52 protein-coding genes (1 of these 52 running past the window's edge) are annotated in these 57671 nt (G+C 44.0%); 46 read left to right on the top strand and 6 right to left on the bottom strand.

Features of this window, described 5'->3' with window-relative positions; translation table 11 throughout:
- From ACESTK_RS12895 to ACESTK_RS12800, 20 genes are all read left to right on the top strand, one after another.
- On the top strand, positions 1-532 hold the 3' portion of the coding sequence (locus ACESTK_RS12895; RefSeq protein WP_195991774.1) for an energy-coupling factor transporter transmembrane component T. 173 nt of this gene lie to the left of the window's left edge; the window shows 532 of its 705 coding nt (coding positions 174-705); the start codon falls outside the window, past its left edge; its stop codon occupies positions 530-532.
- A gap of 17 nt (positions 533-549) precedes the next feature.
- Positions 550-3825 carry an energy-coupling factor transporter ATPase gene (locus tag ACESTK_RS12890; RefSeq protein WP_195991772.1) on the top strand — a complete coding sequence of 1092 codons (3276 nt, stop codon included), beginning with the start codon at positions 550-552 and terminating at the stop codon, positions 3823-3825.
- The gene (locus ACESTK_RS12885; protein WP_195991771.1) at positions 3819-5537 is read left to right on the top strand and encodes an ABC transporter ATP-binding protein; all 1719 of its coding nucleotides are present in this window, start codon (positions 3819-3821) and stop codon (positions 5535-5537) included. The genes ACESTK_RS12890 and ACESTK_RS12885 overlap by 7 nt, the downstream gene beginning before the upstream one ends.
- A gap of 21 nt (positions 5538-5558) precedes the next feature.
- Entirely contained in the window at positions 5559-5759 is a 201-nt protein-coding gene (locus ACESTK_RS12880; protein ID WP_187566327.1) for an iron dependent repressor, metal binding and dimerization domain protein, read from the top strand.
- 327 nt (positions 5760-6086) lie between these two features.
- Positions 6087-6491 (top strand): hypothetical protein, encoded by a 405-nt coding sequence (locus ACESTK_RS12875; protein ID WP_021926392.1) that lies wholly within the window; start codon positions 6087-6089, stop codon positions 6489-6491.
- On the top strand, positions 6488-6916 hold the full coding sequence (locus ACESTK_RS12870; protein ID WP_226837927.1) for a group II intron maturase-specific domain-containing protein: 429 nt from the start codon (positions 6488-6490) through the stop codon (positions 6914-6916). The genes ACESTK_RS12875 and ACESTK_RS12870 overlap by 4 nt, the downstream gene beginning before the upstream one ends.
- Positions 6917-7182: 266 nt before the next feature.
- Positions 7183-7761, top strand: coding sequence for a TetR/AcrR family transcriptional regulator (locus ACESTK_RS12865; RefSeq protein ID WP_187566326.1), 579 nt, complete (start codon positions 7183-7185; stop codon positions 7759-7761).
- 110 nt (positions 7762-7871) lie between these two features.
- A complete protein-coding gene (locus ACESTK_RS12860) occupies positions 7872-8486 on the top strand; it encodes a class I SAM-dependent methyltransferase (RefSeq protein ID WP_187566325.1) in 615 nt (204 codons plus the stop codon).
- A 4-nt stretch (positions 8487-8490) separates the two neighbouring features.
- Complete coding sequence (locus ACESTK_RS12855) at positions 8491-9096, top strand: class I SAM-dependent methyltransferase (RefSeq protein WP_195991769.1); 606 nt, start codon at positions 8491-8493, stop codon at positions 9094-9096.
- A 12-nt stretch (positions 9097-9108) separates the two neighbouring features.
- Positions 9109-10014, top strand: a complete 906-nt coding sequence (locus ACESTK_RS12850) for an alpha/beta hydrolase (RefSeq protein WP_187566323.1) — start codon at positions 9109-9111, stop codon at positions 10012-10014.
- Between the two features lie 44 nt (positions 10015-10058).
- On the top strand, positions 10059-10742 hold the full coding sequence (locus ACESTK_RS12845; RefSeq protein WP_187566322.1) for a class I SAM-dependent methyltransferase: 684 nt from the start codon (positions 10059-10061) through the stop codon (positions 10740-10742).
- Positions 10743-10793: 51 nt separating this feature from the next.
- Positions 10794-11495, top strand: a complete 702-nt coding sequence (locus ACESTK_RS12840) for an L-2-amino-thiazoline-4-carboxylic acid hydrolase (protein WP_195991767.1) — start codon at positions 10794-10796, stop codon at positions 11493-11495.
- Positions 11495-11986 carry a hypothetical protein gene (locus ACESTK_RS12835; protein WP_187566320.1) on the top strand — a complete coding sequence of 164 codons (492 nt, stop codon included), beginning with the start codon at positions 11495-11497 and terminating at the stop codon, positions 11984-11986. The genes ACESTK_RS12840 and ACESTK_RS12835 overlap by 1 nt, the downstream gene beginning before the upstream one ends.
- A 13-nt stretch (positions 11987-11999) precedes the next feature.
- Complete coding sequence (locus tag ACESTK_RS12830) at positions 12000-12842, top strand: class I SAM-dependent methyltransferase (RefSeq protein WP_195991765.1); 843 nt, start codon at positions 12000-12002, stop codon at positions 12840-12842.
- Entirely contained in the window at positions 12839-13573 is a 735-nt protein-coding gene (locus ACESTK_RS12825) for a DUF6796 family protein (protein WP_187566318.1), read from the top strand. Before ACESTK_RS12830 ends, ACESTK_RS12825 begins: the two co-directional genes overlap by 4 nt.
- Positions 13570-14232, top strand: coding sequence for an L-2-amino-thiazoline-4-carboxylic acid hydrolase (locus ACESTK_RS12820; protein ID WP_117854252.1), 663 nt, complete (start codon positions 13570-13572; stop codon positions 14230-14232). The genes ACESTK_RS12825 and ACESTK_RS12820 overlap by 4 nt, the downstream gene beginning before the upstream one ends.
- Positions 14229-14828, top strand: a complete 600-nt coding sequence (locus ACESTK_RS12815; RefSeq protein WP_187566316.1) for an L-2-amino-thiazoline-4-carboxylic acid hydrolase — start codon at positions 14229-14231, stop codon at positions 14826-14828. The genes ACESTK_RS12820 and ACESTK_RS12815 overlap by 4 nt, the downstream gene beginning before the upstream one ends.
- A gap of 10 nt (positions 14829-14838) precedes the next feature.
- Positions 14839-15576 carry a DUF6796 family protein gene (locus ACESTK_RS12810; protein ID WP_226837912.1) on the top strand — a complete coding sequence of 246 codons (738 nt, stop codon included), beginning with the start codon at positions 14839-14841 and terminating at the stop codon, positions 15574-15576.
- 143 nt (positions 15577-15719) lie between these two features.
- Positions 15720-16226: a class I SAM-dependent methyltransferase gene (locus ACESTK_RS12805; protein ID WP_187566315.1), complete on the top strand. Its 507-nt coding sequence runs from the start codon at positions 15720-15722 to the stop codon at positions 16224-16226.
- Positions 16227-16404: 178 nt separating this feature from the next.
- Positions 16405-17031 (top strand): L-2-amino-thiazoline-4-carboxylic acid hydrolase, encoded by a 627-nt coding sequence (locus ACESTK_RS12800; RefSeq protein WP_117854249.1) that lies wholly within the window; start codon positions 16405-16407, stop codon positions 17029-17031.
- Positions 17032-17757: 726 nt separating this feature from the next.
- On the opposite strand, the gene ACESTK_RS12795 is transcribed toward ACESTK_RS12800, so the two are convergent.
- From ACESTK_RS12795 to ACESTK_RS12785, 3 genes are all read right to left on the bottom strand, one after another.
- On the bottom strand, positions 17758-18033 hold the full coding sequence (locus tag ACESTK_RS12795) for a relaxase/mobilization nuclease domain-containing protein (RefSeq protein ID WP_330385710.1): 276 nt from the start codon (positions 18031-18033) through the stop codon (positions 17758-17760).
- Positions 18034-18220: 187 nt separating this feature from the next.
- Positions 18221-18511, bottom strand: a complete 291-nt coding sequence (locus ACESTK_RS12790) for a type II toxin-antitoxin system YafQ family toxin (RefSeq protein WP_117854248.1) — start codon at positions 18509-18511, stop codon at positions 18221-18223.
- On the bottom strand, positions 18508-18786 hold the full coding sequence (locus tag ACESTK_RS12785; RefSeq protein WP_005924829.1) for a type II toxin-antitoxin system RelB/DinJ family antitoxin: 279 nt from the start codon (positions 18784-18786) through the stop codon (positions 18508-18510). Before ACESTK_RS12785 ends, ACESTK_RS12790 begins: the two co-directional genes overlap by 4 nt.
- A gap of 628 nt (positions 18787-19414) precedes the next feature.
- Between ACESTK_RS12785 and ACESTK_RS12780 the strand changes: the two genes are divergently transcribed.
- The 9 genes from ACESTK_RS12780 to ACESTK_RS12740 all read left to right on the top strand — a co-directional run bounded on the left by ACESTK_RS12780 (position 19415) and on the right by ACESTK_RS12740 (position 24246).
- A complete protein-coding gene (locus ACESTK_RS12780; RefSeq protein WP_117854247.1) occupies positions 19415-20200 on the top strand; it encodes a transglutaminase-like domain-containing protein in 786 nt (261 codons plus the stop codon).
- Between the two features lie 262 nt (positions 20201-20462).
- Complete coding sequence (locus tag ACESTK_RS12775) at positions 20463-21293, top strand: S1 RNA-binding domain-containing protein (protein WP_306797082.1); 831 nt, start codon at positions 20463-20465, stop codon at positions 21291-21293.
- Positions 21294-21297: 4 nt separating this feature from the next.
- The gene (locus ACESTK_RS12770) at positions 21298-21429 is read left to right on the top strand and encodes a hypothetical protein (RefSeq protein ID WP_301331857.1); all 132 of its coding nucleotides are present in this window, start codon (positions 21298-21300) and stop codon (positions 21427-21429) included.
- An 88-nt stretch (positions 21430-21517) separates the two neighbouring features.
- Positions 21518-21973, top strand: coding sequence for a zinc-finger-containing protein (locus tag ACESTK_RS12765; RefSeq protein WP_117854246.1), 456 nt, complete (start codon positions 21518-21520; stop codon positions 21971-21973).
- Entirely contained in the window at positions 21970-22647 is a 678-nt protein-coding gene (locus tag ACESTK_RS12760) for a hypothetical protein (protein WP_207748641.1), read from the top strand. Before ACESTK_RS12765 ends, ACESTK_RS12760 begins: the two co-directional genes overlap by 4 nt.
- A gap of 69 nt (positions 22648-22716) precedes the next feature.
- Positions 22717-23352, top strand: coding sequence for a hypothetical protein (locus tag ACESTK_RS12755; RefSeq protein WP_195991761.1), 636 nt, complete (start codon positions 22717-22719; stop codon positions 23350-23352).
- Positions 23353-23466: 114 nt separating this feature from the next.
- Positions 23467-23745 (top strand): hypothetical protein, encoded by a 279-nt coding sequence (locus ACESTK_RS12750; RefSeq protein WP_117854243.1) that lies wholly within the window; start codon positions 23467-23469, stop codon positions 23743-23745.
- Positions 23745-23987 (top strand): hypothetical protein, encoded by a 243-nt coding sequence (locus tag ACESTK_RS12745; protein WP_373119913.1) that lies wholly within the window; start codon positions 23745-23747, stop codon positions 23985-23987. The genes ACESTK_RS12750 and ACESTK_RS12745 overlap by 1 nt, the downstream gene beginning before the upstream one ends.
- 1 nt (position 23988) lies before the next feature.
- Entirely contained in the window at positions 23989-24246 is a 258-nt protein-coding gene (locus ACESTK_RS12740) for a hypothetical protein (protein ID WP_117854241.1), read from the top strand.
- Between the two features lie 216 nt (positions 24247-24462).
- Here ACESTK_RS12740 and ACESTK_RS12735 read toward each other — a convergent pair whose 3' ends face one another.
- A complete protein-coding gene (locus ACESTK_RS12735; RefSeq protein WP_195991759.1) occupies positions 24463-25647 on the bottom strand; it encodes a helix-turn-helix domain-containing protein in 1185 nt (394 codons plus the stop codon).
- Between the two features lie 213 nt (positions 25648-25860).
- Between ACESTK_RS12735 and ACESTK_RS12730 the strand changes: the two genes are divergently transcribed.
- From ACESTK_RS12730 to ACESTK_RS12665, 14 genes are all read left to right on the top strand, one after another.
- The gene (locus ACESTK_RS12730) at positions 25861-27279 is read left to right on the top strand and encodes an MFS transporter (RefSeq protein WP_226838046.1); all 1419 of its coding nucleotides are present in this window, start codon (positions 25861-25863) and stop codon (positions 27277-27279) included.
- A 99-nt stretch (positions 27280-27378) separates the two neighbouring features.
- Positions 27379-30012 carry a glycoside hydrolase family 3 C-terminal domain-containing protein gene (locus ACESTK_RS12725; protein WP_117854239.1) on the top strand — a complete coding sequence of 878 codons (2634 nt, stop codon included), beginning with the start codon at positions 27379-27381 and terminating at the stop codon, positions 30010-30012.
- Positions 30012-32579 carry a family 78 glycoside hydrolase catalytic domain gene (locus ACESTK_RS12720; protein ID WP_226838044.1) on the top strand — a complete coding sequence of 856 codons (2568 nt, stop codon included), beginning with the start codon at positions 30012-30014 and terminating at the stop codon, positions 32577-32579. The genes ACESTK_RS12725 and ACESTK_RS12720 overlap by 1 nt, the downstream gene beginning before the upstream one ends.
- Complete coding sequence (locus ACESTK_RS12715; protein ID WP_373119909.1) at positions 32572-35001, top strand: glycoside hydrolase family 3 N-terminal domain-containing protein; 2430 nt, start codon at positions 32572-32574, stop codon at positions 34999-35001. Before ACESTK_RS12720 ends, ACESTK_RS12715 begins: the two co-directional genes overlap by 8 nt.
- Positions 34998-37439, top strand: a complete 2442-nt coding sequence (locus ACESTK_RS12710) for a hypothetical protein (protein ID WP_117854236.1) — start codon at positions 34998-35000, stop codon at positions 37437-37439. The genes ACESTK_RS12715 and ACESTK_RS12710 overlap by 4 nt, the downstream gene beginning before the upstream one ends.
- Positions 37440-37460: 21 nt before the next feature.
- Positions 37461-39800 carry a GH36-type glycosyl hydrolase domain-containing protein gene (locus ACESTK_RS12705; RefSeq protein WP_117854235.1) on the top strand — a complete coding sequence of 780 codons (2340 nt, stop codon included), beginning with the start codon at positions 37461-37463 and terminating at the stop codon, positions 39798-39800.
- A gap of 22 nt (positions 39801-39822) precedes the next feature.
- A complete protein-coding gene (locus ACESTK_RS12700; RefSeq protein WP_373119906.1) occupies positions 39823-42270 on the top strand; it encodes a glycoside hydrolase family 3 N-terminal domain-containing protein in 2448 nt (815 codons plus the stop codon).
- Positions 42271-42321: 51 nt separating this feature from the next.
- Complete coding sequence (locus ACESTK_RS12695; RefSeq protein ID WP_195991747.1) at positions 42322-44040, top strand: sensor histidine kinase; 1719 nt, start codon at positions 42322-42324, stop codon at positions 44038-44040.
- Positions 44037-45611 carry a helix-turn-helix domain-containing protein gene (locus tag ACESTK_RS12690; protein WP_173767633.1) on the top strand — a complete coding sequence of 525 codons (1575 nt, stop codon included), beginning with the start codon at positions 44037-44039 and terminating at the stop codon, positions 45609-45611. Before ACESTK_RS12695 ends, ACESTK_RS12690 begins: the two co-directional genes overlap by 4 nt.
- Positions 45612-45827: 216 nt before the next feature.
- The gene (locus ACESTK_RS12685; protein ID WP_117854231.1) at positions 45828-47270 is read left to right on the top strand and encodes an ABC transporter substrate-binding protein; all 1443 of its coding nucleotides are present in this window, start codon (positions 45828-45830) and stop codon (positions 47268-47270) included.
- A gap of 97 nt (positions 47271-47367) precedes the next feature.
- Complete coding sequence (locus tag ACESTK_RS12680) at positions 47368-48285, top strand: sugar ABC transporter permease (protein WP_118582788.1); 918 nt, start codon at positions 47368-47370, stop codon at positions 48283-48285.
- Between the two features lie 12 nt (positions 48286-48297).
- A complete protein-coding gene (locus ACESTK_RS12675) occupies positions 48298-49179 on the top strand; it encodes a carbohydrate ABC transporter permease (protein WP_117854229.1) in 882 nt (293 codons plus the stop codon).
- 173 nt (positions 49180-49352) lie between these two features.
- A complete protein-coding gene (locus tag ACESTK_RS12670) occupies positions 49353-49589 on the top strand; it encodes a polya polymerase (RefSeq protein ID WP_117854228.1) in 237 nt (78 codons plus the stop codon).
- Between the two features lie 364 nt (positions 49590-49953).
- On the top strand, positions 49954-50451 hold the full coding sequence (locus ACESTK_RS12665; RefSeq protein WP_117854227.1) for a nitroreductase family protein: 498 nt from the start codon (positions 49954-49956) through the stop codon (positions 50449-50451).
- A 172-nt stretch (positions 50452-50623) separates the two neighbouring features.
- Here the strand turns inward: ACESTK_RS12665 and ACESTK_RS12660 are convergent, their stop codons facing one another.
- Positions 50624-52024, bottom strand: coding sequence for an IS1634 family transposase (locus ACESTK_RS12660; RefSeq protein WP_226854565.1), 1401 nt, complete (start codon positions 52022-52024; stop codon positions 50624-50626).
- Positions 52014-52322, bottom strand: a complete 309-nt coding sequence (locus tag ACESTK_RS12655; RefSeq protein WP_187565894.1) for a hypothetical protein — start codon at positions 52320-52322, stop codon at positions 52014-52016. Before ACESTK_RS12655 ends, ACESTK_RS12660 begins: the two co-directional genes overlap by 11 nt.
- 1332 nt (positions 52323-53654) lie before the next feature.
- Between ACESTK_RS12655 and ACESTK_RS12650 the strand changes: the two genes are divergently transcribed.
- The 3 genes from ACESTK_RS12650 to ACESTK_RS12640 are packed head-to-tail and all read left to right on the top strand — an operon-like array spanning position 53655 to position 57473.
- On the top strand, positions 53655-55526 hold the full coding sequence (locus ACESTK_RS12650; RefSeq protein WP_226854533.1) for a TIGR03960 family B12-binding radical SAM protein: 1872 nt from the start codon (positions 53655-53657) through the stop codon (positions 55524-55526).
- Positions 55510-56220: a TIGR03936 family radical SAM-associated protein gene (locus ACESTK_RS12645; RefSeq protein WP_226854535.1), complete on the top strand. Its 711-nt coding sequence runs from the start codon at positions 55510-55512 to the stop codon at positions 56218-56220. The genes ACESTK_RS12650 and ACESTK_RS12645 overlap by 17 nt, the downstream gene beginning before the upstream one ends.
- Positions 56221-56240: 20 nt before the next feature.
- The gene (locus tag ACESTK_RS12640; RefSeq protein ID WP_226854537.1) at positions 56241-57473 is read left to right on the top strand and encodes a ribonuclease E/G; all 1233 of its coding nucleotides are present in this window, start codon (positions 56241-56243) and stop codon (positions 57471-57473) included.
- The last annotated feature ends 198 nt before the right edge of the window (positions 57474-57671 follow it).

Raw genomic sequence — 57671 nt, 5'->3', positions numbered from 1 at the left:
TACCGGTCTTATCTTTGCAGTTATGTTTTTATGCGATCTGTTTCTAGCACCGCGATTGTCAGGGATACTGCAGAATATCATCATGCTGGCATGTCATTTCTGCCGGTTTATTTTACCGATGTTTGCAGCCTTTTATATTGTGACACAGACTTCTAGGATTGGGGAATATATCAGTGCATTTACTCAGATGCATCTGCCAAACGAGGTCATCATTCCTCTGGCGGTGATGCTCCGTTTTGTCCCGACTATCCAGGAAGAATGGCAGATGGTGAATCAGGCGCTCCGGTTAAGAGGGATGGCGCTGACATGGAAAAATGTTCTTCGTCGTCCGCTGCAGATGATGGAATATATGCTGGTTCCCTTTTTGCTGCAGTGCTCGGTTATCGTGGATGAGATGTCAGCTGCTGTTATGGCGCGGGGGTTTGACAAAAATATGCCGCGAACCAGTTATGCGGAGGTTCAGATGAAGGCTCTGGATTGGTGTATAATAGCTGTCTCTGCCGGACTGCTGTTCTGGAATCTTTGTTTCTGAGGAAGGGAGGAGATGTTTTGATCAAACTGAATCATGTTTCCTTTTCTTATCAGAATGGGGAAGCAAATGAAATGCAGGTGCTGTCTGATGTAAGCTTTCAGGCATCACGCGGAGAATGTGTGGTACTTTGTGGGAAAAGCGGATGTGGGAAGACGACCATGCTTCGCCTGGTAAACGGTCTTATCCCTCATTTTTATGCCGGGAAACTGGAGGGGAATGTCCTTGTAGGCGGACAGGAAATGCAGCAGACACCGTTGTCCCAAACGTCCCGGATTGTGGGAAGTGTCTTCCAGAATCCCCGTACCCAGTTTTTCCATCTGGATACGACCGGAGAGATGGCTTTTAATCTGGAAAATCAGAATGTCCCCCGCCCGCAGATGAAGAAGCGTCTGGAGGAGGTGTCCTATCGTCTGAACCTGCAGGAGCTGATGGACCGGAATATTTTTGAACTGTCAGGCGGCGAGAAACAGCAGATCGCCTGTGGCTCCGTTTATGCGGCTTTACCGTCGGTCATCGTTATGGATGAGCCTTCTTCTAATCTGGATATGGAGAGCATCCGAAAACTGCAGAAGTTGATCCGCATGATGAAAGATGAAGGAAGAACTGTGCTGATTTCAGAGCATCGGCTGTGGTATCTGGAGGGAATCGCTGACCGTTATGTGCTGCTGGAGGATGGCCGGATCAGGCAGGAATTTACGCCGGAAGCAGCGGCAGATCTTTCGCTGGAGAAGCGCAAAGCGTTGGGACTCAGGGCAGTAAAGCAGGAGCAGCTTTATGAACTGAGGCCCGATATGGGGCTGATAAAACAAAAGAGTACCGGGCTGGAAATAGATGGGCTTCAGTTTAGCCGCCAGATGCGCCAGGTACTGAATGTGCCGCATTTAGAAATACCGTCAGGGGCAATCGTAGCGGTGATCGGAGAAAACGGTGCCGGGAAATCCACTTTCAGTCTTTGCTTGGCAGGTCTTTTGAAGCATACGGGTACAGTACGGATCGACGGCAAGAAGATCGCACATAAAAAGCTGCCGGAGCAGGTCTACCTGGTCATGCAGGAGGCAGGACATCAACTGTTCAGCGATACGGTATTGGGTGAATTGACCTTGAATAATCCGGCACTGTCAGAAGAAAAGGGCAAAGAGGTTTTGACAACGCTGGGCTTAAATGGTATGGAGAACCGTCACCCTGGCTCCCTCTCCGGAGGTCAGCAACAAAGGCTTTCTCTGGGAACAGCTCTTTGCATGAAGCGAAAACTGATGCTTTATGATGAGCCGACCAGCGGTCAGGATGGAGAAAATCTGCTGCGGACAGCGGAGCTGATCCGTGCAGCCAATAAACAGGCAGCCAGTACCCTGATCGTGACACATGATCCGGAGCTGATCTTGCGCTGTGCGACCCATATTCTGCATATCCACGCAGGGGAAGTAAAGAAATTTATACCGCTTGATGAGAGAGGAGTGATTTATATGAAGAAGGTATTTGGAGAGGATGCGCAGACAAAGAAGCCGCAGAAAACCGGTATTCCGCGCCTGCTAGAGTTTACAGGACGGCATCGTCCCCTACTGGGCGCTGCGCAGTTGTTGTCCGGCATCAGCGCCTTGTTCCTTCTGGGACCGTTTGTGTGTGTTTATTTTGCGGCCCGTGCGCTTTTAACCGGACTGACCGGAGGAGGTTTTGTTATCTCGTCCCTGGTGCAGTGGGGTGTGTGGGCATTGGCGCTGGAACTGGCCGGGCTGATCATTAATTTTGCGGCACTTATGTGCTCCCATACCGCAGCTTTTCATACAGAAAAGAATTTAAAAATGGCAGCGCTCCGTCATTTGTCCAGGATGCCAATGGGGTATTTTGAGGAAAATCCCAGCGGTAAGCTAAGAAAAATCATTGATGAAAACAGCGCCCAAATGGAGACTTACCTTGCCCATCAGCTGCCGGATCTGGTGAGCGCTCAGGTCACGACGGTTGCCAGCCTTGTGCTGATGCTGGCTATGGACTGGCGCATTGGCCTTCCGCTGATCGTTCTGATGCTTGCAAGCTTTGCCTGCCAGATGACAATGATGGGCGAAAAAACCATGAATTTCATGAAGCGCTATCAGGACGCTCAGGAGGAAATGAACCACGAGGCGGTGGAGTATGTCCGGGGAATCTCCGTGATCAAGGTATTTGGACAGTCGGTACATTCGATACGGCGCTTCAAGGAAGCGATCAATGCTTATCGGGATGACGCACTGGCCTTTACTATGGCCTGCAAGCCCGGATATGTGGGCTTCAATACTGTGGTCAATGCCGCTTTTCTTGTGCTGATCCCTGCCGCACTCATCGGCATGACTTCGGCGGGAGATTTGACTGCCTTTATAGAGAATTTCCTGTTTTATCTGATTTTTGCACCTGCATGCGCATCTGTTCTCAACAAGATCATGTACATGAGCAACTATAAGATGCAGGCTATGGAATCTATGCGGCGGATTGACACAATTCTGCTTGCCAGAGAGCAGTCAGAGGCACAGGAGCCGCAAATGGCACAGGGCAGCGACATTTGCTTTGAGCATGTGACCTTTACCTATCCCACAGGCGAACAGCCTGCGGTTTCAGATGTCAGTTTTACAGCAAAAGCCGGAACCGTTACGGCACTGGTGGGACATTCCGGCTCCGGCAAGACCACCATCGGGACCCTGGTCCCCCGCTTTTATGATGTGCAGGAGGGGCGCATTACGCTGGGCGGCGTGGAACTTTCTGAGATTTCCCGACAGGAAGTCATGGGAAAGATTGCTTTTGTCTTCCAGAATCCCAAATTACTGAAAACAACACTGGAGGAAAATATCCGCGGCGGCTGCAAAAATGCCAGCCGGGAAGATATCCTGCGGGCAGCCCGTCTGGCACAGTGTGATGATATTCTGGCAAAGCTGCCGGAGGGCATTGACAGCATCGTGGGTGGGAAAGGCGTCTATCTTTCCGGAGGAGAAGTACAGCGGGTGGCTATTGCCAGAGCAATTCTGAAGGACGCACCGGTCATCATTCTGGATGAAGTCACGGCATTTGCCGACCCGGAAAATGAGGTACAGATTCAGGCAGCCCTGAAGGAACTGACAAAGGGAAAAACAGTCATTATGATTGCGCACCGGCTGTCCACCATTCAGGATGCGGATCAGATCCTGGTAATGAAAGCAGGGCGTCTGGTAGAACAGGGAACGCATCAGGAACTGCTTGGTAAGAATGGCGAGTATGCCCATATGTGGGCAGATTACAATCAGGCAATCGCCTGGAAGATTGACCGGAAAGAGGAGGTGAAACCATGCTGAAGAAATTATTCGCATTAAGCGATCAGGGGGAACGGGAATTAAAGTACGGGATTGTGGCAACTACGATAGGACATTTGTGCATCATGGCTCCCATTTCCCTCTTGATGCTAGTGACCATGGGACTTCTGAACAGGCTCTGCGGGGAGACTGGACTGACAATGCAGCCAGGAGTGATAGTTCTGATGGCGGCGGTTCTCTTACTTTTGATTTTCATAACCCAATGGGTTCAGTATAACCTGACTTATAAAGTGGCTTATGAAGAAAGCGCTAACCGGAGAATTACCCTGGCGGAAAAGCTGCGGCGGCTCCCACTGGCATTTTTCGGTCAGCGTGATCTGTCTGATCTGACAACAACCATGATGGGTGACTGCTCTAAACTGGAAAGAATTTTTTCCAATGCGGTTCCCAGTCTCTTTGGAACAGTCATTATGTTTGTGATTGTGTCCGTGGGGCTTTTGATCATGGATTGGCGCATGGGGCTGTGCATTGTTCTGCCGGTACCGGTAGCTACGCTTATTTTGATAGCGGCCAGAAAGGCCCAGACAAAAGCGGAAAGCCGCAATTATGACGCTCACCGTGCCGCTTATGATGGGGTGCAGGAATATCTGGATACCATACAGGAGCTTCGCTCCGCCGGTCTGGAACAGGAATACCTGGATGGAGTTGAGAAAAAACTGGATTATGTGGTAAAGTGTGCGTTTCGTAATGAGCTGGCTCCAGGTACTGCTGTGACGTTGGCGCAGCTGACAGTACGCTTTGGGCTGGTGGCAGTTCTGCTGGTTGGAGGTCTGTTGGTAGCTCAAAATATGCTGTCCGTCAATATGTTTATTCTTTATCTGTTGGTAGCAGGCCGTGTTTATGAACCCTTTGGTTCCTGCTTTATGCTGATGGCGGAACTGTTTTCTGCATTTGTCAGCATTGAGCGGACGAAGAAGATGGAAGCGACAGTGGAGCAGACTGGTCAGCCTGTTTGTAAGAACAATGGGTACGACATTGAGTTTAAGGATGTTTCTTTTTCGTACAATGATGAGCTTGTACTCAATGGGATTTCCTTTGTAGCGAAACAGGAGCAGATCACTGCGCTTGTAGGCCCTTCCGGCAGCGGAAAGTCTACTGTTTCCCGTCTGGCAGCCCGGTTCTGGGATGCAGATACCGGTCAGGTACTGCTGGGTGGCGTGGACGTGACGACTGTGGAGCCGGAAACGCTGTTTAAGAATTATGCCATCGTCTTTCAGGATGTGACCCTTTTTGACGATTCCGTTATGGAGAACATCCGCCTTGGTCGGGCGGGGGCGACAGATGAGGAAGTGCTGGCGGCAGCCAGGGCAGCTCAGTGCGAGGAGTTTGTTTCCCGTCTGCCTGGCGGCTATTACAGCAATATCGGTGAGAATGGCTGCGCCCTTTCAGGAGGCGAGCGGCAGCGTATCTCTATCGCCCGGGCGATCCTGAAGGATGCGCCGGTAGTTATTTTGGACGAAGCCACAGCTTCCATGGATGCGGAGAATGAGAACTTGGTTCAGCAGGCACTGTCCGTGTTGCTGCAGGGGAAAACTGTACTGGTTATTGCGCACCGTATGCGGACGATTGCAAACGTCGATAAGGTTGTTGTCCTGGAACAGGGCCGCGTCGCAGAGACGGGAACGCCGGAGGAACTTCTGAATCAAAAGGGATTGTTCTATCGTTTGGCTGAAGCACAGACGGTACATCGATAGAGCTTCGGGAATCAGAAAACAATGCAGACAGGTATGACAAAGGGAGTCAATGAAAATGAATCAGATGAGTGTACTCGTAACAATATCTTTTGCGATTTATTGACGAGCCTCGGTGTGGGTGAAAAAACCGCTATGGATGATGCCTGCCGTATGGAACATGCTGTTAGTAAAAAGAGTTTTTTGGCCCTTATGATGCTTGCTGAAAATCTCTCCAATGTTTGAACAGAACAGTTACAGACAGCTAATAAAAGAGTAAAAGATGGCCGCCTATGAGGAAATTATCCTTTTTAGCATCCTCCCCAAGAAGGAGGTCTACATAATCGAATACTCTTGCCCGATAAAGGGGCGTGGATAGTCAAAGCACTGTCCACGCCCCTTTTTGATTCGACAGCTTTCTTCAGCATTTGCTACGACATTTTGGCAAGTGTTGAATGAACTTGAACAGGACAACAATCAAGCAATCTATTACTTCAGATATCCTGTATATACAAAGAGAAGAAAAATAAGTGCTATAATATTAACTGTGTTGAAAATGTAGGAAAAAGGTGTGTGCAAGATGAAAAATGTGCTTTTTATATTGCGGCTACAGAGAAATTATCTGAATCAGAAAAGCATGAAATTGAAATGGATATAAAGAATGCAGAGATTTATCTTAGAAATAGTGAAAATGAAAAGCACAGAAAAATCACAACGACACAACCAGAATACTTTGATGGGATAAGAAGCATTCCTATAAATCAAATTGAAGTTCCACCATGTTTTAAAAAGAATAGGCCAGCAGAAAAGAAAATTGATTCTATGATTGAATATTATAAAGAACGTGGACATTTTGATAAGCCTGTCACGGTTGTATTTCGGAATGATAAGTATGTATTAAAAGACAAATTTTTACGATACTATAGAATGGTTCAGAATGGAAAGTCAGACCGACCAATGAAAAGAAAAAGAAACTGAAAAAGAAGCTGAGCGAATATCTGAAAAGAGGAAAAGCAGTAGCGAGACCACTTGCAGTTACAATTAAAAGGGTAAACGAGATTGTACGAGGGTGGATAAATTATTTCAGAATTGGAAAGATGAAACAGTTTGTGAAAGAACTCGGGGAATGGCTGAGACATAAAATCAGAGTAATTGTCATGAAGCAATGGAAGAGACCCAAAACCATTTATCGGAATCTAAGCTATCTGAACTGGAAACATAAGAACAGATTTAGCAATAAAGAAATATTTAAAGCTTCAAATTCGAGACTGGGTTGGTACAAAAGAAGCGGAATGAACGTGGTGAATTTCATTATCAGCAAGGATTTACTTGAAAACAGGATAAAAGATGGAGCTGGTCTGCTCAATCCCTTATCCTATTACTTAGTTAAAGTTGGAATATAAATTGTAGAGCCGTATACGAGACCCGTACGTACGGTTCAATGGGAGGGGCGAAAATATTTATTTTCCCTCTACCCTATTTACGATATAGTTTCTTTTACCGCGGCAACAGCGATTACCGGTTACCAGAATTCCAGCGTCTCTTTCTGTAACACTGCACCCCCTTTTGATTAGCGTTTTTTTCTCCGCACCTCTTGCAAACCAGAAAGAAGCGCGGTATAATATGACCAGAAGAACCGAAATGGTCATATTTCAGGGAGGGTGCGACCTTGGCTTTTACCGATTACGAAACTGAGCAGCTCCGCAAGGCGTTGCTGAAGGAAACGAGACATTGTGCTGTCACGCTGGGGATGAAGAAAACCTCCGTAGAGCAGCTGACGAAGGCGGTCGGCATTTCAAAGGGCTCGTTCTATAAATTCTACGAATCCAAGGAAATGCTTTTCTTCGCGGTTTTGGAGAACGTTCACTCCGATCTTTACGGAGTGGCTGACCATGCACTGAGCGAAACAAACGGCTTGCCGCCGTCGGAGCGTGCGGCAAAGGCGGTTCTTGCCGTCTGCCGGCGGCTGTCCGATACCGGCGACATGGTTTTCATTGAAAACGATGCGAAGCTGCTTTTGCAGAGACTGCCGGAGGACATCAAAAATGTCCATTACCACGATGACGAGACGCACATTCGTCTACTTTTGGAGAAATATGACCTTGCGCCGAATCGCGGCATCTCTTTGGCTGCCGCCACGGTACGGGGACTGATCTTGACTGTTTCCCACAAGGAGCAGATTGGAGAACTGTACCCGCAGGTGCTGGAAACGCTGGTGTACGGCGCTTGCAGGGAGTTATTTAAATAAGCGGAAGGCCGCAGAGATGCGGCTTTTCCGAAATACGACGGTTAGTACTCTCTAACTACGCGACTGTGCGTATCGGTTAGGCAAATCTAACATTGAAAGGAATGATAGCGATGCTGGAACACAAGAACTTCTGGGACAAAAATGCCGGTCGGTACGACCGCTTTATGCGAAAGGATCTGGCAGCGTATGAGGAGATGTATGCGCACATCCGGCCGGTGGTGAAAGCAAAAACGGTGTTGGATCTGGCGACCGGCACGGGGCTAATCGCAAAACATATCGTAAACGCGGCGGCACACATCGAGGCGACGGACGCTTCTGCGGAAATGATTGCGGAAGCCAAGCGGGACAATCACTCGGCGAAGCTGCACTTTTCCGTGCAGGATATGTTCCGCCTGCCCTATGCGGATGAATCTTTTGATGTGGTGATCGTGTCAAACGCACTGCACATCGTGCCGCAGCCGGAGAAAGCCCTGCAAGAAATCAAGCGGGTTCTGAAGGATGACGGCGTGTTGATTGCGCCGACCTTCACCCATGCCGGAAACTCTTTTTCCGGCATGGTCAGGGCATTTTTTATGAGGATGGCAGGCTTCCCTCTCCACAGCAAGTGGACGAGCAAGGAATACCTGCGTTTCCTACGGCAAAACGGCTGGGCGGTGCGGAAAAGCGCTGTTCTAAAGGCGTCCTTCCCGCTGACCTATGCGGAATGTGTGAAATCGGAGGTGTGATAAGATGTCATTTTTTGAGAACACCAGAAAGCCTGTGGGGCTTGGCGGGAAAATCATGGTTGCCATGATGAACCTGGGTCACAGTCCTGTGGCCCAGTGGGGACTTCAATTTCTGAATGTTGCGCCGGACGCCAAGGTGCTGGACTGCGGCTGCGGCGGCGGGGCGAACATGAAAAGGCTGCTGAAAAAATACCCACAGGGTATTGTCAAGGGCATTGACTATTCTCCCGTCAGTGTGGAGAAGGCTCGAAGCCTCAACCGAGCCGCAATTCAGGAGGGGCGCTGCGTGGTGTGGCAGGGCAGCGTGGAGCGTATCATTTTCGCAAAGGACTGGTTCGATGCGGTCACAGCCTTTGAAACCGTCTATTTCTGGCCCGATCTGCCGCAGTGCTTCCGGGAGGTTTACCGGGTGCTGAAGCCCGGCGGGAAATTACTCATTTGCAACGAAAGCAACGGCGATACGGACAAGGACAAGAAGTGGACGGAGATCATCGGCGGCATGACCATCTACAAGGACGCCGAGCTGAAGGCGTATCTGGAGCAGGCGGGCTTTCACGATGTGCAGATACACAAAAAGAAAAGCTGGCTGTGCATCACGGCACGGAAATGAGGGGGCTAAATCATGAGTATCTTTGCATCTATCTTACGCAGCGTATACAAGCTCTCCGGCGCGAAAAAGGCGTTCGCCTTGCCGGAGGATGCACTGCGAAAGGAAATTGAAAAGCAGAACCGGCATCGTGGCGTTTTTACGCCCACCGACCGCAAGGTATATTATGAAACGATTGCGGTAAACGGCTTTCCCTGCCTGATCGTGCGAGAGCATCCGAAGCCGTCCGAGCGCGCGATTCTCTATTTCTTTGGCGGCGGCATGGTGATCGGCCCCGATAAGGGCGACCTGCCTGTGATGCGCAAGCTCTGCCGCGAGACCGGCTGTGATGTGTGGTTTCCGTTTTACCCGCTCTGCATGGAACACTGCATTACTGAAACATACGCGATGGTGTACGAATGTTATCGAAAAATGATTACACTGTACGGCGGCGGGAACGTCAGTACCTGCGGCTTTTCCTCCGGCGGTGCGCTGGCACTGGGCATTGCGGCGCACAACAACGCGCAGCCCGAACCGCTGCCGCAGCCGAGGCACATCGTCGCCGTATCCCCCGGCGAAGTGCCGTGGAACGATGGCGAAAAATCGCGGATGAAGGCATTGAACGAAAGAGATGTTTCCATCGACTATGCCTTCATGGTGACGGTGGAGAAGTTCATGCGGCACGGCTGTGAGAATGTGCCGGACTATATGCTCTCTGGCTCTCGGGGAGATTTTACCGGCGTAGGCGATATTCACTTCTTCTATTCTGCCGACGAGGTGCTCTACGGTGCTTTGCCGGACTTTGAGGAAGCCTGCAAACGGGCAAATGTCCCCTATACGGTGTCCGCCCGCCCGAAGATGGTGCATTGCTACTGTATGCTGCCGATCTTCAAGGAGGCAAAGGAGGACTTCGCGAAAATCGTGGACATTTTGAAAAAATGAGATCGGAAACGGTCGTGTGATGATTGAAACACGGAGGAAGAACCATGGAACGAAAAGAAGCTATTCGCGGTGCGTACCGAATGACGGGCGGAAACAGTTTTTATGACGGCATGATCACCTGCTCTACTCTGAGCGGGAAAGCGGTGTGCCGCTTGGTGTGGGCAATGAACAAGGCGAAAAACGACGCCCATCTGGAAAAGGCAATGTCCGGTATTCCGGAGCATTTCTCCGGCAAGCTGCTGGAAGTGCCGGTGGGAACAGGGATTCTGACCATGCCGGTTTATCGGACTATGCCGGAAGCGGACATTACCTGTCTCGATTATTCGCCCGATATGATGAGGCAGGCACGGGAAAAGGCTGACTGCCTGCACCTGAAAAATGTAACCTTCCGGCAGGGAGATGTGGGAGCACTCCCCTATGCAGACGACACCTTTGACATCGTTTTGTCGTTGAACGGCTTTCACGCTTTCCCGGACAAAGGGGCCGCCTATCGGGAGGTATTCCGGGTTTTGAGACCCGGCGGGACATTCTGCGGCTGCTTTTATGTGATGGGCGAGCACAAGCGGACGGATTGGTTTGTCCGGCATGCTTATGAAAAGGCAGGGTTTTTCACACCGCCCTATGAGACGGTTTCCAGTCTGAAAGCACGGCTGGATGGAATGTATACGGATGTGGACATGGGAAACCTGAAAAGCATGGCATGGTTTGTCTGCCGAAAAGCGGGTTAAATCTGAGATGGTCTCATGCACGCAAGAAAGAACAAGGAGGGAGGCAATCAGATGAAGGACAACGAGCTTCTATTCGACCGCAAAAGCCATGTGCTGTATTCAAAGCCTTGCAAGAAAGAGATACGGGCGAAGATCGCCCTGCACTACCCGGAAGCAGAGCGGGAGGCGATATGGGAACAGGTACAGCGGCAGTACGCGGTCTTTCTCTCCGACTGGCGCACCGACTTGGGCGGCAAAAAGAACTTCCACAACGGCGTAGGCGGCACCTACGACTGCATCGCCATCATGAGCTATTATGTGGTCTGCAAAGCAGTTACTTCGTTCCGTGAAATCGAAGAGATGGAGGAAAATCTGATCCTGCCGATCTTCCGCAGGCTGAAATTTGTGGACTGCAACAAGCCGTTCTGGAGGAAGCTGATGTACAAGGCGTTTGTTCGTTCGAAAAGCGGCTGCGACAAATGGCACGATTACGAGATGGCGGTTGCGCCTTATGAAACCGACAAGCCTATTTATTATGAATTTACGGCGTGCCCGGCAGCGGAGTTTGCTATCAAGCACGGTCTTACGGATATTATGCCCGCCCTGTGTAATGTGGACTTTGCGTCTATGGAGCTGCTCCATGCAAGACTGGTGCGGACGACTACCTGCGTGGACGGCTGCCGATGTGATTATACCATCTGCGGCAACAAGGATCCATATTTAAAGGAGCATCCCGAATACCGGGACGAAAAAGGATACAGGAGGAACAAGTAATGCTTTTACAAACGGTTTTGGAAGGTCTGGGGCTGGGGGTTCTGCTGATTATCATCTGTGCCGTGGGTATCCGCAAGGGCGCGGTGGGCATGGTGCATCTTTACAGCCCGGAGGTGCAGGAGCGGTGCGTAACGCTGGGACTTACAACACACGCGAAAATTAAGCGAAATGCTTTGATTTTCAAAGCTGTCTGCGTTCCCGGTTACATCGCCTATGTGCTGGTGTGTGTCTATGCGCTCAACGGCGCAAAGGGCTTCGTTCAGGGCTTTTGGCAGCTGCTGGTCATACTGTCCGTTATGAATCTCATAGACCGATTTTGGGTTGACGGCTATTGGGTAGGACATACGAACGCATGGGAAATTCCGGGAACGGAAGACCTGAAACCCTACATTACAGCCAAGGATAAGGGCAAAAAGTGGCTGTTCGGCACAGTTGGTATGGCGGTCATTTCGGCAGCACTGGCGGCGATTATGTCGGTATTTATTCACTGAAGGAGATACCTATATGAAATATAAAATCGAGAAAAACACCGTACAGGAGACGCTGATCATTCCGCTGTATGCGCGGAAGGTCTGCTCAGAACTATACCCGAATCTTTACCGGGACGAAACAGCGGTTCGCCTGATTGACGAGATCGACTACGACTTTTCAGAGGCGGAGAAAAAATCCCGCAGCCTGATGCAGCGTTTCGGTTCACTGGAGGTGGCCATGCGGCAGAATGACCTTGCTTTTGAGGTGCGGGATTATCTGAAATCTCACCCCAATGCGGCGGTGGTCAATCTGGGCTGCGGACTGGACAGCACAGGGAGAAGCTGCGACAACGGCAGTTGCAAGATTTATAATCTGGACTTCCCGGATGTGATCGCCGTGCGCAATGAGCTGCTGCCCGCCGGGGAGCGTGAAGAAAATATCCCCTGCGATTTGAACAATACCGAATGGCTTAGAAAAATTGACTCTTCAAACGGTGCGGTATTCTTTGCCTCCGGCGTGTTCTACTATTTTTTGACCGAGCAGGTCAAGACGCTGGTACAGCAAATGGCAGACGCTTTTCCGGACAGCGTGCTGGTGTTTGACGCTGCAAATCGGACGGCGGTGAAGATGATCGCCAAGACATGGCTCAAGAGCGCGAAGATCCAGGATGTGGGCGCGTATTTTGCGGTTTCGAACGCAAAAAGCGAGCTTTCCCTGTGGGACAGCCGTTTGCAGGTCACGAGTCGGGGCTATATGCTGGGCTACAACGATCTCCGCGACCCATCCGTCAGCGGCTTTTTCCGTTTTCTCGCAAAGGTCGGCGACGGCATGATGAAAATGCAGATCGTGAAGATCGGATTTGGAGGCAGGAAATGAAATCGAGTAAAGAAAAACGAGCGCTTATTGCGGGCATGATCGGGTGCTTGCTCTATGTGATCGGCGACTTTTTGTTTGCGGCGACCGGGAAAACCCAAAGCACGGAATCCATCGGACTGATGGTCAAAGTCGCCTATCTCAATATGGCCACATGGCGCATGGTGGTCAGCATTATCTGCGGTGTTCTCGGAACGGCACTCTATTACATCGGTTTTCACCAGATGTGGAAGCTCCTGAAGCGGCACCTCACCCAACCAAAGCAGCAGAAGTGGGTCAAGCTGTTTCATATCGCCTATCTCACCGGCACGGTCTGCTGGGGCTATGTCCATGCTATGTTTACGAACATGGCGCTGATCTTCAAGTTTACCTTTGAGAAATACGGCGATATGCAGGCGGCAGCAGAGATCGCCAATAAGGTTTTTTACTGCAACGCCGCGCCGCTGCTGGCAGCATATATCCTGTGTGATGTACTTCTTTCCGTCGTGATGCTCGTTATGATCTGGAAAAGGATGCTCCCGCTGAAAAACACAGCACAGCGGATATTGGCATCCTTCTGCAACCCCATCGTTTTTACGGGGATTGTGGGAAATCTCTTCACGCTTCTGCCGTGGCCGCTGGATCAGATCGATCACGGCACGGAATCCGCCGGACACCTGCTGGTTTTGGTATTGGGGCTGGTTTTGCTGCGGGAGAAGGCAAAATGCGGAGAATGTAAGGAGACAGTGCAATGAAATACATAGGTATGCCCATGGGAATGTGGGCGCTGTTTGCAGGCTCATTCCAAAAGCAGCTGACAGAGGTGCTCGGCTACGATACCGATACGGCAAAAGCGATCACGAAAAATGCAAAGCCGAAATACAAAGCAATCATCGCAGACCTGCCGGAGTTTGAAAAAGCGGATCGCTTCAAGATGAACATCGTCAACTGCGCAATGATCGGCGCGTTCGTTCTCTCCATGCCGGAGCGTCCGGATGTGGAGTGGCTGACGGAGTATTACGCAAAATCCATGATGACAAAGCCGATGAAATGGTTCTGCCGCAAGAGCGGAAAGAGCAAATTTGCCGAAAAGGACATTTCCGGCATGAAGGCGACCGCAGCCTTGAAAGCCGCCGACCGCAACCCGTATTCATGGAATATGGAGTTTTACGAATACCCCGACGGCAGCGGATACGAGGGACGCTTCACCAAATGCGGCATCTGTGTGCTGATGAAAAAGCTGGGGCTATATGACCTCACTCCGGCGCTGTGCCGCCTGGACTACACCATGAGCGAAGCGGGCGGCGTGACCGACTTCGTGCGGCAGTACACTCTCGCCTCCGGCGGCCCATACTGCGACTGCGGGTATAAAAAGAAGGGCTTCGTGAAGCCTGAGACGGAGGCCGGACGATGAAGGAAACCTATCTCTCCCGTGATTTTCGGGAGACTGCGGCACAGCGCTTTTCCTCGCACGCCAAGGAGCTGAAGGCCTTTTTTGATACACGGTTGAATGCGCTGCTGGCTGAAAATGCAGATGCAAGCAAGGAGAAGCAATACCACCTCAAGCGGCAGATCTTACCGGGTATTGCGGCCTACGAAACCTTGCAGCGGGTCATGCCGAAAGAAGAGGCGCTGCAAATCGTTCACGGCTATGTGGAGCGGTTGGCGAGAACGAGTCACAAACAGCTTGCCACCCTGCTGCTCATACCGGGGCTTTACCGCCTTGTTCCCAGCGTTTTCGTCAAATCCACGCGGAGCGTCTTCGGCCCGGCGGCGGGCTTTGACCCAAAGGAGTTGCAGGTCGGCAACGGTATATGGCGTGTGGATATGGTGAAATGTCCCTATCACGACACCTGCGCAGAATACGGCTACCCGGAGCTGTGCCGCTGCTTTTGCGACAGTGACGACATCAGCTACGCCGGGCTGCATCCGAAGCTGATTTGGGAGAGAAGCATGACGTTGGGGCGCGGGGACGACCGCTGCGACTTTTGCATGAAGATCATAAAATAGGGGCGCAGGAATGAAGAAAATGAAGACGAAAGAAACAAAACAGTTCATCCGCTGGTGCATTCTTGGCGCGATCGGATGTGGATTGATGGCTGCCGGGGACTGGCTGCTGGGGTGCGTTCCGCTTCAGAAAACCGACACCGGCCTTTTCAACAGAGCCTGTTATCTGTCTGGCTCTTATGGGCTGTGGAGGCCCGTGCTTACCGTTGGACTGGGAGCGATTGGGGGCTTTCTCTATTACTTTGTGGTAAAAGCACTGAATGCGGACATCGACGAAAAATATAGAAAGACCAGAACCATCCAGTTTCTGTGCGGGATATTCACCGTTGCGATCGCTCTGACCATCCATACATGGGTGGCCACCATGGCATGGTTTACCACCTATCTGGGGCCGCGTATCAGAGCGGAGGCCGCGCTTGCGGCGGTTACGGCCTATCAGGACGATATGCTCCCCGCGATCCTCCCCATGTATGTTCCGATGCTATTGGTTTTTGGTATCCATTTTGTGATGCTGCTTGCCGGAAAAACGCGCTATCCAAGGTGGATGCTTGCTTTCCATCCGGTCACATGGAACCTTCTGCTGGCTGCAGTACCGGATATTGCGCAGGCAATGCAGATGCCGGTGGCTACATGGATGTCCGTGATGAGCCAGAGCAGCACGAACAGTGCTATCATGATCTGGTGCATCGCGGCTGCGGTTTATGAGAGAAGTCACACTCAATTAAAAAGGAGTCTTGAATATGAAGCCTGACTACAAAAACTGAATTCCCAAGGGAATGCTGGTTTCGCTTATCGCGGGAACGGTGCTGTCCCTTGCGCTGCTGCTCGTTTTCGGCGTATTCGGCATCGGTGTGAGCGGAAAGCTGCGCGTCGCGCTGGGAGTGGTGTTCGGCATTGCCTTTGTCGTTTGTGCAAAGTACACCCAGCGGTGCGCTGACCATTGCCTGCGCAAAGCGCAATCCCCAGGGGAAAATGGTCGGCATTGACCGCTGGGGCAAGGAATATGCCTCCTTCAGCCTGCCGCTGTGCGAAAAAAACGCCGCTGCGGAGGGCGTGAAAAACGTTTCGTTCCGGCGTGGAAACGCCGTGAAGCTGGATTTCCCCGACGAGAGCTTCGACGCAGTGACCAGCAACTATGTCTATCACAATATCACGGGGAAGGACAAGCAGGCGCTTCTGCTGGAAACGCTGCGCGTGCTGAAAAAGGGCGGAACGTTTGCCATCCATGACCTGATGTCGCCTCGCAGATACGGCGATATGCAGGAGTTTGTCCAAAAGCTCAGGGATATGGGCTATGAGCGCGTAGAGCTGATCGACACGACCGACGGCAGCTTTATGACGCCGAAGGAAGCCGGACGCCTGATGCTTTGCGGCTCAACATTGCTGGTGGGAAGAAAGTAATCGGCGCGGCATCATGGAAAGCTGATCTCCGCACAGTTTGACAGCTACCGCCGGAGCATGGCGGAATGTACCGACCGCAAGACTGCCGGGCTATATATGGACGCGACGATGGTCTATCACTTCGGCGGCTAGGCTACGTTTCTTAAGCCTGTAAATAAATCACGGGAGGAAAAGTGATATGAAATACAACGGCTTTTATTTCTGGATGTTCAAAAGCCCGATGAAAAAGGTTCTGGCAGAGAAGTACGGCAGGGAATATGCCGCCGACATTATGAAAAAGAGCAAAAAGGTCTATCGTGAGCTTGTCGAGAAAGCAGACGACATCGGTGACGATAACCCTATGGCATACAACGAGTTGTTCGCCCTTGCCTTCGTTGCGCCCTATGTGGCAAGCGAAAAGAAAATTCCGCCAACGGTCGTGCAGGAAATGATGCGCCGCTCACTCTATCATATCAAGTGGTATTTTGCAAAGACCGACTTGAATACCGACAAGGGCAAGGCGGAGAACAAAAAGAGCGTTGTCAAATACGCCAAATGGTACACGCCCGAAAAGGAAGCGAAATACCCGACCTCCTTCAAGGTGGATTTTGTCGGGCAGCCGTATGAGGGTGCCTGTTACTACCGCATTACCCGCTGCCCGATTTGCATTTACACGGAGAAACTCAGTGTTTCCGAACTCATGCCGTTGTTCTGCGAACTTGATGAAGTGATGATCACGCTTCAGCACGGCGTGCTGCACAGAAAACAGACGCTGGCGAATGGCGGAGAGTATTGCGACTACTTTATTACCGGAAACAGAGAATAAACGGAGAAGCTCGTATCGGTCAATAGCTGATACGAGCTTCTTTTCATATGTGCGCCTAGCGGCGCACGTTTCTAACGGGTTAAAGTCCCGAATCCTCCCGGTAGTGGGAAGGATATAGCCGAAAGCAAGGGTGTCCATCGTGAGATGGAATCTGAAGGAAGCTGGATGTGAGGAACATACTAACTCATGGGCAAATCTCTGGTCTGACGGACAGAAACCTTATATGAGGTTATGCATGAGGGTAAGGTTGCATATCAAATCGAAGCCCAATAACTACACGGAATCATGCATGATAAATGAGGCAGACGGATGGAGAGGAAGAAACGTGTGGTACCTAGGGAGGTCTGTGCGGTACGCCTTGAAAGAGGTAACCATTGCATAAAGCAATGCTGAACGCACAGAAGTCAGCAGAGGTCATAGTAGCCGAGAGGTGAAGGACCGAATCAGTAGGAGTCTTGAGTATGAACGAGAAAGGAGGAATGACCGTCTATGGCAGAAAACATTGAAAACAATGGCTGTTTGCAAAGAGATAATGCGGAACATGAAGGGTATGTGAAAGCGTCTAGGTCATTCAATCGGATATGGAAAGAAAGAGACAGTGCACAGCCGAGACTTTTGGAAGCGATACTGTATAAAGACAACTTTAACAGAGCGTATAAGAGAGTTAAGGCAAACAAGGGAGCGCCAGGAATTGATGGCATGACCATTGAGGAGGCTCTTCCATATCTAAAGGAACATCAACAAGAGTTTATAGCTTTTACTTTTTTCTCCGGTTGGCATACTGGTGGCAAGTCCATTTTCATGGCAGATACGATTACTGATTCTGCAGAGTTTATGGTAACTCCGCTTATTGGAAACATACTTGTGATGATCAACAAAGCTTGCGGCGTTAAAGATGATATGATTGTGAATATGATTTTTGTCAACGTGGGTGCTGATCACGAAGCTTTGAATTGGGTGATCCAAGTTATTGTGATAATAGCCTTGATTCCTATACAACATTTGGAATTTCCTATGACAAAATCTCTGATAACTGGATATATGATGGGAAAATTATTCATATTCTCTATGATGCAGACCCCAACATCAACTGTGATAACAATGCAAGTGATGGTATCAACCTCAAAGATGACTTCCTTTGCATACATAAAAACCGCTGTACAGGTCTCCCCATACAGCGGCAGACTGTTTATTTCCCGAACAAGTCGCTGTGTGTGCCGGTGCGAGCCAGCGTCAGCACCAGAACATCATCCTCAATGCGGTAGACAAGCAACCAGTCCGGAAGAATATGACATTCCCGATGACCTGCCCAATCGCCTGACAGGTCATGGTCACGGTTCTTATCCGGCAACTGTTCGCCCATCGCCAGCAATGTCACGACCTGCTCCAGCAGCTCGATCTTCAAGCCACGCTTTATGGCTCGTTTATAGTCTTTTTTGAAACATGTGGTGTACTTGACGGTATATTTTGTTTCTTTCATCTTTTTAGATCAGCAAACAACTCGTCAAGGTCATTGTAGCCCTTTACAGACGGGTCTTTTGCAATCCTTTCCGCTTCCAGCATGGCAGCAACCGTTTCTTTGTTCGGCTGTTCTAGCCTTACCTCAAAGGGAATGCCGCCTTCACGAAGCGACTGGCGCACAAAGATGTTAAATGCCGTAGTCAGGTTCATGCCAAGTTCAGTAAACAGTGCGTCCGCCTGCGCTTTCAAATCTGCGTCCATGCGGATACTGATGTTTGTAGTATTTCCAGCCATACGATCAGCTCCTTTCTGCTGGCAATTATAGTATATGTCATTTGCACGAAGAAAACAATACTTTGCACGAATATTTAATGTTAAATTCATTTAAAGAGGAGTTGAAGATGAATTTTATAAAGAAAAAAGGGTGCTGGGTGTCAAAGAAACAGAATTATCTAATGCAAGGGATTGTATTTGCTTCCAGATTGTATTGCCGTATCAGTACCACGCTGGAGATATTTTGCGAAATTTTCTTTTATCGATACTGCTTGCCATCATGAGCGTGGCATATATTTCGAAAGCTTGTTAAGAAACGAGTAAAGCTTGTATGGAAGCTATTTGGAATACAAACTGTATCCAAGGAATCATAAAATTTCTGGAATAAATAGAGATTATTCTGGAAGTGATATGTGTTAAAATTGCATTCTTATTTCTACAAAAAAGAAATTGCTTCAAAATTTGAAATATTATAAAATAAAATTTGCAGAAAGAGTACAAAAAGTGAGTTCCCTTTTGGAAATTCCTTTTCGTACTCTTTTTCTATTAAAAAGTTTATTTTTTTCCAAAATCCTATTGAAACTAAAAGAACCAACTTGCTACACTCGCAGTAGAAACCAGAGGATAATCAAAAAATGGAGGGTTACCAATGAAAGAAAAACAGTTACAGCAAAAGAAAAGAAGAATCTTATGGGGATGGATCCTGGCAGTATTGTTACTTAGCATCAGTATGGGAACCGTCAATGTTCAGGCGGCAAAGCTAAAACTTAACAAAACAAAAGTTACCGTATATAAAGGTTGTACGGAAACATTAAAAGTAACTGGCAGCAAAAAGAAAGTAAAATGGAGTAGTTCCAAAAAGGCGGTCGCGTCTGTTTCTTCTTCTGGGAAGATAAAAGGGAAAAAGAAAGGAACGACAGTGATTTATGCAAAGGTTGGAAAACAAACTTTGAAATGCAAAGTTACAGTGAAGGAACCAAGTAATGCTCAGAGATTAAATCTAGCGAAAAAGGAAGCAAGGAAAATTGTAAAGAAATATGTAATTTCCAATCTGAATACGAAAGAACGTGCCTTTGTTCTATTTCAGTATCTGACTGAGCATTGTTGCTGGCAACTTAATCAGTCTACAGAAGCTTATAAAAAGAATTACGGAAATGAAGCTTATGCGGCATTAATTTTGAAAAAGGCGGCCTGTTCCGGCTATGCAAGGGCATACAAATTACTCTGTGAGGCAGCAGGTATTCCGGTAAGACATGTGAATGCAGGAAGCTGGACGCATCAGTGGAATGAAATAAAGGCAAATGGAAAATGGATTAAGGTGGATGCTTATGGGGGAACCTTCGCAGATACAACCGGAATTCGGAAATCACTTCTGAAAGAAAATAAAAATAAGGAGCAGCTGGTGTTTAAATTTGTGATGGAAGAAGAGGAATAAAAGATTCGGACATCAAAAAATAGACAGGATACAATTCTACAGAAGTGAAGAAATCTGGAAATGAAACCGACGCGTGTTAAATAATGAAGGAGAATGCAATTTACGACCAAAATGCGACTTTATTGCAACCTCTATAACATTGACTTCCGATTCCATCCATTATAGAATGGTATTTGTAAAAAGAAGGCACAATTAGCAGCTTGTTACGCACAGGCTGCTATTTTTGTGCCTTTTTAATCGTATTACTAATAGGAGGGTTTACATGGATAACACAAAAAGAGCACTTGCAGAGGAAGCCACAGAAAAAGAAATACCCCGGGCCGCTTACGAAGGGGTGCTTACCATTGATGTGGATGCACAGGTGGAAAGCATGGAAGAGCAGGAAGATGCCAGATGGCACCAACTGTTAAATGCACATCGTACCAGAAAGGTTCTGACCGGGCAGCTTGGCGGCATTGAAAAGCTGGAAAGCGGTTGGATGGTTGCGGTTACCTATTACAACGGTTTCCGTATCATCATCCCCATGAATGAAATGATGATTAACTTAAGCGGGGATGGTCGGGAAAACGCAGATACCTTAAACCGCCAGGTCCGGATTGCCAACAACATGCTTGGCTGTGACATTGATTTTATCATCAAGGATCTGGATGCCAAAAGCCGCAGCGTGGTGGCTTCCAGAAAAGATGCCATGCTCCGGAAAAGACAAACATTCTACTTTGGGGAAACAGGGGAAAAGCCTCTTTTGTATCCGGGCAGGATCGTGGAGGCAAGAGTCATTGCGGTTGCACCAAAGGCAGTCCGCCTGGAAGTGTTTGGCGTGGAAGTTTCCGTCCGCGCAAGGGATATGGCCTGGGAATGGATGGGGGATGCCGGAGAAAAATTCCAGGTGGGAGATCTGGTCCTTGTTATGGTAAACAAGGTGGAAGCGGATTCGGTAGACCAGATTCGCGTGGAAGTGGATGCCAAAAGCCCGACGGCCAATACCAACAAGGACAATTTGCGGAAATGCCACCGTCAGGGCAAGTATACAGGTATCATTACAGAAGTTTATAAAGGAACCTATTTTTTTTATGCGCCTGGATATCGGAGTTAATGCAGTGGCACATAGTTGCAACATGACCACCCTTCCATCCAAAGGAGACAAGATCGGGCTGGTGGTGACGCGTATCAATGACAATTATGAGGTGGCAGAGGGAATTATTACACGACTAATCAAACGCTGTGTCTGAAAAAGTTTAAAAAAGTAATGAAATCCTATTGACACAGAAAAAGCGATTTTTCTACAATCGGCTCAAACAGGAAAGGAGCTGGTGCAACATGAGAAAAAAGAAAAAACAGGACAACAGACTGTATTGTCCTTATTGTGGACGGCAGGCAGTACTCCGCCCTGCAATGTACGTGTATGGGGAGAGGAACCTGGATCCGGAAAATTATCTGTATGTCTGTGGCGGGTATCCAGCATGTGATTCCTACATAGGAGTTCACAAAAAGAGCCTGAGTCCTATGGGAACCTTGGCAGATGGGAATCTTCGCCACAAGCGGATCGAAGCACACCGGGCGTTAAACGAAGTGATAAACGCAGGGGTTATGACCAAACATGGGCTTTATATCTGGCTGCAGAACCGGCTCTGCCTTTCAGAAACAGAAATGCATATCGGAAAATTTTCTTATTTTCGATGTGAAGAAACCATTCGGGAATGCAAAAAACTTATGGAACAAAACAAAATAAAAATCGAAACGGTTTCCTATGAGGAAAATAAGTTTGCTGCATGAAAGAAAGGAGGTATCAGGTGCGTTTGCAGGCAAAAGAAGATGAAGTTTACCATTTAATGGATCTAAAAGAGTGGTTTTCAGTTCTGATTGGACTTGGCAGCTTTTTGGAGGGAATCGCGCTTTATTTTTTCATCTTTCGAATAAGGGCCTGGGATCTTGCCTATTTGTGTGTGGCACTGGCTCTTAGTATCATATTTCTTTTGCAGCAGACTGCCGGCATCAGCAGACGAATCATGGAATCGGAATACTGTTATATGGAACTGGAACCAGATAGCCTTGCCGTCTGCCAGCCGGAGAAAAATGGAAGATATGAGTCCTGCCGTATTTTTTATCCGGAAATAGACAAGATCGTGGAAGGGAGCCGTCGTGGAATCCCGGAGTTTTATGTTGTGTTAAGAGAAACGGATCAGGAACGGGAGAGCTTTTTTCTATTGGATGATGAAGAGCAAAAGCGAAATATCTTCTGTGTCCGATCTTTTGGGTTTGACCATGAGGATTTTATCCATTTTTACCGAAAGCTCCGGTGGAATGTTCCTGGCAGGGTGCGGATTATCGGAACCAAAAACCAGGAGGTCAGGAACCTTCGAAAGCCAAATACGGGAATGTGTCTGCTGGCAGCCCTTTTTCTTGGCTATGTGGTTCCAAAACTTCTGGAAGTGATGAAGCTGTTTTAAGGAGGAACTTTAAATGATTTTTTATACAGCAGTGGGAAACCGGGTGGAAGAAGACTCCGGAAGGTTTGTGTGGTACGGGTTGGGGAGCAGGAAAAGGTACTCTCTGAGATGGAGACCATGATTTGGGCCGCCCTTACCTGGTCGGTATGCGAAGAGGCAAATGTACACTCCCAGATGTACCGGCTTTTATGTATTGCCCTTGGAAAAGAAAAGGCGATGGAATGGGCGGATGAAGAGGATTTTCGTTTTTGCTTAAACCGTCTGGTACGGCGCGGCTTGGTAGCCAGATGCGAGGGAGAGACAAAAGAAGAAGCACTGTTTTTCCTTTTTCAAAGGGCAGTACTGAAGCCAATCTGTTATTCTTTTTCTGACCGGATGCGAAACTTTACCGACAGCCTGGCCATGGGAAAAGGAATAAAGTTTGCCCTTCGTGCATTTCAAAAGCCTACATTTTCTTATGAAGAACACAAGGTCTTTACCCAGATCGTGAAAAATGGAACCATTTCCGATCATTTATGCAGCCTACAAAAAGAAACTCAAAAGGTTCCGGTAGCAGAAAAACAAAAAGAGGAGATTTTAGAACAGGTCAGCCAGGAGTATTTACGCATTTTAGTTTCCCTGTACAAAAAGAAACAGCTTGTGATTAGCTGTATCAGAGAGGAAGGCGGACTTGAAGCAAAAGAAAGGATGGCAGCAGTTGTATGAGAACCTGGAAAAAATCCAGATCGGGTATGAAAGGATTCCTGGCTTTTTCAGAAACGGATTGTGAACACTGTTTTGATCTGCCTGGTTATTTTATATTGCGGATGTACATTTGGAATGGCGGAAAAATCCACCGGGTTTGTACTATGGACCATTTATCTGGTGCTATGTGGATTTGGATATGCCGGATATGTCTTTTACCTGGCAGCAACAGGTGCCTATGAAATCGTGGAACTGGAAAAGATCGAGATGACACGCCAGCTGGATAAGGTGTACCGGCTTGATCATGCAGTAACCAAAACCCAGAAAGTGATCTTAAGTGCTTTTGACATGGATTGGAATTATGTGAAATACCGTGCAGAAAATATCAGCAGAATCTTGAAGGGAGTACAGTGATGGCAAGAAACATGAACAAGGAAACACTTGAACAGAAAATAGCAAAAACAGAGAGGGCAATCAGCCGGAACCGTGAACAGAATGACCGCCTGACAGCGGAACTGGAAGACCTGCATAAAAAGAAAAAAGCGATTTTGAATGAAGAAATTTTAAAAGCTATTGCAGGAAGCGAAAAAAGCTATGAGGAGATCCTCAGTTTTATACAAGGAAAAACGGATACCGACAGTAGAGAGGAAGAATGACATGGAAAAACAGGAGCAGGAAGAAAGGAAACACATAGAAGCTCTGGACAGAAAAATAGAAAGACTTCAGGAAAAAGTAATTAAAAAACATAAGGAATATAGTGTTCTTGCTGAGGAGCTTTCCACACTGCTGGATGAACGACACCCGGAACGGAAAATCGAGAGGGCAAAACAGGCGTTGTATGATGTATACGTGGAAAGTGAGCGTTCATTGGATGAAATCATTGACTTGATTCGGAATGCCGATGAATGGATATAGGCTGGATTTAGTTGTAAAATTTCTGGAAGTTCACAATTTATTAAAAGGCTGTTTGAAAATAAAGAAATCCAATTTGACTAAGGGATATCTTTATAAGAAGCAGCCTTTTTATATTTTATAGGTTATTATGTAGTTTGAGACATTTTCGTGACGTTACGAAAATGATAAACTAGCTGAAAAAAATTATCATTAATTTCTAAGATGGTGAAAAATTTTTTATATATGTTGTGTCTTTTTTCTATACTGTAAAGGTGTCAGCCCATATTTTTTCTTAAAAACATTCTGAAAATAAGACTGGCTGGAAAAACAAAGATAGTTCGAAATCTCAGTCAGGCTTTTATCACTATAAGTCAACAGTCCCTTGGCATCTTCCAGCTTACAGCGGACAATGTATGCCCCTATATTAATTCCAAGTTCTTCTTTAAAATGCTTCATGGTGTAGGAACTGCTGCGATGAATCTGTTTTGCGATATCTTCAATACTTAGATTTTCGTTGGTGTGGCAGCGGATGTAGCTCATACAGTTGTATATTTCAGAGGAAATTCCTTCTGGAATATGAGTATTAGCTGTATGGTGGCAGAAATCCTGTATCATGGAATACTGGAGGGATTTTACATCACTGATCGTCTGCAGTCGTTCGCATTCCTGAATATATAGATCCATAAGCTGATAGGTCTTTTCGATATCCAGACCGCCTGGAATGGCACCAAGCATTCCCACTTTTGTTGTTGTCGCGATAAATAGATTTTTGGCATGGCGCAAAGGCGTGTTGGCCATTTTTCCCTCTATGGATTGAAACTTGTTTGTGTTCAAAAAATGATCTAGTTTGACAGGGTTTCCTTCTTTTACTGCTTGATATAATTCCTGCTCAAAATAGTAGGAGTCGTGTAAATTATTATTCTCGATATTATTGGCAATTTCGTTGACGTTCTGTTCTTCACGTTTTCTCACGTGCTCATTGTCCTGTTGAAAAAGATCCTGGACACTTATTTCTTTTTGATTCAGACATAGGTGAATTAATGCGAGATGTCTGGAAAATTGCTGGTAAGTAATTCGCGGGATAGTACAGAGAAATTCTGCGACTGCCTCTTGGTATTCCAATGCAATGGCATTTTCATGCATATAAGTTCTGATAATTTCAGAAGTAACCGGAACACTAAAAGCTGGTCCGAGAACAATTGCGTAATCGGTTCCAAGGATATGGACAACTCCATATTCAATATCTGGTGAATATCGGTAAAAATTAGGGGTGTCATCAATCGGTGCCATTTCCCAATAACGCGCAGCCTTTACGGAACATACTTCACCAATAGAAGAATAAATGGCTTCGTTCTTTTTCATAAGACTGACTGGAATATGGGTAACAGAAAAATACATTTTGCAAAAAGATACATAATTCATATGAAAGCATCTCCTCAAGTTTTTCTAAATCTATATTTGACAGTATTTTTGGGGGCTTGTTAATGTTAAAAATCTGAAATTATATGTTGAATTTTACAATATAAAACCTTAAATTACAATACAGAAAAAACTAAGAATGATAAAGTTGAGGTATAAAAAGTTACTGATCCCTGGTAGCTATAAAAGTATTAGATACAAAAAGGAGAAGAAAACATGAGAAAAGAAAAACGCGGTCTGGGAGTTGACCGAAATGGTGTGCAGAAAATGATGCGCAAACGTGATTATCTTGCAGATATGTCAGGGCAGTTTGGCATGAATCTGGTAGCCAATCTGATTGGCCAGCTTACTTATTTCTATACGGATAAGGTGGGTTTGGCTGTTGGCGGCATTGGTATTGTAATGCTGATCGCAAAGATTGTAGATGCAGTGACGGATCTGTGGTTTGGAAATATAATCGATCACTCCAAAGGTGGAAATAGAAAATACTATCGTTGGATTTTAAGAATGATGGTTCCATATTCCATTCTGGCAGCATTACTGTTCTGCGTACCAATTAAGGCAGGACAGATTCCTGCACTGATATATGCATGTGTGACAAACATTCTTTTGTCAGCAGTATGCGGAACCCTGATGGGAACTCCAATGTCTGCTGTTATGGTTGTCAGAACAAACAGCCAGAGCGAACGTGAAAGTATGGGTGTATGCAGGGCTGTTGGTGCATATGGCTCTGGAATGGTAATCGCGATTCTTACAATTCCGATTACAAATGCCCTGGGCGGCAATCAGAATGCATGGATAAAATATGGTTTTATTATGGCGCTTCTGGTTCTGTTAATGCTTTCTATCTGTTATATGAACGGTCGCAAAGCGAAACTTGTAGATGAAGTTAGTGAAAATGATAGTCAGGATGAGGAAGAAGCAATTCCGTTAAAGAAATCTATTCCAATGTTGTTTAAAAATAAATATTGGGTTATTTTAATACTTTTTAATCTGATCACACAGATCACAAATTCAATTGCTGCTACATCTGGTACTTATTACTGTAAATGGATTTTCGGAAATGATAATCTGGTAGCACTTGCTGGAGCCCTGGGATTTTTTGCCACTCTTGTTGGTTTTGTCGTGTCGAAACCGATTATTGCAAAACTGGGAGTTCGTAAAACAATTGATTTCGGTGTACTGGGAGCTGCATTTACTGCTTTAATTCGTTGTATTATCCCGACTAATTTTAAGGTATATATTGCAGTCAGTGTAATCGGAAGCTTTGTTCAGATTCCGCTGATGTGTCTGTACGGAGTTCTTCTGGCTATGGTTATCGATTACAACGAATATACATACTACAACAAAATGGTAGGTGTTTCATCAGGTGCAATTGGAATTGGAACCAAGATCGGTTCCGGTGTAGGTTCTGTAATCCTTACAGCTTGTCTGGCATTGGGCGCTTACAATCCGGATCTGGAAGTGGCAACTACTTCTATGAGATATGCAATTTATGCATTTTCAAACTATCTTCCACTGATTATCAATCTTGGATTATTTGTATTGTTCCGGTTCTTTGATCTGGAAGAAAAGCTTCCGGCGATTCATGAAGAACTGGCGAGAAGACGCAGCCAGAAAAGCACTGAGCAGTAAAACAGCAGTTACTGTTCACTGGTAACAAACACCAATTAGCATAGCATCAGTCGTAAAGTATAAATCCATAATTTACAATTAGAATCTGGAGTGTTGGGCATGAAAAAAATTTACGCAGCAGTTTCGCCGGATGTAAGCCGACGCGAAATCGAAAACAGAAACAGAAGTCGCCTGATTGCAGCAGAAGGAATGGTTTTGCTGGAGAATAACGGTATTCTGCCGCTCAAGTTAAAAGAAGCAAAAATCGCTTTGTTTGGAAATGGTGCCAGACATACCGTCTCAGGTGGAACTGGCTCAGGAGAAGTGAATGCAAGAGAAGTCAGTTCTGTAGAACAAGGGCTGGAGCACGCAGGTGCTGTCATTACCACGAAAGCGTGGCTGGACAGATACGATGCTGCGGCAGTGCAGAAGAAAGAAGCTTATAAGGAAAAAATGCAGCAAAAATATGCCGATTCTCCGGAACTGGCATTCTGGGCGATGTTTGCCCATCGGAACCCTTTGACGATTCCTACAGAAGAAAATGATTTTTCCAAGGCAGACCAGGATATTGCAATTTATGTACTTGCAAGAAATTCCGGTGAAGGTGCAGACAGAAGAAATGAGCCTGGTGACTATCAGCTGCATCAGGAAGAGAAAGAGTTTTTGACTACTCTGTGCAGCCATTACAGTCACGTTATTGTTGTACTGAACATTGGCGGCGTGATTGATACTTCCTTTTTCCATGAGCTGTCCAATATTTCAGCTGTTGTTCTGATGGGACAGGCTGGCAGCTCAGGGGGAGATGCACTTGCAGATGTTTTGAGTGGAAAAGTAAATCCCTGTGGACATCTGGCAGCGACCTGGGCAAAAGAATATGAAGATTATCCCAATGCAGATACATTTGGATATAGGAACGGAAACCGGGATGATGAATATTATACAGAAGGAATTTATGTGGGGTACCGTTGGTTTGATTCTTTTGGAAAAGTTCCGGCATATCCATTTGGATATGGAAAATCTTATACTACATTTTTGGTTGAAACAAAGGATATTTTACTTAAAAATTCTGAAATCGTATTAAATGTACAGGTTACGAATGCAGGAAAAGAATATTCTGGAAGGGAAGTAGTGCAGATTTATATATCAGAACCGGATGGACGGCTGGAAAAGCCTTATCAGGAACTGGCAGCTTATGCAAAAACAAAATGCCTACAGCCTGGTGAGAGTGAGAATATGACGATTTCCTTTCCGGTAAGCCGGATGGCTTCTTATGATGAGAAACAGGAAGCGTGGATCTGGGAGAAAGGCAGCTATATTATCCGTGTAGGAGAACATTCCAGAGCAACAAAGGTGACCGGAGTTATTCACCTGGAAAAAGAATGTATCTATCAGAAACTGGAAAAATTATTGCCGCTGGATTGTGAAATGGAATGCATCCATGGGGATAAAACGCTGTTTTATTCATATCCGGAAGAAGAAAAAGAAATCAAGAATGCTCCAGATTTGTTTGTAGAAAGTTTTCTGACAAAAAAGAAAAATGACAATTGTCTGGAAAAACAAATAAAAAAATCAGAACAGGTTCCTGACAAGAAAACGGAAATTCAAGCATCTCAAATCTACAGAATGGAAGATGTGCTCTCTGGAAAATGCAGTCTGTACGATCTGGTACAGCAGTTAACAAAAGAAGAACTGACTGCATTATGTGTTGGAACAGCAAGAGGCGGTGAAGAAGAAACTTCGACAATAGGGGCGGCAAGCAGAGCCTGCCCTGGAGCTGCAGGAGAAACGACTTCAAGTCTTATTAAAAGCAGAAATATACATAATATTATTCTGGCTGACGGACCTGCTGGTTTGCGGTTGTCACCAATCTTTACAGTGGATGACGGTCAGAATGTGACTTGGCAGAAACCAGCCCTTGGAAATGATTTTATGGATATTTTTATGAAACAGGATAATCGGCCTTTGAAAGAGAAGGAAGTTACTTATTATCAGTATTGCACTGGAATTCCTACAGCAACTTTGCTGGCACAGACCTGGGATAAAGAGGCTCTTTACGAAGCAGGAGATATTGTCGGTTCCGAAATGAAAGAATTTGGAATCATGCTTTGGCTGGCACCGGGAATGAATATCCAGAGAAATCCTTTGTGTGGAAGAAACTTCGAATATTATTCTGAAGATCCGCTTATTTCCGGTATTTGTGCAGCTGCTGAGACCCAAGGCGTTCAGTCTCACCCTGGAGCTGGTACTACAATTAAACATTTCGCATGTAACAATCTGGAAGATAACAGGGCATACAATAATAGTCACGTGACAGAACGCACTCTGCGTGAAATTTACTTGAAAGGATTTGAAATCGCAATCAGAAAAGCACAGCCGTTGGCCTTGATGTCATCTTACAATATGTTGAATGGAATTCATACTGCGAATTCGGTAGATCTTTTAACAAAAGCTGCACGTCAGGAGTGGGGCTTTGAAGGGCTGATTATGACTGACTGGGGTACTACCGCAGAGCCCAAACCGGATCTGGAAGGCAGAATGCCTTTATATGGACCTTCCAACGCGGCAGCCTGCATCAAGGCAGGAAATGACCTGCTTATGCCGGGAAGCAAAGAGGACGTAGAGGAAATACTTGCATCTGTTGATGCAGAAGAGGGAACTGTAAAATATCCGATTACACTGGAAGAATTACGTGGATGTGCAGAAAGAATTTTACGGATCATAGCAAAAAGCAATACCTACACTGAGGAGTCATAATGATAAAAGCAACGGATTTGAAAATTGAATACTTAACAGGTAATCCAACTATAGATATTGTTTCACCAAAATTGTTATGGAAAGTACAAGAAGCAAAGACACAGACGGCCTATCAGGTAAAAGCCAGTGTGGATGGTCAGGAGATATATGACACTGGAAAAGTCAGATCTTCTGTAATGGATCATAAATATCAAGGAAAATTAAAAAGCCGCAGTCAGGTGACCTGGAAAGTCCGTTTATGGGATGAAAAGGATATCTGTGGAGAATGGAGCGAAAAAAGCAGCTTTGAAATAGGACTTCTGGATGAAAAAGACTGGGTGGCAGAATGGATTGATCCGGAACTTTTTCATGAACCAGAGGAAAGACAGCCTGCCAGTTATCTGAAAAAAGAATTTCTGGTAGAGAATTCCGGAAATGCCAGACTCTATATAACTGCCCATGGTATTTATAATGCGTATATAAATGGGAAAAAAGCCAGTGATTTTATTCTTGCCCCTGGTACAAGTCAGTATAATGCCAGACTTCAATATCAGACATACGATGTGAGTGGGCTTTTAAACGTCGGAAAAAATGAAATTCTTGTTACAGTTGGAGATGGCTGGTGGCGAGGCGATACTGGATACGGTGGAGTACGAAATAGCTTTGGGATAGATCTGGCAATTCTGTGTCAGCTGGAAATTGATAGAAAAACAGTTCTGATAAGTGATAAAAGCTGGAGTGCATCCCAGGAGGGACCGCTTGGGTTAAATGATCTGATGCAGGGCGAGTGTTATGATGCAAGAAAAGAAAACATCTGTGAATGGCATCCGGTAACAGAAAAACAATTCGGCTATGAAAACCTGGTTTGTTCCAATAGCTTTGATGTAGTTGAAAAAGAAAACTATACAGGCAAGCAGATTCATACACCTAATGGAGAGGTTGTTATTGATTTTGGTCAGAACATAGCTGGTTACGTGAAGTTTGGATTTTATGCACAGGCAGGACAGTGCATTACGCTTTATCATGGAGAGTGTCTGGATCAGAATGGCAATTTTACGCAGGAAAATTTCCAGGCACCAGAGCACCGGGTAGAGCAATGTGTAAAATACATTTGTAAAGAAGGCTGGAATGAGTATAAGCCGGAAAAATCCATATTTGGTTTCCGCTATATTAAGGCTATAACAGATGTAAAAGTGACAGAAAAGAATTTTACCGCAATTGCTGTTTATTCAGATATGCCACAGACAGGAAAATTTGAATGTGGACATCCGGGAATCAATCAGCTGTTTTCAAATGCAGTGTGGAGCATGAAAGGGAATTTCCTTGAAATTCCTACTGATTGTCCTACAAGGGAGAGAACCGGCTTCACAGGCGATGCCCAGGTATTTGTAAACACAGGAATGTACCTGATGGAATGCTATCCGGTATATCGGAAATTTTTAAGTGAATTAAGGGAAGTACAACTGGAAGGTGGTTGTATCAGCCAGACAGCTCCGGCATCACAGGGACATTTGTTTGACGGTGCGGCTGGATGGAGTGATGCCATAGATCTGATTCCATGGAGAATGTATCTTCGTTACAATAATCCAGAAATACTTGCAGAAAATTATGAAAAAGTAAAGGAATGGTTGGCTTATTGTCTGGAACGTGCAAAAAAGGACAATCCTGGAAGAAAAAAAGGGAAAAACGAAAAGTATAGTTCTTATCTGCTGGATACAGGCTGGCATTGGGGAGAATGGATCGAACCGGACTGGAACGGATTTATAAACACAGAAGATCCAGGTGGAACTTACCTGAGAGATATTTATGAACATGGTGCACCGGAAGTCTGCACTTCACATTTATCTTACGGCTGCTATATCGCCTCAGAAATGGCAAAAGCTCTTGGATACCAGAAAGAAGCAGAATTCTATAGTGAAATGAGAAAGTTTACCAAACTGGCCTACCGGGAAGTTTGTATGGAAAATGGACATATGAAGCAGAAAAGACAGTGCGATTATGTTCACGCGATCATGTTTGACATGCTTTCAGAGGAAGAAAAAAAGATTGCCTGTGATGAGCTGAATGAAATGATCGTGAAAAACGGATTTCATCTGAATACCGGATTTTTAAGCACATATGAACTGCTTCATGTGCTGACTGATTATGGTCATGGAGATACGGCATGGAAGCTTATGCTTCAGGACACATATCCGGGGTGGCTGTATCAGCTGAAGTATGATGCAACTACAGTCTGGGAAAACTGGAAAGGTATGGAAGCAGGAAGAGAACCGAAAGATTCCATGAATCACTATTCTTTCGGAACTTTTGCCGGCTGGCTGATGGATCGTGTTGCCGGAATACGGGTGGAAAAAGGAAAAATCAGGATTCAGCCCTATCCTGACAGGCAGATTGGATATGTGAAAGCATCTTACGATTCACCTTTTGGAAAAATTAAATCTTCCTGGGAGTATGAGGGAGAAAACTGCAGAATAAAAGTAGAAATCCCGGCGAATGCCCATGCAGAAATTTTACTGCCAGATGGCAGCTGTCATGAAGCAGACTACGGTAAATATGAATATGTGATAATGGAGAACAAGCATGAGTAAAGAATACTTAAACGCATCACTGGCACCTGAGAAAAGAGCTAAGGCACTGCTGGAAGAAATGAGTCTGGAAGAAAAAGCAGCACAGCTGACCGGTGTTTTTCCTTTTGACGAAGAATATAAAGATTTTGACGGAATTTCAAAAAGAGTACCGCATGGTATTGGAGAAGTAAGCACATTGGAAATGCGGCGGATGGAGACATTGGAAGAAGTTGCGGCGTGGCAGAAAAAAGTCCAGGAAATTGTAATGGAAAACAGTGAACATCACATTCCTGCAATTTTTCACATGGAAGGCTTATGCGGCCCATTTATTCAGGATTCCACCAGCTTTCCGGCAGGTATCGGACGTGGTGCCGGATTTGATCCGGAAGTGGAAGAAAAGATCGCAGAAATTGTAAGCCGGCAGGAAGCTGCCTGCGGAATTACCCACATATTAGCGCCTGTTCTGGATATCTCCAGAGATTCCCGTATGGGACGCCAGGGAGAAACCTATGGGGAAGATCCGGCCCTTGCTTCTGCAATGGGAGCTGCATATACAAAAGGAATACAGAAAAAGGAAACAGCAGGAAGAAAAACAGAAAGTGTTGCCAAACATTTTCTGGCTTTCCATAATTCCAATGGAGGAATCCACGGAGCTGTCAGTGATACACCGCCAAGACTTCTGGAAGAAATTTATGGAAAACCATTTCAGGCTGCAATCCAGGAGTCTGACCTTCTGGGAATCATGCCTTGTTACTGCACTGTGAATGGGGAACCGGTATCTGCATCTTATGGACTTCTGACAAAGCTTCTTAGAGATGAAATGGGATTTCAGGGACTTTGCATCAGTGACTATGGTGCAGTTGGTAATACCCATGGCTCCCAGCATGTTGGAGAGACGCTGGAAGATGCCGGACTGCTTTGCCTGAAAGCCGGAATGGATATGGAACTTCCGAATCCAAGTGGATTTGGAGAGAAGTTTCTGGAAAAGTTCCGGACTGGAAAAGCCGATATCAGTGCACTTAACCGGGCTGTATTGCGTGTGCTGACTGCAAAGTTCCGTATGGGCTTATTTGAACATCCGTTTTCTTTGCAGGGAGAGGAGTTAAAAGGTGTATTTTCCCAGAAGACAGACAGAGAAGTATCCCTGCAGTCCGCGAAAGAATCGCTGGTCCTTCTGAAGAATAACGGAGTATTGCCAATTGGCTCCGACGTAAAAAAAATAGCAGTAATCGGTCCTCATGCAGACTGTGCAAGAAAGTTTTTTGGTGGATATACCCATATGTGCATGATGGAATCCACTTATGCCATAGCGAATTCCATTGCAGGAGTCAGTGGGGTAAAAGTTGCAAAACCAGAGGAAATCAAAACAGTTCCAGGAACGAATATCCAGTCAGATGAAACAGAGGAGTTTGATCAGATCCTGAGAAGGCAGAAGCCGGATTGCAGAAGCCTTTTAGAAGAACTGCGGGAAAAGCTGCCAGATGTAGAGGTAAGCTATTCTTATGGTTATTATATTGCAGGAGAAGATGAATCCCATTTTGAGGAAGCCTTGGAAAAGATAAAAGAGGCAGATCTGGTAATCCTTACATTAGGAGGCAAACACGGAACCTGCTCCATGTCTTCTATGGGAGAAGGTGTAGATGGAAGCAATATTAATCTGCCAAAAGGACAGGACGAATTTATAAAACGTGCAGCTGCATTTGGCAAGCCAATGGTCGGAGTACATTTTGACGGAAGACCGATCTCAAGTGATATTGCGGATAAGTATCTGGATGGAATCCTGGAGGCATGGAGCCCGGCAGAAACCGGAGCAGAGGCTGTTGTAAGCGTATTGCTTGGAGAATATAACCCAGGAGGTAAAATGCCTGTTACAACTGCTTATCATGCAGGACAGATTCCTGTTTATTACAATCATCAGTACAATTCCTGCTGGGATCAGGTTGGAAGCATCGGATTTGCCAATTATGTGGATTTGCCACACACACCAAGATATTGTTTCGGCCACGGACTTTCCTATACACAGTTTTCCTATTCCGACCTGAAACTTTCCCAAAAGGAAATTGGCCCTTTTGAAACAATTGAGATCAGAGTGGATGTAGAGAACGTGGGCAGCAGGGTCGGCGATGAAGTGGTACAGCTGTATTTGAGAGATCTTTATGCAAGTATGGCAAGACCGGTAAAAGAATTGGCAGGATTTAAGCGAATCACTTTAGAGCCAGGAGAAAAGCAGACAGTTATATTCGAAGTAAAGGCTAGTCAGATGGCATTTTTGGACATGAATATGCAGTGGAAAGTGGAAAAAGGAACATTTCTTGTGGAAGTGGGAAGTTCATCCCAGGATATTCGCTTGAAAGATGAGTATAAGGTTACAGAAGACGGCTGGTTGGAAGGAACAGACAGGGGATTCTATGCAAAAGCTTACAAGGAGGCAGACAGAACATGAGACAACACTTAAGAATACATAAAGCAGAACCTAATAAGGGAATTCTGGATTACTCTCACCTTTTAGACGCACCTGCCGGAAAACACGGATTTGTGGAGACAAGAAACGGACATCTGTATTTCGAAGATGGAAAAAGAGCCCGTTTTCTTGGCTTTAATGTGGCAGCACGTTCCAATACGCCTGATCATGAAACTGCGAAAAAAATGGCAGAGCGTTTTGCAAGCATGGGAGTAAACCTGATTCGTCTTCATGCAGCAGATGCGCCTGTAGGTGAGCAACCTGGAAGCTGGAGCAGCTGTGTAAATAACCCACTTCTGGATTATGCAGACGGAAACAGCAGGAAATTCAATCCAGAAGGGCTGGACCGTTTTGATTACTTTATTGCGAAATTAAAAGAAAAAGGAATTTATCTGCATGTTGACCTGATTGTTGCAAGAGAATTTCAGCCAGGTGACGAAATGGATTATCCAGGGGGAGCACCGTCCTGTATTAAACGTTATGCCATTTATAATGCGCGCATGATAGAGCTGCAGAAGGAATATGCAAAAGAGCTGCTTTGTCATGTAAATCCCTATACAGGACTCTCACTTGCAGATGATCCGGCTGTTGTGACAGTTCAGATCAACAACGAGGATTCTGCAATCAAATGGGCCATGGGAGCTGATGCCGATGAGCAGATGAAGCCATACAGGGATGAAGTGCAGTCTCGTTTCAACCATTTTCTGTTAATGAAATATCATACAAGAAAAAGACTTGCAGAAGCATGGACTTGTGAAGGCTGCTGTGCGCTAGGAGAAGAGGAAGATCCGGCAGCAGGAACGGTACGTGGTATTGCAGGCGGTTTTTATCAGCCGGTTAACGATCCTAATGGTTCTTGGGATACAGAAGAAAGTCCGGCCAGATATGCAGATTTTATGGAGTTTGGTATTTATATGAACCGGAAATTTTACCGGGATATGAAGGATTATCTTATTTCTTTGGGAGTTAAGGTTCCGATCGTTACAAGTAATCTGATCGCAGGGGCGGCTGATGTGTATGGACATACAGATGGAGATCTGATGGAAAACAACAGCTATTTCAATCATCCGCTTTTATTGCCTGATATGAACAATACTTATATGGTAAATGGACCGGTAGAATATGTATCCACCAATCCTCTGACCTGGCAGAGAGGCGTTGGTTCCATGGCAACTACCCTGTTGAGTCTGGCATCTGTAGCAATCGTAAAAGGAAAGCCTTTTATGTTAAGCGAATGGAACGAATATGGTGAGCATATGTTCCATTCCACTGCACTTGTTCAGACAGTTGCCTATGCATGCCTGAATGACTGGGATGGATTGATTCTTTACAATCATCATACCTCAGAGAACTGGGATGATCAGCCGGCAGATGAAATCCGGAATATCTTTGATGTGTATAATGACCCGGCGGTGATCTGTCAGTGGGGATTTATGGCATCGATGTTTCTGAAAGGTCTGGTATCTGAGGCTAAGCATTGTGTTGATATTGTGTATACCCAGAATGATCTGAAAACACTGCCTGAGTTTCATGCTATGCCGACTATGTTTTTCCCATATATAACAGGAATGCGCAACGTATTTCTGGATTCTGGTGACACCTACCAGGGAAATGGAGATATTGCAGTAAATGCAGGATTTTTAAACGGAGCCAGATTATCTGAGGCAAAACACAGTGTTTATTATGCGTGGTCAAAGTACCGGGATATTGGAAGAAGATATGAAGATAAAAACCGGCTGGAAAGAGCTGCTAAGGGAACAAAGCTGATTGAGCAGGGCGTTCATCTTGGGGAGCAGGCGCTTGTGTTTAATGATATTGCAAAGATTGCAGGAGAGGGAGATTACAGAAATTTTGCGCGCATCATGGATCAGGCGATGAAGGAGTGGGATGTAATTCCAAAGGAAACTGGCTATGTTGATGGAAAATTAATATCTGAGACCGGGGAAATTATATTTGATCCGGAAAATGCCTGCTATGCGGTTCAGACTCCTTATTGTGGATATTACAGCGGGGCACCGAAAGAATTGATTTCGTTATCTGATATGGTAAAGGTAAAAGCAGAAAACAAACGGATCACGTTGGCTTTTATCGCAAAAGAAGAAAACAATCTTGATCAGGCGCAGGAATATATTCTTACTGCAATGGGAGAGACTGGGATGGATGAAACCGGATACTATCCTGGACAGAAAATACCCGGAATGCCATATGAATTTACAGCTGTAGAATTTAAAGGAAAGCTGTTTGCAGAAACACTGGAAGGCTGTATTTATGTACAGGCAAAAGAAGCCAAGCTTGAGGTACTAAGTCCGGTTGGAGAAGTAATCGCACAGCTTGAAGGAATAGAGGAAAATGGGGAGATACAGTTTGCGGTAAATGGCACGATTCCAGGAATTCAGTATCATCTCACTGTAAAAAGATAAGAAATACGAGGAGAAATTGCTATGAAGACATCAGTAGAAATGCTGGAAAACACTGATCTGTATCAGTTTACGGATGAAGGAAACAGCTGTCAGATACTAGATCCGGCAACGCCAAGACACTGGTATAATTATTTATGGAATGAAGACCGGTATTGTGCCCAGATTTCCCAGACCGGTCATGGCCGGAGCTATTTCCTCAGCGAAAAAGCAGATATGTGCATGATTAATCAAAATGATGCCAGATATGTATATTTAAGAGATGATGAAAGTGGAAGCTGCTGGAACATTGGAAAAGGACCATTAAATGCGGAAGTTGAAAATTACAGCTGTACACACAACATCAGCTACTCAGAAATACGATCAGAAAAAGATGAAATAGAAGGCTCCTGGAGAATTTTTGTTCCCCAAAAGGGACTTTATGAAATGTGGACAGTGACGCTTTGTAATAAGGGAGAACAGGAACGTAATCTCAGTATGTTTTCGGCTGTCAGCTTTTCGCTGGAAGGATTTTCTTATCCAAGATACTACGAAATGTACCGTTGTATGAATACTGGTTTTCAGTCAGAATTAAATGGAATTTACTGTGATTCCGCACATCCGTTTGCCCCACATGAGTATTATCACGGATTTCTGGCTTCTACGGAACCAGTATATGCTTATGATGGAGATTTGACGAAATTCTGTGGCTCGTTATCGACCTTAACAATGCCGGATGCATCTGCATGTGCGTTATTTCAGCGGCCAGATGTAGTGGTACAGGGAAGAGACTGCACGAATTCAGAAGCTGCACTTTTTATCCTTGGAGGAGTGCTTCAGCATAAAATTCAGTTACAGCCAGGTGAGAAAAAAGAAATTCATGTGCTGTTCGGAATCAGCCAGTCATGTGAAAAGGCGATTGAAGTAGTAGAACAGTACGGATCAAACCCGGAAAAAGTACAGCAGGAATTTGAAAAAGCAGCAGCATACAATTATGAAAAAATCAGTTCTCTGTCAATTAAGACACCGGATGAAAAAATAAACCATATTATGAATAACTGGGTGAAAAAGCAGGCTGATTTTTGTATTGTCGGGAAAAAAGGAGTCCGGGATAATCTGCAGATCGCAGTCGGACTTTTGAACTACAGACAGGAAAAAGCAGAAGAAGAGATTATAGAGTGTCTGAGACATCAGTTCCGTGATGGGCATGCGGTACTGACCTGGTATCCTTATGATGATACCCGTTACTCAGATCAGCCATTCTGGATCATCTGGGCAGTATGTGAACTGATCAAAGAAACTGGTAATCTGGCATTGCTGGAAAAAAAGACAGCCTGGCAGGATGGTGGGGAAGCTACAGTGCTGGAGCATGTGAAAGCAGCTGTTGACCGACTGATTGCAGATAAAGGTGAAAACGGTCTGGTTAAAATATTTTTCGCAGACTGGAACGACGCACTGAATGTTACAGATGATGAAGAGGCAGAATCTGTGATGCTTTCCCATCAGTTCTGTCTGGCACTTCGGGAACTGAAAAATCTGATGGAATATGCAGGTGATCATACATATGCACAGTTCCTGGAAGAAGAGTACAAAAAAATGAAATGCAGTATCAATCAGGCGGCATGGAATGGAAACTGGTATGCTAGAGCTTTGAGTAGAAAAGGAGATATAGGTACCAAGGACAGTAAAGGCAGTAAAATCTATTTGAATGCCCAGACCTGGGCTGTGTTGGCAGATGTAGCAGATGATGAAAAGCTGCCAGAACTGCTTCGGTCCGTTGATGAAATGGAGCGGGATTTTGGATTTCCATTGAACGATCCGCCTTACCAGATTTACGATGCCCATGTAGGAAGAATGTCAGGAATGCTTCCCGGATTGTTTGAAAATGGCGGTGTTTATTGTCACGCAACAGGATTTAAGATTCTGATGGATTGTAAGGTGGGAAGAGCATCAAAAGCATTGCAGACATTAAAGAAAATAATGCCTGACAGTGAGAAAAATCCTTCTTCACGTTCCGGTGCTGAACCTTATGTCTTTACCAATTGCTACTCTACACATCCAGGATATTACGGAAAGTCTTATCAGTCCTGGACTACAGGAACATCTGTCTGGTGCCTGATGGGAATATACGAAGGAATCATGGGTGTGAAGAGGGATTATGAAGGCTTAAAAATTGTTCCTTGTTTTCCGGCAGAATGGGAAAATGCAGAGATGACAAGACATTTCAGAGGAGCCGATTATCACATTGTGATTCAAAATCCACAGCATGTGGAGAACGGAAAAGGAAGTCTTTTTGTAGATGGAAAGCCGTGCCTGGAATCTGTATTGCCAGATTTCAGAGATGGAAAGATGCATGAGGTCGAAGTGAAAATTTCACAGCAGTAACCAGTAAGGAGCAATAGAGAGAATGAATCAAAAAAAAGTTGCAGAAAAAATAGTAGAAGAATCTGTGGTACTGCTAAAAAACGAAGATAATCTTCTTCCATTTGTCGGACAGAAAGATGTGGCATTCTTCGGAAGAGCACAAATTGGAATGCTGTATTCCGGAAACGGTTCAGGTGGGGCTCATATTGCCGGCTGTCCTACGATTCTTGACGAGTGTGAAAAAAACAGTATTATTCCGGAAGCTTTATTAAAGGGATTCTACACATATAAGCTGAAAGAGGAAAAGGTTTCTGAAGAGGATACTTTTGACTGGACGAAAGTAAATGAGGCTATGAACTGTGGAATCATGTATGAAATATTTGGAAAGTACCGTGCTCCGCTTAAAGAATATGAAGTGCCAGAGTATCTGCTTCAACAGGCAGCGGAAAAAACAGATACCGCAGTGATCGTTCTGGGAAGAAATTCCGGTGGTGAGGAATGTGACCGGCATTTGACAGAAGACTATTACCTGACAAGGGAAGAAGAAAAACTGGTAGACATAGTATGCAGTCAGTTTACCAAAGTTGTGGTTATATTAAATGTAAATGGTCTGATCGATCTGGCATGGCTGAAAAAGTATGACAGCATCAAAAGTGTATTGTTTCTTGGAATTCCCGGGGAAAGAGGTGCGGTTGCCCTGGGCAGAATTCTTTCTGGAAAAGTGAACCCATCTGGAAAAATGACAGTGACTATTGCAGAAGATTATAACGACTATCCTTCATCTGCACATTTTTCATGGGATAAGGAACATCCGGATCAGATCATGACGTATGAGGATTATGGATTATCCGCAGAGGAAAATGGCAGCAGGGGATTTGAGAAAAGTCCTGTAACGGTTTACTGGGAGAACATTTATGCAGGTTACCGGTATTTTGATACTTTTCAGAAAAATGTGTTATTCCCGTTTGGATACGGATTATCATACACGACATTTGAAATTACAGAAACAGGTACCCAAAAGAAAAAAGACGGTATAAAAGTTGTTGTCCGTGTGAAAAATACAGGAGCTGTGCCGGGAAAAGAAGTAGCCCAGGTCTATTGGTCAAAAATGGATCAGGAAGGATGTGAGCATCCGATGCAGGCTCTGGGAGGTTTTGAAAAAACCTCTCAGCTGGCTCCTGGTGAAGAGGAAGTGCTTAGCATTACAATTCCATGGAAAGAACTGGCGGTATATGAAGAAGAGCGAGCCGCATGGGTGCTGGAAAAAGGGGAGTATGCACTGCGTGTGGGAAACTCTTCCAGAAATACGGTCTGTGGAAAATTTATGCAAACAGAACAGGATTATGTTCTGGAGCAATGTGAGAATTGCCTGATGTTAGCATCCTGTAACTGTGGAAAGCTTAAATTTTTAACAAAGGATAAAAAACCTGATGGAACGACGAAAATAGCGGACGTAATAGAGAGAACAGAGAGAGTAGATACAGTTAAAAAAGGAAATCAACAGAAAAAAGCAGCAGAAGTACATAACTGTAAAGTGCAAACAAGAAATTTTTCTGGATTTTCCATAGAAGAACTGGCTGCCCTTTGTGTGGGATACGGACCTGGAATTCCTTTTGCAGCAGCAGGAGATCTGAGTAAACCTTCTACAATTTTAGATGAAAACGGGACACCTCTGACCACGAACAGCCATCCGGTTGGATATGCCGGATATGTTTCTCCTGCGATTGAGGAAAAGGGTATCAAGTCTGTTTTTTATAAAGACGGACCAGCTGGAATCGGAGAGACAGCATGGCCAACGGAAATGCTGATCGCCTGCACATTTGACAAAAAACTCTGGTATGAATTTGGAAATGCTATAGGGGAAGAATGCGAGAGAAAGCAAGTGGATATATGGCTTGCACCAGCTGTAAACTTACACAGGAATCCTCTTTGCGGAAGAAATTTTGAATATTTTTCAGAAGATCCTTATTTAACTGGAATATGTGCCTGTGAGATAACCAAGGGTGTACAGGAGAATCATCCGGTGCTGGTATGTCCGAAGCATTTTGCAGTAAATGAGCAGGAAACATTCCGCAGGGGAAGCAGCAGAAAAAATTATGATGCAGTAGATTCGATCCTGACAGAGCGCACAGCCCGGGAAATTTATTTAAAGCCCTTTGAGATGCTGGTTCGTGATGCTAAGGTTGCGTGTATTATGACATCTTTTAATAAGATAAATGGTATTTTTGCAGGAGCAAATAAAGATCTGTGCACCCATATTCTTCGTGAAGAATGGGGATTTGAGGGAGCTGTGGTAACCGACTGGGGGGATATGGATATTGTAACAGACGGAGCAGATGCTGTTGCTGCTGGAAACGATATTGTCATGCCAGGAGGCCCTCCTGTAATTGCCCAGATATTAAAGGGGGTACAGGAAAAGCGTGTGACTCGCAGAGAGCTTGAGAATGCAGTCAGCCATCTTCTGGATATGACCAGCAAGGTAACCCCATAATTTGGAATCCTCACGAAAGAAAAAGTGGGAACCGGAAAGGAGGAGATTATTATGAAACAAAATCCGAAGACAATTAAACAGATTCTCAATATTTCTTTTCTTTCTGTATCTATCCCGGCTCTTATCCTGCTTCTTGTGCTGACCTGCTATACTATCAGCAGGCAGATTCATGCGGATCAGTCAGATACGGAAATCCAGCTGTCGCAGGTTACAACTCATATGGAAGAAGTTTTGAAACGATCGGAAACTCAGCTTAATAATCTTGTTGTACCCGGCTCTCCTTTTCATTCGTTCCATTATAGTAACACGCAACTGGAAAAGTACCAGAATGCCTATACAATCTTACAGATCCTGCGTCCGATTCTGACGCAGGATTCCTGCCTTGGAGGATTTTTTCTGTACAGCAAAGAAAAAAGTGATAATTGTTATTATCCTTCCTTCCAGCAACATTATTCCTATGAAGACCAGAAACTGCTCAAGGATTACTTTATGCAGCCGATTCATCTGTCAGAAGAACGCAATCGCTGGATTCCATTTATGCTTTCAGACCGGGTGGTACTGATCCGGATGATCGGGTATGACACTACTATTTGTGCTGTTATGGTGGATCCGTCTCTGGATAATTTCTCATTGTTCGCGGGTATGTCTGATTCGGATATGCATCTTTTTTATGCATCTTTGGAAGGAACACCTTATACCTCAGAATTTGTCACCAGGAAACTGCTATTTCCATATGAAGATAATCCTGTCAGAAAAATAACCCTTGATAAAAAAACATATCAGTTTATCAGTTCACCAGTGGGAGAATATAATCTACAGCTTTGCTGCATTTTTCCATACAAGGGAATCTGGTCACATATGAATTTATTCCAGAAAGTATTGATTTCTTGTATGATCGCATTGCTTTTTTCAATATCCCTGATCGGAATGTATCTGTACAGAAAATTGATTTATCCAATTAATACGCTTATGGAAACTATGCAAAAAGTTGGAAACGGAAACTTATCGCTGCGTGTAAATGACAATTATGATCTGCTGGAACTGCAGCGCTTTGGTCAGGCCTTTAATGAAATGTTGACTAAAATCAATGATTTAAAACTGGAAGCATATGAAAAGAAACTGGATTTAAAGCAGGCACAGCTGCAGTATCTTCAGTTGCAGATCCGTCCTCATTTTTATCTCAACTGTCTGAAAAGCCTGTATGGCATGGCAGAAAAGAAACAATACGGCGAGATCCAGGAAAGCATTCTGGCTCTTTCAGAATATTTCCGTTATATCTTTCGAAATAACATTGAACTGGTCAGTCTGGAAGAAGAAATTCACTCTGTATCCAGCTATATTAAATTGCAACAGCTATATTTTTCTTGTTGGCCGGAGCTTGGAATTGATATCTCGGCAGATACAACAGATGTTTTGGTTCCTCCTCTGTCAATTCTTACTTTTGTAGAAAATAGTATCAAGCATTGTCAGGATCGATCTCATATTAAGATACAATTGAAGACTGCTCATGTATCTATAGAGCAGCAGGATTATCTGAATATTACAATTTCAGACAATTGCGGAGGTTTTCCTTTAGAGGCTCTGAATACACTGAACCATCTGGAAGAACATGATTTTTTGTATAAAGACTACAATGTAGGAATTTATAACATATATTATCGCATGAAGATGATTTACGAAAATCAAAGCACTCTGGCATTTTATAACATAGAAAACCAGGGATGTGTGGAACTTCTGATACCTTTTCGGGAAAGGAAGATAGAATCATGAATATTTTATTAGTAGATGATCAGCCAAGTGTACTCTCTTCATTAAAATCAGGTCTGAATTGGAGTGCTCTTTTGGTACATAATGTTTATACGGCGTTAAATGCATCCGAAGCCAGGGAAATTATTCTTTCCCACCCTATTGATATTCTGTTAACAGATATTGAGATGCCAAAGGAAAGTGGATTATCCCTTCTTCGCTGGTGCAGGGAGAATCATTACCAGTTTGAATGTATTTTTCTGACTTCCCATGCTGATTTTTTCTATGCGCAGGAAGCAATTCAATTAGAAAGCTTTGATTATATTCTTCAGCCGGCAAGATATGAAGACATTGAATCTGCTATTAAACGGAGCATAAAAAGAATTCAGGAAAAAGAACAGCAGCAGACCTGGCTGAATTTTGGAAAAGCAGCTTTACCCCAGAAAAATGCTTTGTTGAAAGGTCTTTTAAATGACTGGTTTATGGGAAAGGAAACGGATCTTGACCAGGTGCTTCACTTTCTTCAGGAAATGAAGATTCCGGTTTCAGCTGGTTCAGACGTTTATCTCTTGTGGGTTCAGATACAACAATGGCATTCCTTTCCAGTAGCTTTTGAAGAATGGCGCCAAAGTACAGAAGAAATATTCAGAGATTTTTTCTCTCCGTTTCAACATCAGATATTGTCTTATTTTCCAGATAAAACGTCTATTGGAATACTTATTTACAGCCTGGAAAATAAGTTAATGGATGCAGACGTGTATTATGCTCGGTTAAATATGATCTATTCCAGAATTACCAGGCAATTTTCCTGTTCCTGCGCGTTTTATACACGTCCCTCTTTCCAGGTAAGCGAGTTGTCCAGGACAGCTGCCGCTTTGCAGGAAGAAAGGAAAAATAATATCTGTCAAAGTTCTGGTATCTTTTTTTCTGATTCGGCAAGTGTTCCACAAACTATTACATACTGTGAACCGGAGTTATTGTCGCAATTCGAAATGTATCTTTCTGGCAATCAGGCGGGCAAAGCAGAGCAGGAAGCATTGTTGTATCTTCAATCCTTAAACATAAATAATAAACTGAATCACGATACTCTGGTTGAATTTTGCAAAAATTATTATCACTGCGCTTACAGTGCCGCGCGGAAACTGGAACTTCCGGCACATTCCTTACCGGCTTTTGAAGATGTGGCTGGAATCAGCAGTGCTGTTACACTGGAATCAGCTGCGGCTTATTTGAAAAAAATTACTTCTTTTTTTGTTTCGGCATGTTCAGAAACTGAAACATCCGATAACAGCCTGGCTATAATCGAAAAATATATCCGTGAAAATCTGGACTCTCCTTTACAGTGTGCACAGATTGCAAAAGCTGTCTATCTAAGCCCGGACTATATTTCGAGACTGTTTCACAAAGAAAAAGGAATGCCTTTGAAGGAGTATATTACATTAACCAAAATGAAGGCTGCAAAAAATCTGTTGATTACCACATCTTTGCCTGTCAGTCTGATCGCAGCTAAAGTTGGTTATGACAATTTTTCTCATTTCAGTAAAGTTTATAAAAAGGTTATGGGTACGACACCATCCTCGGAACGGAACGCGTAGAACGGAAAAAGAACAAAAATGTGCGGAAAAAGAACAAAAAATAATCAATAAAAAATAAGTAAACGTAAACAGAACAATACTGGATGCTTCTTTGATAGATTTAAATATGGCAGGGCGATAAAATAAAGAACAGAAAGAGGCAAAAGCATATGAGCACAGACAATGCATGGAAGCCTGCGAACATAAAATCTATTTCTGTGCAGAAGAGAGGAAAAAATGAAAAGAAAAAAGATGATGGCAGCAGTTCTTGCAGCACTAATGACATGCTCTGCATTTACACCGGCAGTAGCAGTAAAAGCAGATGATGATGTTGTAAAACTTAAAATCTGGGTGTTTGGCGAAGGCTCAACAGAAGAGTGCGAAAAAGTATCTGAGGCTCTTAGCGAAATCACCAGAGAGAAAATTGGAGCAGAAGTAGAAATCTATCAGACAATTGATACGGAAAAACTGAATCTTGCAATGACAAGTGGCGAAAAACTTGACCTGGTGTGTGCACATAATCTTGACCGTAGCGGACTGGTATCCTCTGGAATGCTTCTTCCGCTGGATGATCTGTATACAGAATATGCACCAGACGCAGCTGCCATGGTAAAAGAAGAAGATACCAAAGCATTGTATTTCGATGACCAGATGTATTTCCTTCCAAGCAATGGAGACAAAGCAAGAGCTTCAGGTGTCATGATGAGAAAAGATATTCTGGATGAGTTGGGAATCAATGCAGATGATATCAAAGGAATGGACGATTTTCATGATGTACTTGTAAAAGTAAAAGAGAATTATCCGGATTTATATCCGCTTGTTCCATCATGGGTTGGTGGCGGAATGCAGAAAACCTTCCACATTGATGATATTTATAATGGACTAGTTGTACTTGAAAATGGATTTGATCCAAGTGATACCACTATCACAAGCCAGTATGAGACACAGGAATGGAAGGATTTCTGTAATTATATGTACCAGTGGAACCAGGAAGGACTTCTGATGCCAGATGCTGCTACTTCCACAGATAACAGTCCGATGAGCACAGTTGGATTTGCTGATTATGAAAACCTGATTCCTGGTAAAGAAGCAGATTTCTCAAAAGGCAATGGACATGAATTTGTTTCAGCCCAGTTTGTAGAGCCTCTTAAAGATACAGAGCGTAATAAAGGTATCTGGTGTATTCCTGCAGGCTGTGAATATCCGGAAAAAGCAATGGAATTGTGGAACCTGCTTTATTCCGATAAGGAAGTAGCTACAATGGCTGCATATGGTATTGAAGGCGTTAATTATGAATGGGTAGAAGAAGGATCTGTTGTAAAGATTCCGGATGGTGTGAAAGACACTTATACTACATATGAGTGGGCATGGCCGAACTTAAATATTCTTCCAGTATTCGAAGGAAAAGATCCAGCTGTCCGTCAGGAACTTGAAGAGTTCAATGATAGTGCAGCACGTGCAACTTCTCTTGGTTTTGTTCTGGATACTTCTACAATTATGAACGAAATTACTGCATGTAATAACGTAAAGCAGAAGTATGAAACTCCTTTACAGTGGGGCGCATTAGATCCTGAAGAAGCAATTCCGGAATTCATTGAAGAACTGGAAGCTGCTGGTCTTAGAACCATTCATGAAGAGGCACAGAGACAGCTGGATGAATATCTGGCAAAACAGAAATAAGTAAAGGGAATAAAAAGGACAGGCCGGTTTCGTCCTGTCCTTTTTAAATGCACTTAGCAGTGCATGTGTTTGAATAGAAAAACGAGGAGGTTTGTTCATGAAAAGTAAAATGAGAAAAATCAGACGCTATTGGCCTTTGTATCTGATGATGCTTCCGGCTTGCATATATATTTTTATTAATAATTATGTGCCGCTGCCTGGCGTGTCACTGGCATTTCGTCAGTATAATTTCCAGAAAGGAATTTATGGAAGCCCATTTATCGGACTGAAAAACTTCAAATTTCTTTTTGCCAGCAAAGACGCATGGATCATTATGAGAAATACAATTGGCTATAATCTTATTTTTATTGTCTTAGGAACTGTGTGTGCAATTGCGGTAGCAATCCTTCTTTGCGAAATAAGATCAAAGATTTCGAAAAAAATATATCAGACCTGTATTCTGATTCCGTATCTGGTTTCGATGGTAATTGTCAGTTATCTGGTATTTGCATTCCTCAGTGAAGGAAACGGCTATATTAATACACAGATTCTTGCAAAATTGGGAATGAACAAAATTTCCTGGTACAATGAGCCGAAATACTGGCCTGTGATACTGGTAATCGTTAATTTATGGAAAAATATCGGGTACAACAGTATTATGTACTATGCAATGATTATTGCAATTGATAAGACTTACTATGAAGCAGCAAGAGTTGACGGGGCAGGAAGATGGCAGCAGATCCTACATATCACTTTGCCTGCGATTAAACCGACGATTGTAATTCTGACACTGATGAGTGTGGGAAGAATCATGTATTCTGACTTTGGTCTGTTTTACCAGATTCCGATGAATTCCGGAACACTTCTTGATGTGACAAATACAATTGATACTTATGTATATCGTGGTTTGATGCAGACAAATAACATTGGAATGTCTGCAGCAGCAGGAGTATATCAATCTGTAGTCGGATTTATACTTGTTATTACAGCGAATCTGATCGTAAAGAAAGTCGATCCGGAAAGCGCGTTGTTTTAAAAGGAGGCACCTATGTATAAAAACGAAAAAATATTCCAGTTTTTTGCCAATTTAATTCTTGCATTGCTGACAATATGCTGTGTGGCTCCGTTTCTTTTGATGATTTCCGCGTCATTCAGTTCTGAATCGGCACTGTCAGTATATGGTTATACTTTTTGGCCGAAAGAGTTTGATCTTTCTGCATACAAATATTTATTTTCCAGCACTGGTGCACTGTTAAAAGCATACAGCGTTTCTATTGGTGTTACGGTTGTGGGAACGGTTCTTAATCTGATCATGACAATTTTGATGTCATATCCGTTATCCAGAAAAGATCTTCCGGGCAGAAATATATTTGCTTTTTATCTCTTTTTCACAATGCTGTTTAATGGTGGTCTGATTCCCTCCTATATTATGTGGACAAGAAATTTCCATATTCAGAACACAATATGGGCATTGCTGATTCCCAATCTTTTACTGAATGCTTACAATGTAATTATGATGAGAACATATTTTACATCCAGTATCCCTATGGAAATTATCGAAGCTGCAAAAATCGATGGGGCGCGTGAAGGGACAATTCTTGTGAAATGTGTACTTCCTATGGCGAAACCAATTATTGCAACTGTTGCACTTCTGGTTGGTCTCGGATATTGGAATGACTGGATGAATGGTCTGTATTATCTGTCAGACGACAGCCTTTACAGCATTCAGGTATTGTTAACAAAGATTATGAGAAATATTGATATGATCAAACAGACTTCCGCGTCTGGTGTCAGCGTAATGGCACAGATTCCTTCTACATCAGTGCGTATGGCAATTGCATTTCTGGGAGTTTTGCCAATTCTGATTGCATATCCGTTTTTCCAGAAATTCCTGGTAAAAGGAATTACGGTTGGTGCTGTGAAGGGGTGAGATCATTATAGTTTCCCAAATAGAAACTATGATGACAAAAATAGAATTGCAAAAAATATTTTAAATAGTGTTAAAATAATATCATTGACAAGATGCATGAAAAGAAGCAGTGAAGTACTTTGTAAACATGCTCTAATGTCGAAGAAAAAAAGAAATTCAAAAGAGTGAAAACCATGCGTGTAAAATCAATACAGAACATTGACGGCTTTTTCAGAGCACTTGAGAAATGCCATGGAAGAGTGGAACTGATTACAGACGTGAAAGACGTGTTAAATCTTGCCTCCAAGCTGACACAGTATATTGGGCTTACCAGAGTATTCAGCAACCCGGACATAGAATCCTATGAGATCGTATGCTATGATGCAGAGGATTATGCTTTGTTGAAGGAATTCCTGGTTCCGGTTAAATAAAAGTGTTGGAGCCTGTTTGAAAAATTACATACGATTCAAAGTTAAAGGAAAGGCTGCGTTGTATAAAGAAGTTTCGTTTTACGAAGGAAATCTTTATACAATGCAGTTCTATTATGGTCTGTTTAGAGTTTGGTTTTCTTCCATATATCAATGCCCTCCAATCGTATGTTTTTATAATATAATAGCCGGTTGCTTTTCCAGCTGTCTCCGAATTATACGTTATTGGAAGGAAAGTATCAACGCAAAATTGCGCGGAAACATAAAGCGTCTATTAACTGCACAAATTTCTGGATTGTTTTTATAAAAAATATATCGTATGATACAACTAGAAGTTCAAAAATGTATACAGAAGGAGCAAAATAATATGGAGAATGTTTTTCACAGGGTGCGTATCAGAAAATATGAGGATAAGGCAGTAGAGAAAGAAAAAATCATACAGATATTGAAGGCGGGAATGCAGGCACTGAGTGCATGTAATCAGCAGCCATGGGAATTTTATGTAGTGACAGACAAAGAGAAAATACAGGAATTGTCAAAGGCAACCCCATATTCCGGATGTGCAGCAGAAGCCCCGGTTGTCATTGTACCGGTGTATCGCACGAAAGGTCTGGTTGTACAGGATATGGCTCAGATTGATATGGCTATTGCCCAGGAAAATATCTGGCTGGAAACGGATGCACTGGGACTTGGCGGTGTGTGGATTGGGATTGCACCGATGCAGGACAGAATGAACCTGGTTCATGAAATACTGAATCTTCCGAAAAATCTGGAAGTATTTTCTCTGTTTGCACTGGGGTATCCGGCAGAAATACGAGAACAGCAGAATCGTTTTGATGAAACAAGGATTCATTTTGTTGAATAACTTTGAACAGTCTTGTTTTTGGTATAGTAGGGACTAACTACAGATATTTCCCCTTGACAACCAGGCATATATCCTGACTTTTGCAGCTAAATGGATATAAAACACCCGTCAAACCCAGTAAATACAGGGCTTGGCGGTTTTTCGGCTTTGTCAGATTTTCATGGCGTTTTTTCTACTTTTTGGTCTTTGCTAAAACTTTTTTTATTTCTCCCAGAGTACGGATACGTTTCCCAAAATCAATATCTGTAACTCTTCCGATATCTTTTAGAACTTCATCGTAATAATCAAATAGATAGTAGTTTTGCTGGATTAAACTACATTCGGCTTTTGACAGAGATTCCAAAATGGTTCCGATGCTGTATTTTCTCTCCAGTTTATTTTCCAGTATTCTTGCGATTGTCAAAGCTACAAAACAGGTAAGGAAATGTGCTTCGATATGTTCTTTTGGCCAGACATACACGGGTCTGGCTTCCAGTTCACTTTTGGTTACTTTAAAAGATTCTTCAATTTTCCATAAACCTCGGTACATATCGATAATCTCGTCGTCAGATGTCTCCATTTCGCTGGTTAAGAGCATATAGTAACCATCCAGTGCTTCCTCCCCTCGGATTTTTTCTTCATCAATGTCCAGAACAGAAGAGGCGGTAAGGATTTTTCCGGTTTCTTTATCATAGTCAACTTTTTTGACGTATTTTGCAGCACCATAAGATATGGCTCTTGTATAATTTCCTGGATTTTTTGCCAGTGCAGCTTCACGCTCTGCTTTTGCTCGTTTGGCATATTTTTCACTCCAGAAGACAACCTGTTTCTCATTTACCTGCTTTTTTATCTTTTTGCCGGAAACAGAGGATACCTGGATCGTTCTTGGAGACTTGCGGGATTTCCGCTTGTATTCTGTACCAAGCCATTCATAACCTTCCTGTTCCAGAACATAGTCCTTGATGCTTTTTTCTGCGCCCCGGATGGACATACTGAAAACATATCCGTCATGAGTGGGCGTGTTGATCGTGTACCAGATGTTATCACCTGTTGTCATTCCTTTGTCAGCAACGGAAATGACTCTGCCAAGATCAAACTGTTTTTTGATGCGTCCAAAGTTAGGTCTGTAGGTCAGACAGTCATTGGTATTTCCGGGAAAAAGCTCATAAGTAATAGGAATTCCCTGATTATCCATGAAAAGTCCCATCTGCACAATTGGATTTGGACGATGTTCTTTTGAAACTCCTTTACGGAGAAAATCGGTTTGCTCATCTGTCTCAAAATAGTAGTTTGTAACATCATAATAGATGAGGCTGGTATCCCTGCCATAATTCTCTTTGATATGGTCATTTAGCCAGATCTGCAAGTTTTCCTTATGTTTGTCAAGGAAAGACAGACAGCGGTAAACATCGTCTAAAGAGTAGTCTGTTTTCTCAAAGAAATGTTCCCGGTCATCATAGGAAGATTTCTTTGAAGCAGGGAAAAGAAGTCTGGAATAGACCAGCATCTTCATGATGGTATTGGCATCATACTGTTCTTTTGAGTGGCGCTGCCGGTTCGTTAGGAAAGTATGGAGGTCAAGCTCATGATAGATCTGGCTCAGGGCGGCATAGCCGAAGTTTTTTTCTCAGATCGTCACCTATGCAAAGCCGGTCAGAATCATAAAAAGTAAAGTGGATGGGAGCCTGTCTGGCTGCTTTTTCAGCTTTTAGCTGCTCTACTCTTTTTTGAAAGTGGGCAATAGGGTCATTATACTTTTTTTCCAATTCATCCAGCCAGCCAATAGATTCTATTGTTTTCTGACGGGAGCATTTCTTAGCTTTATCGTAATAGGTGTCAACAATGGAAAGACGAATTCGACCATTCAGGTTAGGTGTTTTTTTGAGGTACATGGCAAGCATTCCGTTTCGTATAATATTTATTATAACGCAAAACGATATAAAACGCTAGTAAAACATGACTAATTTTTAAAAATAAAAAAGCCTGAAAGCAAGGAAACAAAAGGCTTTCAAGCAATAAGCGAACATATGTTACTGCAAAACTGTGGAGACCGGGTCTTATATCCCTTACCAACAGGCGGAAGGAGCTGGTGAACCAGTTGGAAAAGGAAATGGATGGTATTATTATGATAATGATGCAGGCACTTATCTGCCCTGGTAAGCATGAAGAATTAAACATAACAGTCAACACCATACAACACATATTGTAAAACGAAAACTTTGAAATCCTATATATTGTGAAATTGAAATATGATATTTACAACATATTGTATAATATGTAATTGTTTGGGTTTCCACAAAAGCACACGATTTCTCTTGAATTTCTGAAATGACCTGTATTATAATAGGATAATTAACGGCATATACCACAGCCGGTACCGCAGTGACCAAATGCCGTTTTCGGGGTAAAAATAGGTTCAAAAATGAGCATTATTTTTCCCACTTATTCAGAAAAAAAGGCACTATCCAAATCTAAACAGAAAAAGTTCTGTATTTGGTAAATAGTGATAAATTGTGAAAGGAAAAGAATGAGAAAATTAGCACTTAGTGACGAAATATTGCTCAGTGTTGACAATCTCTTTTTTCATTGTTGCGGCTGTAACAGCCATTTCTTTTGATTCTTTTCTCATTCTTTTTTCCTTTCTGCCATCATTGGCTAAGCATTTAACTATATTTCAGTTATATATTGTCCGATTTTCGCTCAGAATCCGATCTTTTATGAAAATTTTTGATAAAATTTCAAATAAATGACATATTAATCCTGTAAGGTGGATGTCCATACAAAGAAATATATTTATAGAATACTTACACATTTAATATGTAATATTTTTAAGAATGGTTATTTAAGAAAGGTTTTTCCAAGAAAGCAGATAACCACAAAGAAACAAGTACCCCGACATTTTTTGACAGAAACAAAAAAATATGACATATTAGTATTGAAAAAAAGAATCCTGTAAAAAAAGGAGGGACAGCAGACAATTTTCACCATTTCCACAAAAGCACACGATTTCTCTTGAATTTCTGAAATGACCTGTATTATAATAGGATAATTAACGGTATATACCACTGCCGGTACCGCAGTGACCAAATGCCGTTTTCGGGGTAAAAATAGGTTCAAAAATGAGCATTATTTTTCCCACTTATTCAGAAAAAAAGTCACTATCCAAATCTAAACAGAAGAAGTTCTGTATTTGGCAAATAGTGACAAATCGTGAAAGGAAAAGAATGAGAAAATTAGCACTTAGTGACGAAATATTACTCAGTGTTGACAAAGCAGCCCGCTACATCGGCGGGGAGGTCAACTCTGTGATGAAAAATTTAGACGGGATAGATGTCCGTGTGGCGTTTTGTTTTCCGGATGTCTACGAGATCGGCATGTCCAACCTTGGTATGATGCTTCTTTATAATATGTTCAATAAACGCCCTGATGTCTGGTGTGAGCGAGTTTATTCCCCATGGCTTGATCTTGATAAGCTTATGAGAGAACAGAATATCCCGTTATTTGCCCTGGAGTCCCAGGATCCTGTCAGGGATTTTGATTTTCTGTGCATCACACTTGGATATGAAATGTGTTATACTAACGTACTCCAGACACTGGATCTTTCCCAGATTCCACTGAAAGCAGCTGACCGTGACGAATCATGTCCTATTGTAATCGGAGGCGGTGCGTGTGCATATAATCCAGAGCCATTAGCAGCCTTTTTTGACCTGTTTTATATTGGCGAAGGAGAAACTGTGTATGATGCGCTTTTTGATGCATACAAGGCCAATAAGGAAGCCGGAGGCAGCAGGGAGGAGTTCCTTCTGAAGGCAGCTCAGATTCCGGGAATTTATGTTCCGGCATTTTATGATGTCACATACAAAGAAGACGGTACAATTGCATCCTTTGCACCAAATCGTCCGGGAGTTCCCGAGAAAGTCCAAAAGCAGCTGATCGTAGATATGGATAAAGGATATTGCCCGATTGAAAAACCGGTTGTTCCTTTTATTAAAGCTACACAGGATCGTGTCACTCTGGAAATCCAGCGTGGATGTATCCGTGGCTGTCGTTTCTGCCAGGCTGGTATGATCTACAGACCTCTCCGTGAACGTGATGTAGAAGAACTGAAGGAGTCTGCAAGAGCCATGCTGAAGAACTCCGGTCACGAGGAGATTTCCCTCAGTTCCTTAAGTTCCAGCGATTACACACACCTGGAAGAGCTGGTAAACTTTCTAATTGACGAATTTAAGTCCGCAGGTGTTAATATTTCCCTGCCGTCACTTCGTATAGATGCTTTTGCCCTGGATGTTATGAGCAAGGTTCAGGATATTAAGAAAAGCAGCCTTACTTTTGCCCCGGAAGCTGGTTCCCAGAGACTTCGTGATGTAATTAACAAAGGTCTTACCGAAGAAGTGATCCTTCACGGTGCGCATGAGGCATTTGTTGGCGGATGGAACCGTGTGAAGCTTTATTTCATGCTTGGACTTCCTACTGAAACCGAAGAAGATATGAAGGGAATTGCTCATCTGGCAGAGCGTATTGCAGAAGAATATTATGATACCGTTCCCAAGGAAAAACGCCATGGAAAGGTTCAGATCGTAGTCAGCACCTCCTTCTTTGTTCCAAAGCCATTTACCCCATTCCAGTGGGCTCCAATGTATACAGAACAGGATTTTATTGACAAGGCAAAAGTGGTAAAAGAAGAAATCCGTGCACAGCTGAACCAGAAGAGTATTAAATACAACTGGCATGAACCGGATGTAACTACACTGGAAGGCTTCCTTGCAAGAGGTGACCGCCGTGCTTCTGAAGTTATCTTAAAAGCATATGAAAAAGGGGCCCTCTACGATGCCTGGTCAGAAAGCTTCCGCTACGACATCTGGAAAGAGGCTTTTGCAGAAACAGGAATTGACATTGAATTCTACACACTCCGAGAGAGAAGCACGGATGAAATTCTCCCATGGGATTTCATAGATGCAGGTGTTACCAAGGAGTTCCTGATCCGTGAGTGGAAACAGGCAAAAGGCGAAGTAGTTACACCAAACTGCCGTCAGAAATGTGCAGGCTGCGGAGCAAGACGTTATGAAGGAGGCGTATGTTATGAAGGTAAGAATTAAATTTACAAAAGAAGGGCCTATGAAATTTGTAGGACATCTTGACACCATGCGCTACTTCCAGAAAGCCATTCGACGCGCAGAACTTCCAATTGCTTTTTCAGGAGGTTACAGCCCTCATATGATCATGTCCTTTGCTGCCCCTCTTGGAGTGGGCGTTACCAGCACAGGGGAATATTTCGATATGGAGCTTACCGCTACGATTCCTACTGATGAAATCTGTCAACGTCTTAACAGCCAGATGGTAGATGGTATTCATGTTTTAAGTGCCCGTCAGGTGGAAGATGGAAAAGCGAGCAAGGCAATGTCCCTGGTGGCAGCAGCTGATTATCTGGTGGAATTTCGTCCTGGAAAAGCACCGGCAGATGAATGGCAGACAAGAATTACGGAATTTTTAAAGCAGCCTGAGATCCTTGTTACAAAAGAAACCAAAAAAGGCGAAAAACAGGTAGATATCCGACCTTTTATTTACAAAATGAATTTACAGAATGACAACCGCATTTTCTTAAGTCTTGCTTCTGCAAGTGCCAACTATACCAAACCAGATGCTGTAATGGATGCATTTACCAGCTGGCTTGGACAGGAGCTTCCGGAATTTGCCTGCATGATTCATCGTCTGGAAGTATATGCAGATCTTGGAAATGAGAAAAAACATAAATTTGTATCGTTGGAATCCCTTGGCGTGGAAGTTCAATAAACTTAAAACAGGTGAATCAAGTGACGAAATTAATTCTAACAACCATGGAACTTTGCGGTAACAAATGTCATGCCTGTGCAATCGAGGAAGAAGGTCAGATTATGGAGCTTCGCCTGGAGGCAGCCGCCCGACAGTCCATTCTCGGAAATATTTATGTAGGACAGGTGGAAAATATTGCTTCTAATATCCAGGCAGCATTTGTTCTTATTGCACCTGGAGTACGCGGTTATTTTCCTCTTCAGGAAGCAGAGCAGGTTATCTATGCCTCCGGGAAAGCACCTGGCAGTCCCTTGCGTCCGGGTGACCAGATTCTGGTGCAGGTAAGCCGTGATGCCATGAAGGGCAAGCTGCCCGCACTGACTGCAAACTTAAATTTTACCGGTAAGTATCTGGTGCTCACCACAGGAGAAAAAAAGTTCGGACTATCCGGTAAGCTCTCTGGTTCAGAACGCCACACTTTATCCGGCTGGCTGGAAGCAGAGGCTGCACGTCCGGATAAGGAATATGGCCTGATTGTCCGCACCAACGCAGCCCAGGCTGAAAAGGCTGAAATCCTTCAGGAACTTTCTTATCTGAAATCACTGTATGAAAAAGTTGCTGTCAACGGCAAAAGCCGCACCTGTTTCAGCCTTCTCTACGAAACAGAACCAGTTTACCTTACCACTCTTCGTGATATTTACAGCGAGAATCTCACAGACATTGTAACAGATGATCCTGAAATTTTTCAGCAGATTACTTCCTATCTGAAAGAAACAAGTCCGGAGGAAGAAAGCAAAGCCCGTTTTTATCAGGACAAGCTTCTTCCGTTATACAAGCTTTCCCGCATGGAAAACGCGCTGGATGAGGTTCAAAAGGAAAAAATCTGGCTGAACAGCGGCGGGTTTATTGTGATCCAGCAGACAGAAGCCTTTGTCTCCATCGATGTAAACAGCGGGAAATTTACCGGAAAGAAAAAAGCCGAAGAAACCTATCGCAAAATCAATCTGGAAGCAGCTAAGGAAATTTCACGACAACTGCGGCTTCGCAACCTGTCCGGAATTATTCTTATTGATTTTATCAATATGACAAATCCAGATCATAACAACGAGCTTTTTCATGTATTGCAGAAATATCTGAGGAAGGATCCGGTGAAATGTAAAGCCATAGATATTACACCGCTTCACATTCTGGAGATGACACGAAAGAAAGTCAGAAAACCGGTAATAGAGGAGATCAGGCAGATAAAGTCAGGAGATTTTTCGAACACGCTCTAAATAAAACTATAAGAAATTCCTTTTTCGTATTTTCGAAATTATTACAAGCAGCAAACCAGAAACATGGGTTTTCGTTTTTATTTTTTTACAAATTTTTTTACAATTTTTTTTACAAAACCTCTGTCAAGCGTTTTTGAAAATGTCCTAAAATAATTGAAGTATTAGCCCCGGCTTTTTGCTGGGGCTTGTTATATTGAT

The sequence above is a fragment of the Ruminococcus sp. Marseille-P328 genome (assembly GCF_964249465.1).
In the GTDB taxonomy this organism is placed as follows: domain Bacteria; phylum Bacillota; class Clostridia; order Lachnospirales; family Lachnospiraceae; genus Blautia_A; species Blautia_A faecis.
Note: the sequence above shows the minus strand (reverse complement) of the source record. Positions and strands in the feature narration are given on the sequence as shown.

Coding starts and splice junctions, on each gene's coding strand:
- ACESTK_RS12885 (WP_195991771.1), top strand. CDS start 3,819: ATGCTGAAGAAATTATTCGCATTAAGCGATCAGGGGGAACGGGAATTA.
- ACESTK_RS12880 (WP_187566327.1), top strand. CDS start 5,559: ATGCAGACAGGTATGACAAAGGGAGTCAATGAAAATGAATCAGATGAG.
- ACESTK_RS12860 (WP_187566325.1), top strand. CDS start 7,872: ATGCTGGAACACAAGAACTTCTGGGACAAAAATGCCGGTCGGTACGAC.
- ACESTK_RS12855 (WP_195991769.1), top strand. CDS start 8,491: ATGTCATTTTTTGAGAACACCAGAAAGCCTGTGGGGCTTGGCGGGAAA.
- ACESTK_RS12850 (WP_187566323.1), top strand. CDS start 9,109: ATGAGTATCTTTGCATCTATCTTACGCAGCGTATACAAGCTCTCCGGC.
- ACESTK_RS12845 (WP_187566322.1), top strand. CDS start 10,059: ATGGAACGAAAAGAAGCTATTCGCGGTGCGTACCGAATGACGGGCGGA.
- ACESTK_RS12840 (WP_195991767.1), top strand. CDS start 10,794: ATGAAGGACAACGAGCTTCTATTCGACCGCAAAAGCCATGTGCTGTAT.
- ACESTK_RS12835 (WP_187566320.1), top strand. CDS start 11,495: ATGCTTTTACAAACGGTTTTGGAAGGTCTGGGGCTGGGGGTTCTGCTG.
- ACESTK_RS12830 (WP_195991765.1), top strand. CDS start 12,000: ATGAAATATAAAATCGAGAAAAACACCGTACAGGAGACGCTGATCATT.
- ACESTK_RS12825 (WP_187566318.1), top strand. CDS start 12,839: ATGAAATCGAGTAAAGAAAAACGAGCGCTTATTGCGGGCATGATCGGG.
- ACESTK_RS12820 (WP_117854252.1), top strand. CDS start 13,570: ATGAAATACATAGGTATGCCCATGGGAATGTGGGCGCTGTTTGCAGGC.
- ACESTK_RS12815 (WP_187566316.1), top strand. CDS start 14,229: ATGAAGGAAACCTATCTCTCCCGTGATTTTCGGGAGACTGCGGCACAG.
- ACESTK_RS12810 (WP_226837912.1), top strand. CDS start 14,839: ATGAAGAAAATGAAGACGAAAGAAACAAAACAGTTCATCCGCTGGTGC.
- ACESTK_RS12800 (WP_117854249.1), top strand. CDS start 16,405: ATGAAATACAACGGCTTTTATTTCTGGATGTTCAAAAGCCCGATGAAA.
- ACESTK_RS12795 (WP_330385710.1), bottom strand. CDS start 18,033: ATGTTGTATAGGAATCAAGGCTATTATCACAATAACTTGGATCACCCA.
- ACESTK_RS12790 (WP_117854248.1), bottom strand. CDS start 18,511: ATGAAAGAAACAAAATATACCGTCAAGTACACCACATGTTTCAAAAAA.
- ACESTK_RS12785 (WP_005924829.1), bottom strand. CDS start 18,786: ATGGCTGGAAATACTACAAACATCAGTATCCGCATGGACGCAGATTTG.
- ACESTK_RS12780 (WP_117854247.1), top strand. CDS start 19,415: ATGAAAGAAAAACAGTTACAGCAAAAGAAAAGAAGAATCTTATGGGGA.
- ACESTK_RS12775 (WP_306797082.1), top strand. CDS start 20,463: ATGGATAACACAAAAAGAGCACTTGCAGAGGAAGCCACAGAAAAAGAA.
- ACESTK_RS12765 (WP_117854246.1), top strand. CDS start 21,518: ATGAGAAAAAAGAAAAAACAGGACAACAGACTGTATTGTCCTTATTGT.
- ACESTK_RS12760 (WP_207748641.1), top strand. CDS start 21,970: ATGAAAGAAAGGAGGTATCAGGTGCGTTTGCAGGCAAAAGAAGATGAA.
- ACESTK_RS12750 (WP_117854243.1), top strand. CDS start 23,467: ATGGCGGAAAAATCCACCGGGTTTGTACTATGGACCATTTATCTGGTG.
- ACESTK_RS12745 (WP_373119913.1), top strand. CDS start 23,745: ATGGCAAGAAACATGAACAAGGAAACACTTGAACAGAAAATAGCAAAA.
- ACESTK_RS12740 (WP_117854241.1), top strand. CDS start 23,989: ATGGAAAAACAGGAGCAGGAAGAAAGGAAACACATAGAAGCTCTGGAC.
- ACESTK_RS12735 (WP_195991759.1), bottom strand. CDS start 25,647: ATGAATTATGTATCTTTTTGCAAAATGTATTTTTCTGTTACCCATATT.
- ACESTK_RS12730 (WP_226838046.1), top strand. CDS start 25,861: ATGAGAAAAGAAAAACGCGGTCTGGGAGTTGACCGAAATGGTGTGCAG.
- ACESTK_RS12725 (WP_117854239.1), top strand. CDS start 27,379: ATGAAAAAAATTTACGCAGCAGTTTCGCCGGATGTAAGCCGACGCGAA.
- ACESTK_RS12720 (WP_226838044.1), top strand. CDS start 30,012: ATGATAAAAGCAACGGATTTGAAAATTGAATACTTAACAGGTAATCCA.
- ACESTK_RS12715 (WP_373119909.1), top strand. CDS start 32,572: ATGAGTAAAGAATACTTAAACGCATCACTGGCACCTGAGAAAAGAGCT.
- ACESTK_RS12710 (WP_117854236.1), top strand. CDS start 34,998: ATGAGACAACACTTAAGAATACATAAAGCAGAACCTAATAAGGGAATT.
- ACESTK_RS12705 (WP_117854235.1), top strand. CDS start 37,461: ATGAAGACATCAGTAGAAATGCTGGAAAACACTGATCTGTATCAGTTT.
- ACESTK_RS12700 (WP_373119906.1), top strand. CDS start 39,823: ATGAATCAAAAAAAAGTTGCAGAAAAAATAGTAGAAGAATCTGTGGTA.
- ACESTK_RS12695 (WP_195991747.1), top strand. CDS start 42,322: ATGAAACAAAATCCGAAGACAATTAAACAGATTCTCAATATTTCTTTT.
- ACESTK_RS12690 (WP_173767633.1), top strand. CDS start 44,037: ATGAATATTTTATTAGTAGATGATCAGCCAAGTGTACTCTCTTCATTA.
- ACESTK_RS12685 (WP_117854231.1), top strand. CDS start 45,828: ATGAAAAGAAAAAAGATGATGGCAGCAGTTCTTGCAGCACTAATGACA.
- ACESTK_RS12680 (WP_118582788.1), top strand. CDS start 47,368: ATGAAAAGTAAAATGAGAAAAATCAGACGCTATTGGCCTTTGTATCTG.
- ACESTK_RS12675 (WP_117854229.1), top strand. CDS start 48,298: ATGTATAAAAACGAAAAAATATTCCAGTTTTTTGCCAATTTAATTCTT.
- ACESTK_RS12670 (WP_117854228.1), top strand. CDS start 49,353: ATGCGTGTAAAATCAATACAGAACATTGACGGCTTTTTCAGAGCACTT.
- ACESTK_RS12665 (WP_117854227.1), top strand. CDS start 49,954: ATGGAGAATGTTTTTCACAGGGTGCGTATCAGAAAATATGAGGATAAG.
- ACESTK_RS12655 (WP_187565894.1), bottom strand. CDS start 52,322: ATGTACCTCAAAAAAACACCTAACCTGAATGGTCGAATTCGTCTTTCC.
- ACESTK_RS12650 (WP_226854533.1), top strand. CDS start 53,655: ATGAGAAAATTAGCACTTAGTGACGAAATATTACTCAGTGTTGACAAA.
- ACESTK_RS12645 (WP_226854535.1), top strand. CDS start 55,510: ATGAAGGTAAGAATTAAATTTACAAAAGAAGGGCCTATGAAATTTGTA.